38 protein-coding genes, 2 tRNA genes and 1 rRNA gene are annotated in these 40,558 nt (G+C 37.9%); 34 read left to right on the top strand and 7 right to left on the bottom strand.

The window, feature by feature from the left end:
* Positions 1–242: 242 nt before the first annotated feature.
* Entirely contained in the window at positions 243–521 is a 279-nt protein-coding gene (locus tag DF281_RS09995) for an AbrB/MazE/SpoVT family DNA-binding domain-containing protein (protein WP_109350117.1), read from the bottom strand.
* 371 nt (positions 522–892) lie between these two features.
* Between DF281_RS09995 and metG the strand changes: the two genes are divergently transcribed.
* The 10 genes from metG (at position 893) to spoVG (ending at position 9,555) form a co-directional block, all read left to right on the top strand.
* Positions 893–2,854, top strand: a complete 1,962-nt coding sequence (metG, locus tag DF281_RS09990; RefSeq protein WP_109350116.1) for a methionine--tRNA ligase — start codon at positions 893–895, stop codon at positions 2,852–2,854.
* 342 nt (positions 2,855–3,196) lie between these two features.
* Positions 3,197–3,970 carry a TatD family hydrolase gene (locus tag DF281_RS09985; protein ID WP_109350115.1) on the top strand — a complete coding sequence of 258 codons (774 nt, stop codon included), beginning with the start codon at positions 3,197–3,199 and terminating at the stop codon, positions 3,968–3,970.
* Positions 3,971–4,103: 133 nt separating this feature from the next.
* Positions 4,104–4,820: a 3D domain-containing protein gene (locus tag DF281_RS09980; RefSeq protein ID WP_109350114.1), complete on the top strand. Its 717-nt coding sequence runs from the start codon at positions 4,104–4,106 to the stop codon at positions 4,818–4,820.
* A 128-nt stretch (positions 4,821–4,948) separates the two neighbouring features.
* The gene (gene rnmV, locus DF281_RS09975; RefSeq protein WP_109350113.1) at positions 4,949–5,512 is read left to right on the top strand and encodes a ribonuclease M5; all 564 of its coding nucleotides are present in this window, start codon (positions 4,949–4,951) and stop codon (positions 5,510–5,512) included.
* Positions 5,505–6,389, top strand: a complete 885-nt coding sequence (gene rsmA / locus DF281_RS09970; RefSeq protein ID WP_109350112.1) for a 16S rRNA (adenine(1518)-N(6)/adenine(1519)-N(6))-dimethyltransferase RsmA — start codon at positions 5,505–5,507, stop codon at positions 6,387–6,389. Before rnmV ends, rsmA begins: the two co-directional genes overlap by 8 nt.
* 133 nt (positions 6,390–6,522) lie before the next feature.
* Complete coding sequence (gene veg, locus DF281_RS09965) at positions 6,523–6,786, top strand: biofilm formation stimulator Veg (protein ID WP_109350111.1); 264 nt, start codon at positions 6,523–6,525, stop codon at positions 6,784–6,786.
* Between the two features lie 178 nt (positions 6,787–6,964).
* Positions 6,965–7,831, top strand: a complete 867-nt coding sequence (gene ispE / locus DF281_RS09960; RefSeq protein WP_109350110.1) for a 4-(cytidine 5'-diphospho)-2-C-methyl-D-erythritol kinase — start codon at positions 6,965–6,967, stop codon at positions 7,829–7,831.
* 56 nt (positions 7,832–7,887) lie between these two features.
* Entirely contained in the window at positions 7,888–8,715 is an 828-nt protein-coding gene (gene purR, locus DF281_RS09955) for a pur operon repressor (RefSeq protein ID WP_109350109.1), read from the top strand.
* Between the two features lie 2 nt (positions 8,716–8,717).
* Positions 8,718–9,092 (top strand): RidA family protein, encoded by a 375-nt coding sequence (locus DF281_RS09950; RefSeq protein WP_109350108.1) that lies wholly within the window; start codon positions 8,718–8,720, stop codon positions 9,090–9,092.
* A gap of 172 nt (positions 9,093–9,264) precedes the next feature.
* Positions 9,265–9,555 (top strand): septation regulator SpoVG, encoded by a 291-nt coding sequence (gene spoVG, locus DF281_RS09945; RefSeq protein WP_109350107.1) that lies wholly within the window; start codon positions 9,265–9,267, stop codon positions 9,553–9,555.
* A 119-nt stretch (positions 9,556–9,674) separates the two neighbouring features.
* Here spoVG and nadA read toward each other — a convergent pair whose 3' ends face one another.
* From nadA to nadB, 3 genes are read right to left on the bottom strand one after another with little or no spacing between them, the layout of a single operon-like run.
* Entirely contained in the window at positions 9,675–10,769 is a 1,095-nt protein-coding gene (nadA, locus tag DF281_RS09940) for a quinolinate synthase NadA (RefSeq protein WP_109350106.1), read from the bottom strand.
* Positions 10,766–11,617, bottom strand: a complete 852-nt coding sequence (gene nadC, locus DF281_RS09935; RefSeq protein WP_109350105.1) for a carboxylating nicotinate-nucleotide diphosphorylase — start codon at positions 11,615–11,617, stop codon at positions 10,766–10,768. Before nadC ends, nadA begins: the two co-directional genes overlap by 4 nt.
* On the bottom strand, positions 11,598–13,139 hold the full coding sequence (gene nadB, locus DF281_RS09930; protein WP_109350104.1) for an L-aspartate oxidase: 1,542 nt from the start codon (positions 13,137–13,139) through the stop codon (positions 11,598–11,600). Before nadB ends, nadC begins: the two co-directional genes overlap by 20 nt.
* A gap of 90 nt (positions 13,140–13,229) precedes the next feature.
* Between nadB and DF281_RS09925 the strand changes: the two genes are divergently transcribed.
* The 6 genes from DF281_RS09925 (at position 13,230) to mfd (ending at position 22,039) form a co-directional block, all read left to right on the top strand.
* On the top strand, positions 13,230–14,339 hold the full coding sequence (locus DF281_RS09925; protein WP_109350103.1) for a cysteine desulfurase family protein: 1,110 nt from the start codon (positions 13,230–13,232) through the stop codon (positions 14,337–14,339).
* A 203-nt stretch (positions 14,340–14,542) separates the two neighbouring features.
* Positions 14,543–15,916: a bifunctional UDP-N-acetylglucosamine diphosphorylase/glucosamine-1-phosphate N-acetyltransferase GlmU gene (gene glmU, locus DF281_RS09920; RefSeq protein WP_109350102.1), complete on the top strand. Its 1,374-nt coding sequence runs from the start codon at positions 14,543–14,545 to the stop codon at positions 15,914–15,916.
* A 23-nt stretch (positions 15,917–15,939) separates the two neighbouring features.
* Positions 15,940–16,899 (top strand): ribose-phosphate diphosphokinase, encoded by a 960-nt coding sequence (locus DF281_RS09915; RefSeq protein ID WP_109350101.1) that lies wholly within the window; start codon positions 15,940–15,942, stop codon positions 16,897–16,899.
* Positions 16,900–17,103: 204 nt separating this feature from the next.
* Positions 17,104–17,745, top strand: coding sequence for a 50S ribosomal protein L25/general stress protein Ctc (locus DF281_RS09910; protein ID WP_109350100.1), 642 nt, complete (start codon positions 17,104–17,106; stop codon positions 17,743–17,745).
* A 138-nt stretch (positions 17,746–17,883) separates the two neighbouring features.
* The gene (gene pth / locus DF281_RS09905; RefSeq protein ID WP_109350099.1) at positions 17,884–18,447 is read left to right on the top strand and encodes an aminoacyl-tRNA hydrolase; all 564 of its coding nucleotides are present in this window, start codon (positions 17,884–17,886) and stop codon (positions 18,445–18,447) included.
* Positions 18,448–18,529: 82 nt separating this feature from the next.
* The gene (mfd, locus tag DF281_RS09900) at positions 18,530–22,039 is read left to right on the top strand and encodes a transcription-repair coupling factor (RefSeq protein ID WP_109350098.1); all 3,510 of its coding nucleotides are present in this window, start codon (positions 18,530–18,532) and stop codon (positions 22,037–22,039) included.
* Between the two features lie 45 nt (positions 22,040–22,084).
* Here the strand turns inward: mfd and DF281_RS09895 are convergent, their stop codons facing one another.
* Positions 22,085–22,354 carry a hypothetical protein gene (locus DF281_RS09895; RefSeq protein WP_109350097.1) on the bottom strand — a complete coding sequence of 90 codons (270 nt, stop codon included), beginning with the start codon at positions 22,352–22,354 and terminating at the stop codon, positions 22,085–22,087.
* A 152-nt stretch (positions 22,355–22,506) separates the two neighbouring features.
* On the opposite strand from DF281_RS09895, the gene DF281_RS09890 reads away from it, so the two are divergent.
* From DF281_RS09890 to DF281_RS09870, 5 genes are all read left to right on the top strand, one after another.
* Positions 22,507–24,108, top strand: coding sequence for a putative polysaccharide biosynthesis protein (locus tag DF281_RS09890; RefSeq protein WP_109350096.1), 1,602 nt, complete (start codon positions 22,507–22,509; stop codon positions 24,106–24,108).
* Positions 24,109–24,116: 8 nt separating this feature from the next.
* Positions 24,117–25,583: a bifunctional methyltransferase/pyrophosphohydrolase YabN gene (gene yabN, locus DF281_RS09885; protein WP_109350095.1), complete on the top strand. Its 1,467-nt coding sequence runs from the start codon at positions 24,117–24,119 to the stop codon at positions 25,581–25,583.
* 6 nt (positions 25,584–25,589) lie between these two features.
* Positions 25,590–25,880, top strand: coding sequence for an RNA-binding S4 domain-containing protein (locus DF281_RS09880; RefSeq protein ID WP_109350094.1), 291 nt, complete (start codon positions 25,590–25,592; stop codon positions 25,878–25,880).
* Positions 25,881–25,983: 103 nt separating this feature from the next.
* Positions 25,984–26,406: an FtsB family cell division protein gene (locus tag DF281_RS09875; protein WP_109350093.1), complete on the top strand. Its 423-nt coding sequence runs from the start codon at positions 25,984–25,986 to the stop codon at positions 26,404–26,406.
* Between the two features lie 123 nt (positions 26,407–26,529).
* A complete protein-coding gene (locus DF281_RS09870; protein ID WP_109350092.1) occupies positions 26,530–26,973 on the top strand; it encodes a S1 domain-containing RNA-binding protein in 444 nt (147 codons plus the stop codon).
* A gap of 159 nt (positions 26,974–27,132) precedes the next feature.
* Here the strand turns inward: DF281_RS09870 and DF281_RS09865 are convergent.
* Positions 27,133–27,204: transfer RNA gene (locus DF281_RS09865), tRNA-Glu, on the bottom strand.
* Between the two features lie 5 nt (positions 27,205–27,209).
* Positions 27,210–27,283: transfer RNA gene (locus tag DF281_RS09860), tRNA-Met, on the bottom strand.
* A gap of 264 nt (positions 27,284–27,547) precedes the next feature.
* On the opposite strand from DF281_RS09860, the gene tilS reads away from it, so the two are divergent.
* From tilS to DF281_RS09795, 13 genes are all read left to right on the top strand, one after another.
* Positions 27,548–28,936, top strand: coding sequence for a tRNA lysidine(34) synthetase TilS (tilS, locus tag DF281_RS09855; protein ID WP_109350091.1), 1,389 nt, complete (start codon positions 27,548–27,550; stop codon positions 28,934–28,936).
* Between the two features lie 33 nt (positions 28,937–28,969).
* Complete coding sequence (gene hpt / locus DF281_RS09850; RefSeq protein ID WP_109350090.1) at positions 28,970–29,512, top strand: hypoxanthine phosphoribosyltransferase; 543 nt, start codon at positions 28,970–28,972, stop codon at positions 29,510–29,512.
* Positions 29,513–29,632: 120 nt separating this feature from the next.
* Positions 29,633–31,648, top strand: coding sequence for an ATP-dependent zinc metalloprotease FtsH (ftsH, locus tag DF281_RS09845; protein WP_109350089.1), 2,016 nt, complete (start codon positions 29,633–29,635; stop codon positions 31,646–31,648).
* Between the two features lie 106 nt (positions 31,649–31,754).
* On the top strand, positions 31,755–32,645 hold the full coding sequence (hslO, locus tag DF281_RS09840) for an Hsp33 family molecular chaperone HslO (protein ID WP_109350088.1): 891 nt from the start codon (positions 31,755–31,757) through the stop codon (positions 32,643–32,645).
* 133 nt (positions 32,646–32,778) lie between these two features.
* Positions 32,779–33,717: a cysteine synthase A gene (cysK, locus tag DF281_RS09835; RefSeq protein WP_109350087.1), complete on the top strand. Its 939-nt coding sequence runs from the start codon at positions 32,779–32,781 to the stop codon at positions 33,715–33,717.
* Between the two features lie 134 nt (positions 33,718–33,851).
* Positions 33,852–35,246, top strand: coding sequence for an anthranilate synthase component I family protein (locus DF281_RS09830; protein WP_109350086.1), 1,395 nt, complete (start codon positions 33,852–33,854; stop codon positions 35,244–35,246).
* On the top strand, positions 35,243–35,824 hold the full coding sequence (gene pabA, locus DF281_RS09825; protein ID WP_109350085.1) for an aminodeoxychorismate/anthranilate synthase component II: 582 nt from the start codon (positions 35,243–35,245) through the stop codon (positions 35,822–35,824). Before DF281_RS09830 ends, pabA begins: the two co-directional genes overlap by 4 nt.
* Positions 35,824–36,651: an aminodeoxychorismate lyase gene (gene pabC, locus DF281_RS09820; RefSeq protein WP_109350084.1), complete on the top strand. Its 828-nt coding sequence runs from the start codon at positions 35,824–35,826 to the stop codon at positions 36,649–36,651. Before pabA ends, pabC begins: the two co-directional genes overlap by 1 nt.
* Before the next feature lie 34 nt (positions 36,652–36,685).
* Entirely contained in the window at positions 36,686–37,441 is a 756-nt protein-coding gene (folP, locus tag DF281_RS09815) for a dihydropteroate synthase (RefSeq protein WP_109350118.1), read from the top strand.
* A 12-nt stretch (positions 37,442–37,453) separates the two neighbouring features.
* The gene (gene folB, locus DF281_RS09810; RefSeq protein WP_109350083.1) at positions 37,454–37,822 is read left to right on the top strand and encodes a dihydroneopterin aldolase; all 369 of its coding nucleotides are present in this window, start codon (positions 37,454–37,456) and stop codon (positions 37,820–37,822) included.
* Positions 37,819–38,334, top strand: a complete 516-nt coding sequence (gene folK / locus DF281_RS09805; protein ID WP_109350082.1) for a 2-amino-4-hydroxy-6-hydroxymethyldihydropteridine diphosphokinase — start codon at positions 37,819–37,821, stop codon at positions 38,332–38,334. The genes folB and folK overlap by 4 nt, the downstream gene beginning before the upstream one ends.
* Before the next feature lie 154 nt (positions 38,335–38,488).
* A complete protein-coding gene (gene lysS, locus DF281_RS09800) occupies positions 38,489–39,979 on the top strand; it encodes a lysine--tRNA ligase (protein ID WP_109350081.1) in 1,491 nt (496 codons plus the stop codon).
* Positions 39,980–40,486: 507 nt separating this feature from the next.
* Positions 40,487–40,558, top strand: a 16S ribosomal RNA gene (locus DF281_RS09795); the annotation flags it as partial.

The raw sequence follows: 40,558 nt of genomic DNA, 5'->3' as shown, positions 1-40,558 counted from the left end.
TCGAATCTACTTACATTTCCATTTAAAAAGAGCGAGCCACGCTTCATAAATGAAACGTGATCTCGCTCAAACCAATCGATTTTTATTCAATTGAAAACTCTCACCAACGTTATTTGACAAAGAGCCAAAAAGAAAAGCCCTTTGAAACGGCGAAATTTCAAGGGGCTTTTTCTATATATAAAAACACATATAAAACAAGGTTAGTTTGGGTATAGATAATAGTTACTCAATGGCGGAGTCGACTATTTTGATAATTTAGATTGAATTTCTTTAACTAAGATTTGTGCGCCTTCTGGGCTAAGGATTAAGTTACCACCAGCTAAGCGGAAGTTTTCGTCAGAAACTTCACCAGTAACTACACAAGTCATGTTAGGCATATATTTTTTTAAGATGATTTTGTCATCATCCACATAAATTTCTAAAGCGTCTTTTTCTGCGATTCCTAAAGTGCGTCGTAGTTCGATTGGAATAACTACACGACCTAGTTCATCGACTTTACGTACAATACCTGTAGATTTCATTAATAATCTACCTCCTAAGTTTAAATTGTTTGATCTTCTATATTTATGTTTCGTCAAATTTCGACATAAATTCTTCGTCTGTGGAATATCATACCAACTAATTACATATACGTCAATTATTTTCCCTTACAAATTTCAAGTTTTTTTCAAGAAATAGGAATTAAATAAGTGATTTTTACATATATAAGTGATTTAATTAGCCAAAAACCGCCAAATTATACAGTTTTCACGCTTGAAATAGTATTTTGAATTCGAGAAGATTTTTTTCGACAAAATAAGACAATGCTAGGATATTAATAAACTTTAATTGAAAGCTAATGGGTAATTCTATAAAATAGAAGTTAGACAAATTAAGTAATGGAGGAGTTTTCATGAGTAATGAAAAAAAGACTTTCTATATAACAACGCCAATCTATTATCCTAGTGGCCGTTTTCATATAGGAACTGCATACACAACTGTTGCAGCAGATACAATGGCAAGATATAAAAGATTATTAGGCTTTGATGTTCGTTTCCAAACTGGGATGGATGAACATGGTCAAAAAATCCAAGAAAAAGCACAAGAGGCAAATAAAGAGCCTAAAGTGTATGTAGATGAAATTACAGTGGCGGCTAAGAAACTATGGTCGATGATGGATATTTCATACGATGATTATGTCCAAACTACAGAAGAGCGTCATACGAAAGCTGTAGAGAAGATCTTCCAAAAGTTCTTAGACAATGGTGATATTTACAAAGGTGAATACGAAGGATGGTATTGTACGCCGTGTGAATCATTCTTCACGGAGATGCAATTAGTAAATGGCAACTGTCCTGACTGTGGTCGTCCGGTTCATAAAGTAAAAGAACAGTCTTACTTCTTTAATATGAAGAAATATGCAGATCGTCTATTAGCTTATTACAACGAAAATCCAGGATTTATCGAGCCTGAATCACGTAAAAATGAAATGATCAACAACTTCATTAAACCAGGTCTTGAAGATTTATCTGTATCTCGTTCTTCATTCGATTGGGGTATTCGAGTTCCAGGAGATGCAAAACACGTAATTTATGTATGGGTTGATGCATTAACAAACTACATCACAACATTAGGTTACCCAACGGATGAAAATGGCGAGTTCGCAAAATACTGGCCAGCAGATGTACAAGTTGTTGGTAAAGATATCGTTCGTTTCCATACGATTTACTGGCCGATCTTCTTGATGGCTCTTGATCTTCCATTACCGAAAAAAGTATTCGCGCACGGCTTTATTATGATGAAAGACGGTAAAATGTCTAAATCTAAAGGAAATGTCATCTACCCAGAGATGTTAATCGAACGTTATGGCTTAGATGCGACACGTTACTTCTTATTACGTGAGCTTCCATTCGGATCAGATGGTGTATTCTCACCAGAATCATTCGTTGAGCGTACGAACTTCGATTTAGCGAATGACTTAGGTAACTTACTAAACCGTACAGTATCTATGATGAATAAATACTTTGACGGCGTAATTCCTACTGAAAACTTAGTTGCGACAGAATTTGATGCGGCACTACAAGCTCAAGCTGACGAAACAATTACGAAATATGAAGAGAATATGGATAAAATGCAATTCAGCGTTGTACTTTCAGACGTTTGGGCATTAATTTCTCGTACAAATAAATACATCGATGAAACTTCACCATGGGTTTTAGCGAAAGATGAAGCATTAAAACCTCAATTAGGTATGGTAATGTATAATCTTGCAGAAAACTTACGTCGTGTGGCGGTGTTATTACAACCATTCATGACGAAATCTCCAAAAGAAATCGTACGTCAATTAGGTCTATCAGAAGATTGCTTAACTTGGGCTTCATTATCAGGTGAGCAAGCGATTCCAACAGGAACGACTGTTATTGATAAAGGTGAACCAATTTTCCCTCGTCTTGAAGCAGAGGTAGAAATGGAATACATCCGTGAACAAATGCGCGGCTCAATTAAAACGGATCAATCTGAAAAAGTTGAATCAGAATATGAAGAGCAAGCTCCAGAAATCACATTCGATGACTTTGTAAAAACAGATTTACGCGTAGCGACTGTTACAGCGGCTGAAAAAATGCCGAAAGCAGATAAGCTTTTAAAACTACAAGTTGATTTAGGTTATGAACAACGTCAAGTTGTATCAGGAATTGCAAAATTCTATACGCCTGAAGAATTAGTAGGCAAAAAAGTAATCGTAGTCGCAAACTTAAAACCAGTAAAACTTCGTGGTGAGTTATCTCAAGGGATGATTTTAGCGGGAAGTAAAGATGATGTTTTAGTTTTAGCGTCTGTTGATGAGAAATTAGCTAACGGTGCAAAAGTAAAATAAGCATGAATAAATAAAAAAACACTCCTATTTCAACCGCCAACAAGCAGTAAAATAGGAGCTGTTTTTTGTTTTAAAGTAAAAAATAGCTGTAATTACACGAATAAATAAGCAAAATAAAAATATATCTATTGGAAATTGTAATTTGAGAGTTTAAGAATATTGCTTTTTACAATACCATTTGAATAGATTAAAAGTATATAAATGGTATATATATAGGCTAAATAAGTTATATTGATAAATTTTTAATTGGTAAAAATAATATGTGTAATATATCTGTAATATAGAAGTTATTTATGAAATATAAAAATAGCTAAAATAAGTAGAGTGAAGGAGGACGCCATGATGTTAATGGATACACATGTGCACCTAAACGCAGAACAATATGAAACAGACTTATCAGAAGTAATTCAACGAGCGCTCGATGCGAATGTTCAAAAGATGATTGTAGTTGGCTTTGATCGACCTACAATTACGAAAGCAATGGAACTTGTTGAACAATACGAATTTTTATATGCCGCAATTGGTTGGCATCCAGTAGATGCTATTGATTGTACAGACGAGGACTTACAGTGGATTGAAGAGTTAACTGCTCATCCGAAAGTGGTTGCCATTGGTGAAACAGGACTGGATTACCATTGGGATAAATCGCCGAAAGAAATCCAACAGGAAGTATTTCGTAAACAAATCGCATTAGCGAAAAGAGTAAAACTACCAATCGTCATTCACAATCGTGATGCGACGGACGACTGTGTGAGAATTCTAATGGAAGAACACGCGGAAGAAGTTGGTGGTGTCATGCATAGTTTCAGTGGAAGTGTAGAAACTGCAAAAATCTGTATTGAAAAACTAAACTTCATCATTAGTTTAGGTGGTCCAGTTACTTTTAAAAACGCGAAAATGCCTAAAAAAGTAGCGGCAGAAATACCACTTCAATATTTAATGTTAGAAACGGATGCTCCTTACTTAACACCGCACCCATTTAGAGGTAAAAGGAACGAGCCATCTCATATCCCTTTAATTGCTCAAGAAATCGCGTCATTAAAGGAAATAACGGTAGAAGAAGTAGCAAAAGTAACAACTGAAAACGCACATCGCCTATTTTATAAAATTAAGTAGAAAGTCCTATTACCTTCAATTCACGTAAATGGTTGATTCTAAAGGATTTGTTAATTTTCAAAAAAATAACCATGTGTTGACAGTCCAAAAAAGAGTCTTTATAATCCAACGAGTGAATAAGGAGGTATTTTTCATGTCAAATCATTCCATGAAAAAACTGTTCCCGGAATCATTTAAAAATTCAAAGGGTATGACGTTGATTGCAACGTTTACACTTATGATTGCGTTTGTAGTAGCCACAGTAGTGAGCGCTACAACTAATGAACAGGCAAGTAAAAAAGAAGTACAAACTTCAGAAGAAAACTTCGCAAACCGTTTTGCTGGAGAATCAATCCAAACGGTTGCATCGAAAAAATATAAAACAACTGCAGCACTTAACCTACGTAAAGGGCCAAGCACAAAGTACAAAAAAATCACAACTTTGGGCAAAGGCGCTAGTGTAACTTATATCAGCCAAAAAAATGGTTGGTACAAAGTTTCTTACAAAGGGAAGAAAGGATACGTATCTTCTAAGTATTTAAAACGCACAACGAAAGTTTCGCGTACTAACTACAAAAAAGGTAGAACATTCTACGTATCTTCAACAGCTTACACAGCATACTGTAACGGTTGTTCAGGTAAAACTGCGACAGGAATTAACCTACGCAAATATCCAAACCAAAAAGTAATCGCTGTAGATCCTCGAGTAATTCCTTTAGGTTCTAAAGTTCTTGTACAAGGTTACGGAGTAGCAATCGCTGGTGATACTGGTGGCGCAATCCGTGGTAACCGAATTGATGTATTCAAGAAAACAAAACGTTCAGCATTAAACTGGGGACGTCGTACAGTTAAAGTTACAATTCTTAAATAGTTCAAAAGAGTGGAAGCATAGATAAAAATGCTTCCACTCTTTTTTGTAAACGCACTATTTTTCATCTGGAATCAATTCGTGTATAATAGGAATATTGTAAACAATGATGAAAAGAGGATTTGAAATCCGTGAAAATAAATGAAGTAATTGTAGTAGAGGGTAAAGACGATACGACAGCGATTCGCCAAGCTGTGGAAGCAGATACAATCGAAACAAATGGCTCTGCGATCTCAGATGAGTGTATAAGCCGTATAAAGCATGCGCAAGAAATTAGAGGTGTCATCGTATTAACTGACCCTGATTTCCCAGGGAGAAGAATACGTGCGATTATCGAGGAACATGTTCCGGGAGTGAAGCATGCTTTCTTACCGAAAAAACAAACAATCGCTAAAAACGGTAAAGGTTTAGGGATTGAACATGCGAAATCTGAGGATATCCGTCATGCCTTAGAAAATGTTCATACAGCGAGCGACAATGAGTTTGTTTCTTCTATTACATTAGATGACCTAATCTTTGCGAAGCTTCTATCTCATCCCTCATCTAAGAACCGTAGAGAGCGACTTGGTGAATTATTAAATATCGGACCTACGAATGGTAAACAGCTCGTTAAAAGACTTGAGATGTTTCAAATAACAGAAGAACAGTTTGGTGCAGCAATTGCACAAATGAATCAGGAGGAAAATAATGAATAAAGATATCGCAACACCGATCCGCACACAAGAGATTTTGAAGAAATATGGTTTTTCATTCAAAAAGAGTTTAGGACAAAACTTTTTAATCGACCCGAATATTTTACGTAATATCGTTGGTCATGCTGATTTAACGAAGGATAGTGCAGCGATCGAAGTAGGACCAGGAATTGGCGCATTAACTGAACATTTAGCACGCGAAGCTGGTAAAGTTGTGTCATTTGAAATTGACCAACGCCTATTACCTGTTTTAGAAGATACACTGTCGCCATATGACAATATCGACATTATTCATTCGGATATTTTAAAAGCGAATGTAAAAGAAGTCATCGATGTGAATTTAGCGGGCTATGAGGATATTATGGTAGTCGCAAACCTTCCGTATTATGTAACGACACCTATTTTAATGAAATTATTAATGGAAGATCTTCCTTTACGTGGTCTTGTTGTTATGATGCAAAAAGAAGTAGCTGATCGTATCTCAGCAAAACCAGGCACGAAAGCGTACGGTTCACTATCAATTGCGGTTCAATACTATATGAGTGCTGAAATTGCGATGATCGTTCCGAAAACAGTATTTATGCCACAACCGAATGTTGATTCAGCTGTACTACGATTAATCCGTCATGATGAGCCACCTGTAATTGTGGAAGATGAAGATTTCTTCTTTACTGTGACAAAATCTGCATTTGCACAACGCCGCAAAACGATTTTGAATAATTTACAATCACAATTGCCGAATGGTAAAGCGAAAAAAGAAGAAATTTTAGCTGCATTAGATGCAAGTGGGATTGAACCAAATCGACGTGGTGAAACACTCTCTATTCAAGAATTTGGTAAGTTAGCCGATTGTTTACTGCCACATTTCAAAAAGTCGTAAAAAAACAAAAAAAATCGAGAAAAAACATAAAAATTAATTGACATCATTATTATAGATTGTTAAAATATTTGTTTATATATTGACGGATACGTATTTTTTTGCTATACTATCATTTAGTGAGGTGTAAGCAAAAATGCCAAAAACTTTAGCCGACATTAAAAAGTCGTTAGATGGACATTTAGGTAAACGTCTGCAATTAAAAGCAAACGGTGGTCGCAAGAAAACGATTGAGCGCACTGGAACATTACGTGAGACATATCGCGCAGTATTTGTAATTGATTTAGATCAAGATGAAAACGCATTTGAACGTGTTTCATACAGCTACGCAGATATTTTAACAGAAGCAGTAGAAATTACATTTGATGATGAGCCAAGAACTGCTATCGCAATTGACTAGCCCTTATCATTTTCTTATTTTTGAACACTTATTTAAGCCAACTGTTTGGTAGCTTAAATAAGTGTTTTTGTTTGTCTTGATTTCTAATTCTCCTATTTAAGTTGAGTTATGATAAAATATAAGGCAGTGATAAACGAGCGAAATTCGCAACAAGGAAAGAAGTGGAGGAATCTTCATTATGCTTTATGTCAAAGCACCCGCTAAAATCAATTTAACATTAGATGTATTAAGTAAGAGACCAGACGGTTACCATGAAGTTGAAATGATTATGACAACTGTAGATTTAGCTGACCGCGTAGGTTTAGAGCCGCGCACGGATCAAGAAATTATTATACATTCGACAAGTAATTTTGTGCCAGATGATCAACGTAATTTAGCCTACCAAGCGGCTAAGTTAATGAAAGATACATATGGTATTGAGGAAGGTGTATCGATTACAATCGATAAACAAATTCCCATTGCTGCTGGTTTAGCAGGAGGAAGCAGTGATGCAGCCGCTACTTTGAAGGGGTTAAACGAATTATGGAAGCTCCATCTATCATTAGATCAAATCGCTGAACTAGGTGCACAAATCGGTTCAGATGTTCCGTACTGTGTATATGGTGGAACGGCGATCGCAAGGGGTAGAGGGGAAAAAATCGAGCATATCGGAGCGCCACCAAACTGTTGGGTTGTTTTAGCAAAACCAACAATCGGTGTTTCGACTGCTGCAGTTTATGGTGGATTAAATATTGACCAAATCAAACATCCGAATACGCAAGCTATGATGGATGCCATCTCAACCGGAGATTACGCAGCAATGTGTAGCAATCTTGGTAACGTACTTGAAGCAGTCACGATGGAACTCCATCCTGAAGTAGCAAGTATTAAAGAACAGATGAAACGATTTGGTGCTGATGCAGTATTAATGAGCGGAAGCGGTCCAACGGTTTTCGGACTTGTATCAAATGAAGTGCGAACAACTCGAATTGTAAATGGTTTACGTGGTTTTTGTGATGAAGTGTATGCTGTACGCATGTTAGGAGAACGCGAGTTTCTTGATTAAATGCGTATGTTTGTGGTAAATTTTGTATATAATATTCGTGTTCAGGAGTGGATTGCATGAAATGGAAGCGTAGTGAGCGTCTTGTAGATATGACGCATTATTTAATGGAGCATCCTCAACAATTGATTCCTCTAACATTCTTCGCGGATTCTTATCAATCAGCAAAATCTTCTATTAGTGAAGATTTATCGATTGTAAAAGAGACGTTTGAAGAAAGAGGGATTGGTTTATTAGTTACTGTTCCTGGAGCAGCTGGTGGAGTAAAATATATTCCTAAAGTCCAAGAGAGACAAGTGAAAGAAATCGTAGAAGAATTAAAATCAGAGCTGGCACATTCGGACCGTTTATTACCGGGTGGCTACTTGTTTATGACAGATTTATTAGGAAATCCAGAATTGGTGAATCGTGTTGGTAAAGTATTCGCATCTGCATTTTTTGATCAAAAAATCGATGTCATTATGACTGTAGCGACAAAAGGTATTTCGATTGCCCATGCAATTGCTCGTCATTTGAACGTACCAGTCGTTGTCGTACGTCGTGATAATAAAGTGACTGAAGGGTCAACAGTGAGTATTAACTATGTTTCAGGCTCATCTAGACGTATTCAGACGATGGTTTTATCAAAACGTAGTATGAAGAGTGGCCAACGTGTTCTAATTACTGATGATTTCATGAAAGTCGGTGGAACAATGAATGGTATGAAGAATCTTTTAGAGGAGTTCGATTGTACTTTGGCAGGGTGTGCCGTATTAGTAGAGGCCGAGCATCCAGACGAGCGTTTAGTAGATGATTACTATTCACTTGTAAAACTAAAAGAAGTAAATGAGAAAGACCGTACAATTGAATTAACAGAGGGAAATTACTTTTCGAAGGGTGGAAACTAGAAATGAAAAAAGTAGCGACAGCAAAGGCACCGGCAGCGATTGGACCATATGTACAAGGTATGATTGTTAATAATATGTTTTATAGCTCAGGTCAAATTCCATTAACTGCTGATGGTGTAATGGTTGAGGGTGACATTACAGCACAAACGAATCAAGTATTTGAAAACTTAAAAGCTGTTTTAGCAGAAGCTGGATCTTCATTAGATCAAGTTGTTAAAACGACAGTATTTATGGCAGATATGAATGATTTTGCAGAAATGAATGAAGCGTACGCTACTCATTTCGGTGAACATAAACCTGCTCGTAGCGCTGTAGAGGTTGCGAGACTTCCTAAAGATTCGCAAGTTGAAATCGAAGTAATTGCACTTGTAAAATAAATGATTCCAATGCCGACAAAGAGAAAAATCTTTGTCGGTATTTTTTTATGAAATAAACAAAATTCAAAAAATTTTAAAAATTTCATCATTATTAGAAGGAATTGGGTAATTTTTGAAGAATTAGTAATATAGTTAGTATGATTTTGCAACTAAGATGAGAGGTGGTGAGACAATGGAAGTAACAGACGTGAGATTGCGTAAAGTCCAAACAGAGGGACGTATGCGAGCAATCGCTTCCATCACACTAGACAACGAATTCGTTGTACATGATATTCGTGTAATTGATGGTAATACAGGATTATTCGTAGCAATGCCAAGTAAGAGAACACCTGATGGAGAATTTAGAGATATAGCCCATCCAATTAATGCTGGAACGAGAACAAAAATTCAAGATTCAGTATTAAAAGCCTATGAGGAATCTAGCGAGGAAGAAGCTGTTGAATTAAATGAAGCTGAAGTTTAAAAAAACTGAAGTGACCGACAAATTATTAAAATGTGTTAGAAATAGAAAGTATTTTAATAAAATCTCAGGAATGAGTTAAAGCTGTTGTCTGAATTGCGGACAACAGCTTTTATTATGGATTATGCTCTTTGTAACATTCTTTCTAAAGAGAGAATGGCGTTTTTCGTCGTTTCAGCGTCCACGGCGATTCGATTTTGTGCTTCACCTTCAACAATTGTTTCCAATTGCCATAATAGATGTGGTAAATCGATTCGATTCATCGTTAAACAAGCACACATATTGGTATTCAGCGAGATAATTTCTCGATCTGGATAGTGATTAATTATTCTTTTGACGAGATTCATCTCAGTTCCAATCGCCCAACTGACATCTGCGGGAGCGGCATCGATGGTTTCGATAATATATTTTGTTGAACCTGCATCGTCGGCTTGCTGCACAACTTCATGAGAACATTCTGGGTGGACAATGATCCGCATTTCAGGTTTCGTCTTCCGTAAGTTTTGAATATGTGTAGGCGTAAATCCTTCATGAACAGAACAGTGACCCTTCCACAAGATGATTTTTAAATCTTCAAGATGCCCTTCATATTCTAATTTTCGTTGATGAGGATCCCAAACTGCCATTTGCTCCAATGGAATTCCTATGTCGAACGCAGTATTGCGACCTAAATGTTGGTCAGGTAGGAAGAATAATCGTTCTTTTTCTTGTAATGCCCACTCCACCATCTTCTTAGCATTTGAAGAAGTGACACAAGCGCCTCCATGACGACCTGTAAAGTCTTTAATTGCTGCAGTGGAGTTCACGTAGGTTAGTGGAATAATCGTGTCACCTAACAACTCCTGTAAGATCATCCAAGCTTCCTCGGTTTGATGAATATTCGCCATGTCTGCCATTGAACAACCAGCTCTCATATCAGGTAAATATACTTTTTGCGATGAATCTGTTAGCATATCCGCAGTTTCTGCCATGAAGTGAACGCCACAGAAAACGATGGACTCGGCTTCATTATTTGCTGCACATAATTGCGCTAATTGTAGGGAATCACCGATTTCATCTGCAAATTGAATGACTTCATCTCTCTGGTAATGATGCCCCGGGATGAATAATTTACTACCAAGTTCCTTCTTAATTTCCCATATACGGTTTTCCATCTGTGAAACGGTCATATCCTTATATATCTCAGGCAATGTTTGTACCGAAGTTAATAAATTCATTTTTTTAAACTCTCCTTTATTTTTACGAGTGCGCTAATATCAAAAGCGTTAATACTGTGCGTTAAAGCGCCCAAAGAGATACAGTCTACACCGCTTTTAGCATAGGCTTGGATCGTATCAATCGTGATGCCACCAGATACTTCAGAGACAATATGCTTCGGAATGAGTGGTAGCCATTCACTTAATTGCTCAGGTGAACAATTGTCGAGCATGATGATCGATGCTTCTGCTTTAATTGCTTCCAATAAATCTTCCTTCGTCTCGACTTCTACTTCGATCTTCACCGTATGCCCAATATTTTTTTTGACGATTTGGATCGCTTCTGTAATACCACCAGCAAATGAAATATGGTTATCTTTCAACATGACGCAGTCGTAAAGTCCGTTTCGATGATTAAATCCACCACCAACTGTTACGGCGTATTTTTCCAGCATGCGTAGCCCAGGTGTAGTCTTCCGTGTATCACAGATTTTCGTCTTTGTTCCCTCTGTTTGTGCCACCGCAATCGCTGTTTTTGTCGCAATCGCGCTCATGCGTTGAATTAAATTCAAAACAACTCGCTCACCACTCAGTAGCGCTTTGATGGAGCCAGATATTTTGGCAATTTGATCACCATAATGTAATGCATCGCCGTCATTTTTGAAAAACGTGATGTGAGCTTGTTCATCTAGTAATTTAAAACCGTTCTGAATGATCGATTCACCACAGAAAATCCCCTCATCTTTTGAAAATAAAGTGAATTCTCCTTTTGTATCAATTGAAAATAGAAGTTCTGCTGATAGGTCGTGATCGCCTATATCTTCATTAAAAAAATCGGTAAGCATTTGTTTAAGCTTTAATTGGTTCATGCCAATACTCCTTTTGAATCGGATTTTGAATTTGTTGAACAAAAATAGTTTGCGCTAAAGAAGGTGAAGCATTCGGGAAATCCGCGCGTATATGAGCGCCACGTGATTCCTCTCGCTCAAGAGCAGCTTTTACGATAAGTGAAGCGGTTATGCGCATAAAATAAGCTTCGTTTTCAGAAAATGTTAGTTTAAAAGGATTTAATTTTGTTGAATCAATCTTTTTTAGTAGAAATTCGAGTGATTTTTTGTCGCGAATAATTCCTGCAGAGGCAAACATCTCAATTTGCAAATCTTCAATAGCGAATGAAGTTGGATGAGTATTTTCAAAGTTTTCTTCAACAACTTGCCAATCGATTACTTCAGGATTTTTGTTGGAAAGATGGTCTGCTAGCCTCTTTCCAAAGGCAATCCCTTCTAATAAAGAATTACTCGCTAATCGATTTGCGCCGTGAACGCCTGTGCAAGCTGCTTCGCCAATGGCATATAACCCTTCAATTGAAGTTGCGCCGTATGAATTCGTCAAAATGCCACCCATTAGAAAATGGCTACCAACTGTAATAGGAAGAAGTCCATTGTTTAGTAGAATGCCTGCTTTTTTACAGTTATTAGAAATTGTCGGGAATTTTCCCTCAAAATTTTCGATTTCATCGATTTTTAAAAAAACGTCGATTCCTCGCATTCGCTCGTCATAAACAGCTTTTGCAGTGATATGTCTAGGGGCAAGGTCTTTTAAAGGATGCCAGTCCATAATGTATGTACCTTCACTATTTATTAGGCGCGCGCCAGCTCCTCGAACCGCTTCGGAAACGAGCCCGAAAGTTTGCTCATCATGGTAAAGAAGCGTGGGATGAAATTGAACGAACTCCATGTCAGTAATTTTCGCCCCAGCTAAATAGGCGAGGGCGATTCCATCTCCAAAGCTATTTGTACAATTGGATGTATAGGAATAAAGCGACCCACAGCCACCTGTTGCGATGATGACCGCTTCAGCAAAGATTTGTCTATGTGTGCAATCTGCATCGATCGAGTGAATCCCGATGACGCGACCATATTGATTTTTCAAAAGTGAGACTGCACATTCGTTTTCAAAAATCGTGACATTGCTCGGTAAGAGGTTGATTAAGTGTTCTGTCAGATGTTTGCCAGTGGCATCTCCACCGCTATGTAAAATCCGTTTATGCTGATGAGCGCCTTCTAAACCGAGGGAGATTGAACCATCAGAAAGGCGATCGACAGGGAATCCTTCTAAAATGAGCTGATGTGTTTGCATTTGGCCTTCTTGAATTAATGTTTGAACATTCGATTGGTGATTGTGAAAAACACCTGCTTGAATCGTGTCGTCCTCGTGTGATTGTATGGAATCTTCTTTACTATAGACAGCTGCGATTCCACCTTGTGCGAAGTAGGAACTATGTTGTCTAAGCGCTCTTTTTGTAATTAAAATAATGTCTTCGTCTTTTGGGAGTAAACGCGCACATTGTAATGCGGCGACACCACTGCCGATAATAATTGTCTTGCTCATTTACCGTTCCACCTTTACAGTTGTCTTGTCACATATATTTACATAAAATTTGAAATAAAACAAGCGTTCTTAGAGGGGATAGGTGATTAGATGGTTTATTTAGATTATGCAGCAACAGCTCCGATGAAGGATGTAGCGATTGAAGCTTATCGAGAAACAGCAACTAAGTATTATGGGAATTCGTCAAGTTTACATGAAGCGGGTTGGATGGCAGAACAGTTGCTAGAGAATGCACGAGAGATCATCGCGCAGACTTGTGGCGTATCGAAAGAGGGAATCTATTTTACTGGAAGCGGTACAGAGGGGAATTTAATCGCAATTTTATCGATTGTTGGTGCGCAAAAAGGCAAACATATTATTACATCCGCAGCCGAACATACTTCTGTACACGCGGCAATGAATGCGTTGGAGAAACAAGGTTATGAAATTACGAAAGTGCCGATGACTTCAGATGGGCAAGTGAATATCGAGTTGATTGAGCAGGCGATTCGCCCAACGACCGTGATGGTTAGTATGCAGCATATCAACCCTGAGACGGGAGTCATTCAACCGGTAGATGAGATGATACAAATTGCTCAAAAATACGGCATCAAAACCCATATTGATTGTGTACAATCTTTCATGAAGTTAAACTTAAAAGGACTGTTATCGCGAGTTGATGGCGCAACGATTTCAGCTCATAAAGTTGGTGGTCCGAAAGGCTTGGGTGCGATCTATTTGAACCCATGTTGCCAAGTGTCGCCTATTTTTCCAGGCTTAACGCATGAGCGCGGCATTCGGGGTGGCACAATTGATATTCCGGCCATTGTTGCATTTGCATCTGTTGTACAAAGTTTTAGTGAAGAAATGGAACTTGAATATTTATGGCAAATAAGAGAAGAATTCAAACAACATATCGATTCTAAATTAGTTGAAGTTATTGAATCAAAAGATGCTCAACTACCATCGATTATTGGTTGTGTTGCAAAAGGGATTGAAGGTCAACTTGTCATGCTAAAATTGAGTGAAAAAGGGTATTATATTTCCACGGGTAGCGCATGTGATATTGGTCATGATAACGGTACGAAAGCAATCGAAGCGATGGGGTACGGTTTAGAAGCAGCACGAGGGTTTTTTAGAATTTCATTTCATGCAAGCCATACGAAAGCAATTATGAGAAGTTTAAGCAAGGAAATAAATCAAATAATACAAAATACATGAATTTTCTATGAACAAGTAAATTTGGGTTTTAATCGATGGAATGGAGCTAATCGCGAGGGATTAAGATTTGCGGAATAAAAAAGGACAAAGATTTATAATGATAAGTTGTATGACCTCTCTTTGTCAAGTCGCAACCCCTTGAAAAATACTTAAATTTACTATATAGTCATAAGAGAAAATCAGCTAAATGGAGGACTCACGAAATGACAAATATTTACGCGGTAGTTTTGGCTGCAGGTCAAGGAACACGTATGAAGTCCAAGTTATATAAAGTTCTTCATCCGGTTTGTGGGAAGCCAATGGTAGAGCATGTTGTAGATCATATTCAATCATTGAATGTATCTCGCACAGTTTCAATTGTTGGTCACGGCGCTGAAAAAGTAAAAGAGCAGTTGGGTGACAAGAGTGAATATGTGTTACAAGCAGAACAACTCGGCACTGCACACGCTGTTCAACAAGCTGAATCATTAATTGGGGATTTAGAAGGTACGACAATCGTAATTTGCGGTGATACACCTTTAATCCGTCCAGAAACGATGAAAGCATTACTAGAACACCATCAACAGCAAAATGCGAAGGCAACAATTTTAACAGCAATTGCTGAGAATCCTACAGGTTACGGTCGCATCCTACGTGATGAACAAGGCCATGTTGCTCAAATTGTGGAACAAAAAGATGCTTCACCTGAACAACAAAAAGTAACTGAAATTAATACAGGTACTTATTGCTTCGACAATAAAGCCCTATTCGCAACATTAAAATTAGTAAATAACGACAATGCACAAGGTGAATTCTATTTACCAGACGTTATTGAAATTTTAAAACAACAAGGTGAAGTTGTATCGGCATATGTGACAGAGAACTTCTCTGAAACATTAGGTGTTAATGATCGCGTTGCTTTAGCGCAAGCAGAGCAGTTAATGCGTGATCGAATTAATGAAACACATATGAGAAATGGTGTTTCACTTATTAACCCTGCTAACACTTACATCGGCGTTGATGTTAAAATAGGCAGTGATACTGTGATCCAACCAGGTGTAATGCTTGAAGGAAATACAGTAATCGGTGAAGATTGCCATATTGGTCCTAATAGCCGTATCACAAATAGCACAATCGGTGACCGCACGAAAGTGGATTCATCTGTAGTAGATAGTAGTGTCGTTGGTTCTGACGTAGCCGTTGGTCCATTTGCACATATCCGCCCAGCTACAAATGTTGGAAACCGTGCTAAAGTAGGTAACTTTGTAGAGTTGAAAAAAACTACATTAGGTGAAGGTAGTAAAGCATCTCACTTAACATACTTAGGAGACGCAGAGATTGGTACAGACGTTAATATCGGCTGTGGTACAATCACGGTTAACTATGATGGTGTGAATAAATTCAAAACAATCATTGGTGATCGTTCATTCATCGGTTGTAATGCGAATTTAGTAGCACCAGTAACAATCAATTCAGACACATATGTAGCGGCTGGAACGACGATTACAAAAGAAGTTCCGCCATTTGCACTTGCCATCGGACGTTCTCGTCAAGAGAACAAAGAGAATTACGCTAACAAATTAAATACTAATAAATAACTAATATTTAACAGGAGGCCATCATGCCGTATCAATATGCTAACTCAAAATTAAAAATCTTTTCTCTAAATTCTAACGAACCACTTGCCGCTTCGATTGCAAAAGAAATGGGAGTAGAACTAGGTAAAAGCTCTGTAAAACACTTCAGTGATGGAGAAATTCAAATCAGTATTGAGGAAAGTATTCGTGGTTGTGACGTATTCATCGTGCAGTCAACTTCAGCTCCAGTAAACGAAAACTTAATGGAGTTATTAATTATGGTCGATGCTGTTAAACGCGCATCAGCTCGTACAGTAAACGTAGTAATGCCATACTATGGTTATGCTCGTCAAGATCGTAAAGCACGTTCACGTGAACCAATTACGGCTAAACTAGTGGCTAACTTACTAGAAACTGCTGGAGCAACTCGTGTCGTATTATTAGACCTTCACGCTCCACAAATCCAAGGTTTCTTCGATATTCTAATCGATCACCTTGTAGCTGTTCCATTAATCTCTGATTACTTCAGTGCTAAAGGTTGGAACTCTGAAGATATCGTTGTCGTATCACCTGACCACGGTGGTGTAACGCGTGCTCGTAAAATGGCAGAGCGTCTTAAAGCACCAATCGCGATTATTGATAAACGTCGTCCAAAACCAAACGTTGCAGAAGTTATGAACATCGTTGGTAATGTTGACGGTAAAATCTGTATCCTAATTGATGATATCATCGACACAGCTGGTACTATTACAATCGGTGCTGAAGCCCTAATCAAGTCTGGTGCGAAAGAAGTTTACGCTTCATGTACTCACCCAGTACTTTCAGGTCCAGCAATCGAGCGTATCGACAACTCTGTAATTAAAGAATTAGTAATCACTGATTCAATTCAATTACCAGTAGAGAAAAAAATCGGCAAAATCCACCAACTATCAGTTGCTAAACTTTTAGCTGATGCAATTGTACGTATTTACGAAAACAAATCAGTTTCTAAATTATTCGATTAAGATTTAGTTAGAATTGATTAAAGCCTACGAATTTACATTCGTAGGCTTTTTTTAATGTTGAAAAGCATTCTTTTTGATTGCCTTCAATAGTTGTCACTGCTTTAAATTTGAAAAAAAGAATCATTTTAAGTATGTATGTTTGAAGCGGTATATTTCAGGGTATGAGTATAAGGTGAGACTATGAGAAGGAAGGGGAAATGAAATATGCCAACAATTGTACATGCTAAAAAAAGAGAGGCACACAAAAACGCAGTTCTAACTGAATTACGACAAGGTGGTTTCGTACCGGCTGTAGTGTACGGCTATAAAATTGACACCACTCCAATCGCAGTAGACGAAAGAGATTTTGAAAAAACTTTACGTGAGGACGGAAGAAATGCGGTAATGTCTTTAAATGTAGATGGTAAAGACGTGAACGCGGTACTTGCGGAAGTTCAAAAAGACCCTGTTAAAGGGAATCTAATTCATTTAGACTTCTTAGCAGTAAATATGAATAAGAAAATTGAGATGGAAGTAGGCGTTCAATTAGAAGGTACATCTGTCGGTGTTAAAGAAGGTGGCGTACTTCAGCAACCGAACCGAGAGTTGAAATTAAATGTTGAACCTTCGAATATTCCAGAATCGATTGAAGTAGATATTTCAGCTTTAGCAATTGGTGATTCTCTAGCTGTTGGAGATATTCGTGAGAAAGTGAGTTTCGAAATCTTAAATGAAGATGATTTCGTACTTGTGACGGTATCTACTCCAGTATCAGCAGAAGATCTTGAACCATCGCTTGAAGAAGGCGAAGTAGTAGCTGACACAGGTGAAGATGAAGCAGATCCAAAACCATTGACAGAGAGCTAATCACTACAATGGATACAGCACACCCGAAGTCTGAAAAGATTTTGGGTGTTTCTTTTTGTGCGAGTTTGAGTTATTTTGTTTCTAATTAGTGGTATGATAAAATAATGAAGATTAGTGAATGAAAAGGATGTAGTGAAAATGAAATTAATCGTTGGACTAGGGAATCCTGGGAAACCATATGAACATACACATCATAACGTTGGCTTCGATACAATTGATGTATTAGCAGACCGTTTAGGTGTTACTTTAAATCAAACAAAATTTAATGGTATTTTTGGTACCGTACATACGCCAAAAGGCAAAGTGGTACTCCTTAAACCATTAACATATATGAATTTATCAGGTGAATCAGTACGTCCGTTAATGGACTATTTTGATATAGATTTAGAAGATTTGGTCGTGATTTATGATGATTTAGATTTAGAAAAAGGTAAATTGCGCCTTCGTCAAAAAGGGAGTGCAGGCGGACATAATGGTATTAAATCATTAATCCAACATTTAGGCACACAAGATTTTAACCGCATTAGAGTCGGTATTAATCGTCCCCCAGCAGGTATGAAGGTTGCGGATTATGTCCTATCTAAGTTTTCAAAAGACGATCAACCGGTCATGCAAGAAGCATTCGTAAAAGCAGCAGATGCTTGTGAATTTTGGTTGGATAAGCCATTTCTTGAAGTGATGAATAAATTTAATCAAAAATAGCGGAGCGGGACTGTCGTAGGAGTGAATGTATTCTTATCGCAGTCCGTTCTTTTTTATATAGTGAACAGAAAAGGAGGACCTTATGGAAATTTTGCATCAATTATTTATGAATGACGCTGAAATCGAGAAATTTATAAATGATTTAAAGAACGGGCAAAGGTCACAATTAGTAACAGGATTATCTGGAAGCGCAAGACCAACAATGATTGGAACAGCTTTTGAAGAAACGAAGAAATCGATGTATATAATTGCGCCGAATATGCTTCAAGCTCAAAATTTATATGAAGATTTATCAAAATTAATTGGTGAAGAACTTGTTCATTATTATCCTGCTGATGAATTTATTGCAGCGGACATGACAGTGGCAAGTCCTGAACTTAGAGCGCAAAGAATTGAAACGATTAACCATATGTTGAATGATCAACGTGGAATATATATCATTCCAGCGGCCGGCATGCGTAAAATTATGCCACCAAAAGACCTTTGGAAGGAATTAAATGTCCAAATTGAGTTAGGGGAAGAACTCGATACAGAATTACTGTTATCGAACCTCGTAACAATGGGCTATTCAAGAAATGGCATGGTAACGACTCCAGGAGAATTCGCATTACGCGGGGGAATTATCGATATTTACCCACCATATTATGAGAATCCCGTTCGTATCGAATTATTTGATACGGAAGTGGATTCTATTCGTACGTTTTCTGCGGATGACCAACGTTCAATTGATAAATTGACGCAATTAACGATTTTACCTGCTTCTGAATTTGTTTTATCAAAAGAAAATCGTGTCGCACTAGCGCTTCGTTTAGAAGATGGCTTGGCACAAAGTTTGAAACAAGTGCAGTCAGATTCAGTGAAAACAACATTACTTGAAAATGTGCAGTCTGATATTACTTTATTAAAAGAAGGGCAGTTACCAGAGTTTACGAACCGTTATGGCTCACTGCTTTATGAAAACCCTACTTTCTTAGGGGACTATTTCCAAAAAGATGGCGTAGTTATTTTTGAGGAAATTGCGCGAATTCAAGAAGTGATGGATGCTTGGGAGAAGGAAGAAAAAGATTGGATGCTCGAAATGATCGAAATCGGGAAAATGGTCCATTCTGTTAAACCATCTTTCAGCTTCCAAGAAATTTTAGCGAATATTCCACAACAAAAAGTGTTCTTCACGCTGTTTACACGTGGATTTACAGGTATTAAATTTACAGAAACATATAACTTTTCATGTAAACCAATGCAACATTTCCATGGTCAAATTGATTTACTTCAATCTGAAATCAAACGTTGGCAATCGAGTAACTTCACTGTAATTTTTATGACAGATGTCAAAGAACGTACAGGGATTTTACAAGATCTATTGGAAGAGCATGGTGTGAAAGTTCAAATTGGTACACCTAATGGCGCAGGTGTCTTCATTTTATCTGGGCATCTGACATCGGGATTTGAATTGCCGATGCAGAAAATCGCTGTTGTGACGGAAGAAGAATTATTCAAACAACAGAAAAAACGAAAAACACGTCCGAAAACGATGACGAATGCGGAACGAATCAAAAGTTATACGGAAATAAAGCCGGGTGACTATATCGTTCACGTTCATCACGGGATTGGTAAATATATTGGGATCGAAACATTAGAAATCAACGGTAATTTCAAAGATTACTTACAAATTCGATACCGCGCAGATGATAAATTATTCGTGCCAATCGACCAAATTGACTTAATCCAAAAATATGTCGGCTCGGAAGATAAAGAACCGAAATTGCATAAACTTGGTGGCGTTGAATGGAAGAAAACGAAAACGAAGGTCGCAAAAGCAGTACAAGATATTGCGGATGATTTAATTAAGTTATATGCAGAACGTGAAGCAGCGAAAGGTTTTGCATTCTCTCCTGACGATGCACAAATGCGTGAGTTTGAGGAATCATTCCCATACGAAGAGACGGAAGATCAACTTCGTACAATTCAAGAAGTTAAGATCGACATGGAGAGAGAACGTCCAATGGATCGTCTAGTATGTGGGGATGTTGGTTACGGTAAGACGGAAGTGGCGATTCGTGCTGCGCATAAGGCAGTTTTAGATGGTAAGCAAGTAGCATTTTTAGTGCCGACGACGATTCTTGCGCAACAGCATTATGAAACGATGATTGAACGATTCCAAGATACACCTGTGAACATTGGGGTATTGAGTCGTTTCCGCTCTAAAAAACAGCAAAATGAAACATTGGCGGCGTTGCATGAAGGAAAAATTGATATTTTAGTAGGCACACATCGTATTTTATCGAAAGACGTAGCCTATAAAGATTTAGGATTACTAATTGTCGATGAGGAACAGCGCTTTGGTGTGACACATAAAGAGAAAATCAAAACTTTAAAAACAAATGTAGATGTATTGACGCTTACGGCTACACCAATTCCAAGAACATTGCATATGTCGATGGTCGGCGTGCGTGATTTATCGGTAATTGAAACACCTCCAGCGAACCGTTTCCCAGTGCAAACGTATGTCATGGAACACAATGGCGCATTAATTCGAGAAGCGATTGAGCGAGAGATGGCACGTGGTGGGCAAGTATTTTATCTTCACAATCGTGTCGATGATATGGGCAAACAGATTGACCTTATTCAGACGCTCGTTCCAGAAGCTCGAATTGCGAGAGCGCATGGGAAAATGACAGAATCAGAGTTGGAATCGGTTATTTTAGCATTCCTTGATGGTGAATATGATGTATTAGTGACGACAACGATTATTGAGACTGGGATTGATATTCCAAACGTAAATACATTGATCGTCAACAACGCAGATCGTATGGGCTTGTCACAATTGTATCAACTGCGTGGTCGAGTAGGGCGTTCAAACCGTGTAGCTTACGCTTATTTCATGTATCAAAGAGATAAAGTACTGACAGAAGTTGCCGAGCAAAGACTTCAAGCTGTAAAAGAATTTACGGAGTTAGGTTCTGGATTCAAAATTGCGATGCGTGATTTATCAATACGTGGTGCAGGGAATTTACTTGGAGCGCAACAACATGGCTTTATCGATTCAGTTGGCTTCGATTTATATTCTCAAATGTTAGAAGAAGCAGTTGAAGAGAAGCAAACAGGTGAGAAAAAAGTAGAGGAACATAATATAGAGATCTTGATACCATTCGATGCTTATTTACCGGATGAATATATTCCAGATGGCTATCAAAAAATCCAAATGTATAAACGAATTCGTTCGATTCAAACAGAGAAAGATTATAGTGAAATCATCGACGAATTAGTCGACCGTTTCGGAGATTTACCTACAGAAGTAGATCGTCTAATGCGAATTGCTCGTATGAAGGCTTGGGGTAAAGAAGTTGGTCTGAATTCGGTTAAATACAAAAATAAAATGTATAAAATTGAACTATCGCCTGAAGGAACAGCTCAAATTGACGGTTCTAAAATGGTGTCAGATTCGATGAGCCTAGGCCGCGCTGTCGGCTTTACGATGGAGAATAATATGTTAGCATTGACGGTTGATGAACGAAAAGTTTCGAAAAGTCAGGATTTATTTGAACTAGTCGAAGCAGTCGTGAAATTATTACCTGATGCTTTAAAAGAATAAAAAATAGAGCTGTTTTGTCATGCATTTTGACAAAACGGCTCTTTATTATGTTTTTCTAGGTTGCGCATTTAGGCGATTCATTAAATCATTACGAGAATCTTTTTGAGGAGTGTATTCTTTGCGAATTTGATAAAGGAGTGTCTTTTGCCCATCCTTTTCTCGTTTATATCGTCTAATATATTCAGAGTCTTCTTCAGTAAAATAGTCATCTTCGGTCTTTTTCAGTAAATCAACAAATTCATATGGTCGAAAAGCATTTCTTGGTTTCTTGAATTGGGATGTGCCAGACTGCATTTCTTTACGAAAAATCTTCATGAACGATACCTCCTTTTTAATACCATCGGAAATTTGCATAGAAATGTTACTATTTTCGTGAAAAGACAACTTTTATCATGGTTTTTTATGCGTAACAGGGGATAAAGTCACGTATGATATACTAACCAAAAAGAATGGAAGGGGGTGGATGAGTGGCTTCTGAAATGAAAGGTTTTGCGAAAGGACTCGCGTTTTTAACAATTGCGGCACTTTTTGTCAAAGTATTAAGTATGTTTTATCGTATACCTTTTCAAAATTTAGTAGGAGATCAAGGTTTTTTCATCTACCAACAAGTGTATCCATTCATCGCAATTTTTATGACGTGGACAGCGAGTGGTTTGGCGATTGCTATATCGAAATTACTTGTAGATGAATTCTCACAATCCATTCAACGACAAAATGCAGTAGCAACACTGTTATACCGGACTTTGTGGTTTGTAAGTATTAGTTTATTTATACTCATGTACTTCGCTTCGAATTTCTTCGCGCAGGAAATGGGTGATGAGCAACTTGAAAGTTTACTTAAAATAAGTGCATTCGTCGTTTTGACCGTGCCAATTTTAAGCATGTATAAAGGGAAGTTACAAGCTAAAAGTGATTTGAAATCTGTTGCGATCATACAAGTAATTGAGCAAGTGACGAGGGTTGTGTTCATTCTTGGAGGAACTGCTTATGTCATGAGCAACACAGGCTCTTTATATAAAGCTGGGGAAATGGCTGTTTTAGGAACAGTTTTAGGTGAAGTCGTTGGTGCAGTGCTGTTAGTTATTTATATGAAGAGAAATAAAGGGAATATAAAATTATTTAGCAATAAATCGATAGAAATTGAGAAAAAGCCCATCTTAACGAAACTACTCGTCGTCAGTATAAGCGCGAGCTTGAGCAGTTTATTACTGATTCTATTCCAATTAGTTGATTCATTTACGGTTTTTGAAACATTGGAGACTTTTGTAGAAGATTCGATTCACGCAATGGAAGAGAAGGGGATTTATGACCGTGGACAGCCACTTGTACAAGTTGGTTTGGTTGTAGCGACGTCGATTTCTCTAGCGGTTGTTCCGTTAGTAGCTAGTGCCATTGTGAAAGAACGCTCGTATAAAGTGAACCAACTGATCCAATTTACGTTTCAGGTCGCTTGTTTATTTGGAATTGCGTCGACAATTGGCTTAATTCTTGTAATGCCAGAATTAAATACGGCATTATTTGAAAACGCGGATTTATCGAATGTTTTGCGTGTATATGTCTTACAAATCCTTTTGTTGTCTGTTATCGTAACTATAACAGCTATCTTGCAAGGTATTGGCTTTAGAAAATGGCCGACAATTATTTTAAGTAGTGCATTCATTATTAAACTATCGTCGAATACCTATTTTGTGCATAGGTTTGGCATTGTCGGTGCAGCATGGGCTAGTAATATCGCCTTATTATTCGGTACGATGGGCTTAATTTATTACTTAAAAATCGTCCGAAAAATCCGCCTTGCGCCAAATCGATTTTATTTTACGGTGTTGCTCGCTTCGCTCGCAATGTCTATAAGTGTCATCCTACTTAAATATTTGGGGGATTTGATTCAACCTGATTTTATAGAGGCGCGCGCATGGGCGGTCGTGAGTTTAGTATGTTCTTCAACAATTGGTGCAACAGTATTTATATTGTGCATAACAAAATTAGAGATTTTTCAAGAAGAGGAATGGCTCAATATTCCGTTCGGGAGTAAAATAGCCAAAATCCAACTTTTATTAAATAGAAACTAGGTGGAAATATGAATCAAATTACAGTATTGGGGCTTGGGGCTGGCGATTTCGACCAATTACCAATGGGCGTTTATAAAAAATTAATTAGCACGAAGCATTTATATGTACGAACTTTAGATCATCCAGTTATTCAAGATTTACAAAAAGAGGGCGTTACTTTTGTAAGTTTTGATGAAACATATGAAAAACATGGTGGATTTTCTGCGGTGTATGAGGAAATCGTCGAAGTATTACTGACAGCAGCGCAAGATTCAGATGTTGTCTATGCGGTTCCGGGTCACCCTTTAGTTGCAGAGATGACGGTTCAACTACTAGTCCAAGCGGAAGAAGCTGGGAAGATTAATTTGAAAATTGAAGGGGGCCAAAGTTTCTTAGATGCGATTTTTGGCGCTTTACGAATCGATCCAATCGACGGATTCCAATTAGTTGATGGCTCTACTTTTTCAATCCATCATGTGAATATGAGCAATCATTTATTATTAGCGCAAGTATATGATCAAATGAGTGCTTCGAACGTGAAATTAACGTTAATGGAAAAATACGATGCGGAATACCCAGTAACGATTGTAACGGCGGCTGGTTCGTCTGAAGAAGTTTTGAAAACAGTTCCGTTGTATGAGTTAGATCATGTTGCAGAAATCAACAATCTAACAACTGTATATGTTCCGCCAGTAGCGGATTATACGGAAGCGACGAAGGAATTCTCTACACTTCGTCAAATTATCTCTACGTTACGAGGTCCAGAAGGGTGTGAATGGGATAAAGCCCAAACACATGAGTCGTTGAAGCGCTACTTATTAGAAGAAGCTCACGAGGCACTTCAAGCGATTGACGAAGAAGATGACGAGCATATCATTGAAGAATTTGGCGATTTATTAATGATTGTTTTAATGAATGCGCAAATCGGTGAAGATCTTGGTTACTACAACCTAGAAGATATGATCGAATCAATTAACAAAAAAATGATTCGTCGACATCCGCATGTATTCAGCGATACAAAAGTAACGAGTGTTGAAGAAATTAATGCCAACTGGGAAAAAATTAAAAAACAAGAACATGAAGCGGAAGAAACGACTGAATCTGTTCTTAAAGGTGAGTACAGAGCCGATTCTTCATTACAAACTTCTTATAATTATCAAAGAAAAGCTGCGAAATTAGGATTTGAATGGGATCATTCTGAAGGTTTTTGGGGTAAAGTGGAAGAAGAGTGGGTAGAGTTTAAAGAGGCCATCGAAAATGGTACGAAAGAACAGCAAATTGACGAGTTTGGAGATGTCTTAACGACGCTTGTCAATCTAGCGCGCCACTATAAATTATCAGCAGAAGAAGCGATGTTACATGGCAATGCTAAATTTGCCCGTAGATTTGGCTTTATTGAGCATCAATTAAAAGAACAAAATAGAGAAATCCAAAATGCGTCAATCGAAGAGTTAATTACTCTTTGGAATAGTGCAAAAGAGGATGAAAAGGGGTAGTAATAAATGAGGTTAGATAAGTTTCTTAAAGTATCACGCCTAATTAAACGCCGTACATTGGCGAAAGAGGTAGCGGATCAAGGGCGCATCACAATTGATGGGAAAGTTGTTAAAGCAGCTAGCCGAGTGAAAGAAGGCGATGTTTTAGCAATTCGTTTCGGTCAAAAAATCGTTACAGTACAAATCGAAATGCTAAAAGATATCGTCAAAAAAGACGAGGCAAATTCGATGTATAAAATCATTAGTGAAGAACGATTAGAGAAAATCGAACCTGAATTTATTGATGATGAAGATTAGGATTTAAAAATAAGGGAAATTTATTCCGGGAAATATTTTAATCTTACTAGTTTTTCCTTTATAATAAAGAAAAGAGAACAGAAGAAGTGAAGGGGGAATACGAATGCCTAAAAAACAGAAGCCTATGAGTACGGTAAGTCGAATTAATTCAGACTATACCCAACAGGAAAAAATTCGAAAACAAAGATTACATAATAAAAAAGTATCTTTGTATCGAACTTTAGCTGTAATGAGTATAGTATTTCTCATAGCTTTGGGTTCTTTAATAACGTTGCTCGTGAAGCAACACGACACATTGAATCAAAAAGAAGAAGAAAAAGTAGCGGTTGAAAAAGAGTTGAAAGTACAGGAAAAGAGACAGAAAGAACTGAATGAACAATTAGTGAAGTTAGATGATAATGACTATATTGCGAAAATCGTTCGAAAAAATCTATTCTTGTCCAAGAAGGGTGAAAAAATATTTAATATCCCAAATTCTTTAGATGATGAAGGTCAAATAGACATTTCTAAAAATCAAAAAGATTAGTCTTGTTGACACTCTTTTTTTCATAGTTATAATAAGTAGTGAGTAATGAACAAATTTAGTTCATTATAATACGGTTATTGACTAAATATAGTCGCTTAAATTCTAAGGAGGAGCATTTTTTTTATGGCAATTGAAGTAGGCAGCAAAGTACAAGGTAAAGTAACGGGGATCACAAATTTTGGAGCATTCGTTGAATTACCAGATAACTCAACAGGACTTGTTCACATTAGTGAAGTTGCGGATAACTATGTAAAAGATATCAACGACCACTTAAAAGTTGGCGAAATGGTAGAAGTTAAAGTAATGAATGTTGAAGCTGATGGCAAAATTGGACTTTCAATTCGTAAAGCTAAACCTCAACCAGAACGTCCGGAGCGTCCAGAACGCCCACAACGTCCACGCAATAACAACAATCGTGGCGGTAATCACCGTGGCGAAAGTCGTCAACCAGTAGAAAATTTCGAGCAAAAAATGGCACGTTTCTTAAAAGACAGTGAAGACCGTCTTACAACTTTAAAACGCGCAACTGAATCAAAACGCGGTGGCCGTGGCGCAAAAAGAAGCTAATTGCTAACTATTTGGTCATAGAAAAGGTGTTTTATCATACAGTTAAGGTGAAATTGTTGGATTTGTATAAATTCATCAATTTCACCTTTTTGCTTATGTAATATTATTTTAAGAAAACAAAAAAAGAAACTCTCCTTAAAAGGAAAGCTTCTTTTAATATGACCCCTACGGGATTCGAACCCGTGTTACCGCCGTGAAAGGGCGGTGTCTTAACCGCTTGACCAAGGGGCCAGATATGGCGACCGAGGGGATCGAACCCCCGACCTTTCGGGTATGAACCGAACGCTCTAGCCAGCTGAGCTAGGTCGCCGTAAGTTGCTGTCTTTTTGACAACATAGATTATATTACAAGAGGATTCGACAATCGTCAAGATATTTTCTAAAAAAAGTTCATTTTTTCTTAATTAAATTATTTTTCTACAATATTTTTGGAGTTTTCTAGCAATAAATGGGGTATTACATAAGAAATGCAAAAGAATTCTATGTAAATATGGCTTTTGCAGACAAATCATTTCTGATCTTTGTTCACTACTGAACAAGAACAATGCTATTATTAATAGTAGAGGTGAAGAGAGATGATGGAGCTTGAACAAGAAATCACAAGCTATATGAAATTACATGGATTAATTCAACGAGGAGATCGAATATTAATCGGTTGTTCTGGCGGAATTGACTCAATTGTCCTTTTACACTTTTTGCATGAATTAAGTAAGAAAGAATCATTTGAAATCGCTGCTGCGCACGTAAATCACATGTTGCGTGATGGAGAAGCAGATGCAGATGAAGAATTTGTACGTGAGTTCTGTGAAAAACGAAATATATCTTTTCATTCAACTCGCATTCCAATTCCCAAAATATTGGAAAGCGAATCTGGCAATCTTCAAGATATTTGTAGACGAGAAAGGTACGACTTTTTAAATCAAGTTTTGACAGCGCATAATTTCGATAAATTAGCTGTGGCGCATCATGCGGATGACCAAATGGAATCTATCTTGATGGCTTTAGTGAAAGGCGCTATTGATCAAGGTGTTCTAGGAATGCCTGCACAACGACCCTTTCATAATAAAGTATTAATACGACCAATGCTAACGGTTACACGCGATGTAATCACGCAATATTTAGAAGCGCACGAGTTAATCTACCGCGAAGATGCTAGCAACGATAAAGACACTTACTTACGTAATCGAATGAGACATCATGTTGCACCTTTATTAAAGGCTGAAAACGTGAAAATCACAAAGTCTTTTCAAAGATTTTCAGAAAAAGAGCGCATGGATGAAGAATTATTAGGTCAATTAACGAACGATTTATTAATTGAATGTATTTTGACAAAAAAGGATAATTTTATTTCAATTGACATTACTTCGTTCCAAAAACGTCCACTTGCTTTACAAAGAAGAGCCATTCTACTACTATTAAAATATCTTTACAAAGATACAATCATTGCGCAAAGCTATACTCTTTGGAATGCAATTTTAGAGTTGACGAAAACAACAAATGGTAATCGAGAAATTTCTCTCCCTATGGAAGGAGTCGCTCGACAAAATTATGAGGTACTCGAGTTGTATCGTGTAAAACCCGAACAATTAGAAAAACCGCATAAAACCCTTATTTTAAACGAATGGTTTACGATAAGGCCGAGTTGTAGAGTTGGCGTATTTGAAAAAATACCACCTCACACATCTTTAGCAAAAATCTATCCATTAGACCCTGAATTGTTACCACTTACGGTACGTTCGAAAATTGATGGTGACCGATTGAGTTTAAAAGGTATGGAAGGAACAAAAAAAGTTTCACGTCTATTAATAGATGAGAAGATTCCAAAGCATGAGAGAGAGCAATTTCCTGTACTGGTGGATCGTATGAATACGCCGCTTGCTGTACCGGGATTGCGAATAGGTCATCAACTAGATGATGCGCGCTCAATAGATGGTGTAGTACTGATAATAGACGCTGAAAATTAATCGCGTCGTTCATTTTTAAGGAGGATACAAATCATGCTTCAAAAAGACATCGAAGAAGTCTTAATTTCCGAGGAACAACTGCAAGAAAAAATCAAAGGTCTAGGTGAGCAGATTTCTGCAGATTACCAAGACAAATTCCCTCTATTAGTGGGTGTTTTAAAAGGTGCAATGCCATTCATGGCGGATCTTATGAAACGTATCGACGCTTATCTTGAAATTGACTTCATGGATGTAACTAGTTACGGTAACGCAACTGTTTCTTCAGGTGAAGTTAAAATCGTAAAAGATTTAAACACAAGCGTTGAAGGCCGCGACATCATCATCGTTGAGGACATCATTGATTCTGGTTTAACTTTAAGCTATTTAGTAGATTTATTTAAATACCGTAAAGCAAAATCAATCAAAATTATTACACTGTTAGACAAGCCATCAGGTCGTAAAGTTGAATTAAACGCAGATTACGTAGGATTCGATGTACCAGATGCATTTGTAGTTGGATACGGATTAGATTACGCAGAGAGATATCGTAACTTACCATATATTGGTGTACTTAAGAAGTCTGTCTATTCTTTTTAAAAGAACTGTAACAATTTTTACTTAAAAATTGTGCTACAGAAGGCTTTTCATTGTACGGTCAAATAGTCATATGATAAGATTTACTATAGTTTTTCTGTTTACCTTGTGAGGAGGCTGGGGATGAATCGAGCATTTCGATACGCCATATTTTATTTATTGATTTTTCTCGTGATCGTAGGTATTTTTGGGTCATTTAACAAAGCCAATAAACCAACGAACGAAATTGATTATCACGAGTTTGTTACTGCATTAGACGATGGTAAGATTACAAACATGGAAGTCCAACCTGAGCGACTAGTATATGTCGTAAAAGGTAAATTAGAAGGATATAAAGAAGACGAGTCATTCGTAACTAATATCCCTCAAGACGACCAAGAATTAATGAACTCTATTCGTAAAGAAGCAAAAGAGAGTACATCTATTAAGATTCTTGCTGCTCCTGAAACAAATGGATTTATTACTTTCTTAACTGGGATTATCCCATTCATTATCATCTTTATTTTATTCTTCTTCTTATTAAACCAATCTCAAGGCGGTGGAAACCGTGTCATGAGCTTCGGTAAGAGTAAGGCTAAGCTTTATGACGATCAGAAGAAGAAAGTTCGCTTTACAGATGTTGCTGGAGCGGACGAAGAGAAGCAAGAACTTATTGAAGTTGTTGACTTCTTAAAAGACCATTCTAAATTCGAAGCAATCGGAGCGCGTATTCCAAAAGGGATCCTATTAGTAGGGCCTCCAGGTACGGGTAAAACATTACTTGCACGTGCTGTTGCCGGTGAAGCTGGCGTACCATTCTTCTCGATTTCAGGTTCTGATTTCGTAGAGATGTTCGTCGGTGTCGGTGCATCTCGAGTGCGTGACTTATTTGAAAATGCGAAGAAAAACGCACCTTGTATCATTTTCATTGATGAAATTGATGCAGTAGGTCGTCAACGTGGAGCAGGTGTTGGTGGTGGTCACGATGAACGTGAGCAAACACTTAACCAATTACTAGTTGAGATGGATGGTTTCGGAGCAAACGAAGGTATTATTATCGTCGCTGCTACTAACCGTCCAGATATTCTTGACCCAGCGTTATTACGTCCAGGCCGTTTTGACCGTCAAATTACAGTAGGTCGCCCGGATGTTCGTGGTCGTGAAGCAGTACTTAAAGTACATGCTCGCAAAAAACCGCTTGATGAATCAGTAGATTTAAAAGCAATCGCTCAACGTACACCAGGTTTCTCTGGTGCCGATTTAGAAAACTTACTAAACGAAGCAGCATTAGTTGCAGCGCGTAGTAACAAAACGAAAATCGACATGGGCGATATTGATGAAGCAACTGACCGCGTAATTGCCGGTGTTGCGAAAACAAGTCGTGTTATTTCTGAAAAAGAACGTAATATCGTTGCTTATCACGAAGCAGGTCACGTAGTTGTAGGCTTAACTTTAGATGAAGCAGAGAAAGTTCATAAAGTAACAATCGTCCCTCGTGGACAAGCTGGCGGATATGCAGTAATGCTTCCGAAAGAAGATCGTTACTTCCAAACTAAACCTGAACTTTTAGATAAAGTTTCTGGTCTGTTAGGTGGACGAGTAGCTGAGGACATCGTATTCGGTGAAGTTTCTACAGGCGCACACAATGACTTCCAACGTGTAACGAGCATCGTTCGCGCAATGGTTACTGAGTACGGTATGAGTGATAAATTAGGACAATTACAATTTGGTGGAAACCAAGGGGGTAACGTATTCTTAGGTCGCGATATGACTTCAGAACAAAATTACTCAGATAAGATTGCCTATGAAATCGACCAAGAAATGCAATCAATGGTTTCTGCACAGTACCAACGTACGAAAGATATTCTTACAGAACGCCGCGATTTATTAAATCTAATCGCTCAAACTCTATTAGAGGTTGAAACATTAGATGCTGAACAAATCGAACATTTAGAGAAGTATGGTAAATTACCAGAACGCTCTTATGAGAATAAAAACAAAGAAGTAATCGTTGATGAAGTGAAAGCTGAATCGACTGAACCAACTGTTGTGAAAGAAGATAAAGTTGAAGAAGGAACAACTGATCCGACTGTAGACAATCTTCCAAAAGAACAACAGAACGATAAAAACAAAAACGGTATTCAAGAAGAACGTGAATAAAAAATGTTGATCGCCTGTTCAAGGCGGTCAGCTTTTTTTTGTCTATCAAACTATGTTATGATGTCGAAAGAAATTGACTTTGCTTATAAGGAAAAGAGGAATATATATGTCAGATTATTTAGTTCGCGCAATAGGTTTTAATAGTAGTGTCCGTGCATTTGCAGTAAGTACTACGGAAACAGTAGGGGAAGCACAACGCCGACACGATACTTGGCCAACTACTTCAGCAGCATTAGGTCGTACAATGACTGCTGGTGTTATGATGGGTGCAATGCAAAAAGGTGAAGATCGTCTAACAATCAAAATCCAAGGTGATGGTGAAATCGGCGGAATCGTAGTAGATGCGAACGCAAAAGGTGAAGTACGCGGTTATGCAGTAAACCCTCACGTACATTACGACCTGAATGAACATGGAAAATTAGATGTTCGCCGCGCAGTAGGTACGGAAGGTTCGTTATCAGTAGTTAAAGATGCTGGTTTACGTGATTACTTCACTGGTCAAGTACCACTAGTTTCTGGTGAAATCGCTGAAGACTTCACATACTACTTTGCAAAATCAGAACAAGTACCTTCAGCTGTAGGGTTAGGTGTACTTGTTGATACGGATAATTCAATCTTAGCTTCAGGTGGATTTGTCATCCAAGTAATGCCGAATGTAGAAGACGAAATTATTACGGCAATCGAAGAACAACTTAGTAAAATCGAGCCGGTTTCTAAAATGATTGAAAAAGGCTATACACCTGAGCAAATTTTAGAATCAGTTCTAGGTAAAGAAAATGTATCTGTATTGGATTCTATGCCTGTTAGCTTTGCTTGTAACTGCTCGAAAGAACGCTTCAGTTCAGCATTATTAAGCTTAGGAACGAATGAAATCCAAACGATCATTGATGAAGAAGGCCACGCGGAAACGCAATGTCACTTCTGTATGGAAGTGTATGATTTCCCGAAAGCAGAATTAGAAGGAATCATCGAAGAAATTAAAGAACAACAAGCATAATTTTTAAAAAGTGAAGTGTCGGACTATGCGAAATAGACTGACACTTTTTTAATTGACTTTCTATTTTTACTGCTGTAAAATTAAAATAAATTAAAAACCTATAAAATTACTAGGGATTAGGAGTGGGATTGAAATGACAAACCAAATCGTAAATTCAGTATCTGATTTAGTAGGAAATACACCAATCGTAAAATTAAACAACGTAACAGGTCCAAATGACGCTGACGTATATGTAAAATTAGAATATATGAACCCAGGTAGTTCAGTAAAAGACCGTTTAGCATTAGGAATGGTTGAACAAGCTGAAAAAGACGGTATTTTAAAAGCAGGTAGCACATTAATCGAACCAACTTCAGGTAACACAGGAATTGGTCTTGCAATGATCGCAGCTGCAAAAGGTTACAAATCAGTCATCGTAATGCCTGATACAATGTCTATGGAACGTCGTAACTTACTTCGTGCATATGGTGCAGAATTAATTCTTACACCAGGTGCTGAAGGTATGAAAGGTGCAATCGCAAAAGCGGAAGAACTTTCAAAAGAAAACGGTTGGTTCTTACCTCAACAATTTGAAAACCCAGTGAATGCGGTCGTTCACCGTTTAACAACTGGACCTGAAATTGTAGACGCATTTGAAAAAGTAGGTTTAACACTTGATGCATTCCTTGCGGGTGTAGGTACAGGTGGTACAATCACTGGTGCAGGTGAAGTATTAAAAGAGAAATTCCCAAATATCGAAATCATCGCTGTTGAACCAAAAGATTCTCCAGTACTTGAAGGCGGCAAACCAGGTCCACATAAAATCCAAGGAATCGGTGCAGGCTTCGTACCTTCAGTATTAAATACTGAAATTTACGGTTCTGTATTCCCTGTAGAAAACGACGCTGCATTCGATACAGCTCGTAAAGTTGCAAAAGAAGAAGGTATTCTTGGTGGTATTTCATCAGGTGCAGCAATCTTCGCAGCAATCGAAACAGCGAAACGTCTTGGTAAAGGTAAAAACGTATTAGCAGTGCTAGCTTCTAATGGCGAACGCTACTTATCGACACCTCTTTATCACTTCGATGACTAATAAAATTAAAATAATTAAGCAGGGTGTAGCAATCGAGCTGCATTCCTGCTTTTTTGTATTTAATTTTGCGAAAAGCCGCTACATTTCATATACTATGGACAAGTAACAAACACTTAGGATGTGGAGGAAAGACCTTGAACAATCAACTATTTCAATCGGAATCAATCCATTTTAATGCAGATTCATTTTTTTATAGCTTTAAGGAGCAGACTTCAAAGGTAGATCATGCCATTTATTTAGAAAGTGGTAGGAGCGGTAAACAACATATTGCGGCTTGGAATCCATTAGCTGTTATTCAATCAACGGATGAAGGAATTCAGATTCAGTGGCGCAACGGTGATGTGGAAATTCGCAAAGGGGAATCACTGGAACTAATTGAGCAATTAACAAATACATACGCATTTCAGACAGAGGAAGAGCTATTTACAGGTGGTGTAATTGGTTCGATTTCCTATGACTATGCACGGAAAATTGAGAGCTTAAGCAACACAGCAGATGACGATTTACATTTTCCTGATCAATTCATGTATTTAGTAGATGCATGGGCGGTTTTTGATGTAGAGAAAAGTGAATTAACTGTTATGAAAACTTCGACGAGTGATGTAAATCTTGCGGACTGGTTTAAGCAATGGGAATCGGCTGAAGCGAAGCGTATTTTCTCGAAGGATGCGAAGGTTTTAAATCACCAAATAGAAAATATGAATGTGTCGATGAATGGCGCTCAATTTGAAGCAGCGGTACGCCAAATCCAAGAATATATAAAACAGGGCGATGTATTCCAAGTGAATCTCTCCGTCCGCCAAAGTAAGGATTTTACGGTTGAGCCGATTATTCTTTTTGAAGCATTGCGCACATTTAACCCATCGCCTTATAGCGCTTTGATCAAGTCACCTGCGTTTTCGATCGTGTCAGGATCTCCAGAACTATTAATTAAAAAGGATGACGAAGATTTATCAACGCGTCCGATTGCTGGAACTCGCCCTCGCGGAAATAATGATGCGGAGGATTTAGAATTAGCGAATGAATTAATCAACAATGAGAAAGAACGAGCAGAACATGTCATGCTTGTAGACTTAGAAAGAAATGATTTGGGCAAAGTATCGGCATATGGCACCGTACATGTAGATGAATTCATGGTCATTGAAAAATATTCACATGTGCAGCATATTGTATCGAATGTCCGCAGTAAAATTGCTGCAAATCAATCGAATACAGAAGTCATTCGTGCAATGTTCCCAGGTGGCACAATTACAGGCGCGCCAAAAATCCGCACGATGGAAATTGTCGAGGAATTAGAACCGGTTCGTAGAGGGATTTACACAGGTTCGATTGGTTGGATTGGATACAATGGCGATCTGGATATGAACATCGTCATTCGTACGGCGTTTATTCAAGATGAAAAAGTCTATATTCAAGCAGGTGCGGGAATTGTCATTGATTCGATTCCGGAGAAGGAATATATCGAGTCATTAAATAAAGCAAAAGCAATGTGGCAAGCGGTGCAAATGGTTGAGGAGGTACAACAATGATATTAATGATCGATAATTATGATTCATTTACGTATAATATTGTGCAATATTTCGGTGAGTTACAAGAGGATATTCAAGTCATTCGAAATGACCAAATTACTTTAGCGGAAATAGATGCACTTACACCGAAGATGATCGTTATTTCACCTGGACCTTGTTCGCCTAACGAAGCGGGAATGAGCCTTGAAATCATTGAACATTTTGCGGGGGAAATTCCGATTTTAGGTGTTTGTTTAGGTCATCAATCAATTGCGCAGGTGTTTGGTGGGAAAGTCGTGCGAGCGGAGAGATTAATGCATGGGAAAGTATCACCTGTATTCCATAATGATGCGGATATGAATAAAGGTATGCCGAATCCGTATAATGCGACGCGTTATCACTCGTTGATTGTAGAAAAATCTTCATTGCCAGATTGTTTAGAAGTAACTTCGTGGACTGCTGAAGGAGAAATTATGGGGTTGCGCCATAAAGATTTAGCGGTGGAAGGTGTTCAATTCCATCCAGAGTCGATTATGACGGAGAGTGGCTTGACGCTTCTACGAAATTTCATTGATCAATATTGCGGAGGAACGAAATAATGTGGTGCTGGAAAGATGGCGAATTTGTCCAAGCTGAAGATTTACGAATTTCGCCATTAGATCATGGATTTTTATATGGATTAGGATTTTTTGAAACGTTTCGAACATATAATGATGAACCGTTCCTTTTTGAAGAGCATATGGAGCGCATGAAGACAGCTTTGAATGAATATAAGATTAAGATGCCCTATTCAAATGATGAGTTGATGGAAGTGATTCGTACGTTAAATGCGAAGTCGGGGAATCAAGATGGTTATTTTCGTTTGAATGTATCTGCGGGGAATGAAGGATTAGGTCTACAGGCGAGGACGTATGATCATCCGACGGTCATTATTTTCCGTAAAGAGTTGCTTGCCGGTATCCTTGAGAAGGAAGCGATTTGGTTAGAGACGCGACGGAATACGCCAGAACAAGCCATTCGTTATAAATCACATCATTACGCGAATAATATTTTGGCGAGACAAGAGGTTGCTTCGTTGAAAGATGTTGAAGGCTTCTTTTTAACTGAAGAAGGCTTTATAGCGGAAGGCATCACTTCGAATATTTTTTGGGTGAAGGATGGGGAGTTATATACGCCATCTATAGAAACGGGCATATTAAATGGCATAACTAGACAATATGTGATGAAACTCGCGGATCAATTGAATTTGCAGGTGAATGAAGGGGTGTTTTTAAAAAAATCGCTTCAACATGCGGAAGAATGTTTTGTGACGACTTCAATTCAAGAGATTGTTCCGATTCATTCGATTGGTGAACTTCGATTTGCTGGTGGAGAAGGTTCGGTTTATCAATCGTTGCATGCACTTTATAAAGAGATGAGGGAGTAAGTTGGAATTAGAATTCGGTAAGAAAACATATATCATGGGGATTTTGAATGTAACACCTGATTCTTTTTCAGATGGTGGTGAGTTCAATTCCGTTGAAAAAGCGGTCATACATGCGAAGGAAATGGTAGCGGATGGCGCGCATATTATTGATGTAGGTGGCGAGTCGACCCGCCCTGGTTATACACCGGTGTCGATTGAAGAAGAAATCGCGCGTGTCGTGCCAGTTATTCAAGCCATTACATCGGAGTTAGATGTACTTGTATCGATTGATTCATTCAAATCGGAAGTGGCGGAAGCGGCAGTTCAAGCAGGCGCACATATTATTAATGATGTATGGGGTGCAAAGCATGATCCGAGAATTGCGGAAGTAGCTGCACGTCATAATGTGCCGATTATTTTAATGCATAATCGAAAAAACGAAGATTATGGTACGGATTTTTGGGCGACAGCCAAAGCAGATTTGGAAGAAAGTATTCAAATCGCTTTGGAAGCGGGCGTTAAGCGTGAAAAAATTTGGCTGGATCCGGGCATTGGTTTTGCGAAATCATTTGAACAAAATATTGAGATGATGAAAAATTTATCGAATTTATCGGATATGGGTTATCCCGTGTTATTAGCGACATCAAGAAAACGTATGATTGGAACAATTTTAGATTTGCCAGTAGATGAGCGTATGGAAGGTACTGGAGCGACTTGTTGTTACGGTGTGAGTAATGGATGCCATATAATGCGTGTACATGATGTGAAGCCAATTGCGCGTATGATGAAAACGATGGATTCTTTAAAATAAGGGGGAAATAGAATGGATTATATACATTTAAGAGATTTAGAGTTTTACGGTTATCATGGTGTTTTACCGACTGAAACAGAATTAGGCCAAAGATTTAGAGTGACGATGAAAATTGCCGTAGATTTACAACATGCAGGTGAGACGGATTCTTTAGATAACACAGTGAGTTACGCGGATGTGTTTATGATTGTTCAAAAAATCTTAGAAGGTAAACCTTTTAAACTAATTGAAGCGGTAGCAGAGAAGATTGCTACAGATGTTCGTGCAGCGTATCCGAATGAAATAAAAGGGCTGCAAGTAGAAGTGATTAAGCCAGATCCACCGATTCCAGGGCATTATCGTGAAGTAGCGGTGGAAATTACTAGAGGTGAGATGCAGTGAGTGTTGCTTATATTTCATTAGGCTCAAATATGGGCGATAAGGTGGATTCGTTGAAACAAGCTGTTGCGTTGTTGAATGCACATGAAGAAATCAAAGTGACTGCGGTGTCATCTGTGTACGATACTGATCCGGTAGGGTATGAAGATCAGGATTTATTTATGAATATAGCGGTAGCGGTAGAGACGACTTTATCACCTGTACAACTTTTAGAGGTTTGCCAATCAATTGAAGAAGAGTTGAAGCGTGTTCGAATTATTAGATGGGGTCCAAGAACGATGGATTTAGATATTGTCCTATTTGACGATCAAGTAATGGATACTGAACGTCTAATTATTCCACATCCAAGAATGCATGAACGAGGATTTGTGCTAGTGCCATTAGCTGAAATTACAATGGACCTAGTACACCCTGTTTTGAATAAATCAATCGAAGCACTATTGCCGACTGTTGATCATCAAGGTGTTCGAAAGCATTTAGAGGTAAAAAGTGTCGATGCGTTTATAAATTGTTGAATTTGGAGTAAACTCTACTATAACAACATTTGCGTATGAAAGATTTTCTATTCCCGAAAGAAATTGAACGGAAAGAGATGAATCATACGGGGAAATTGTGTACAATAAATACATTATGGACTGCTATGCGGAACAATTATAAGGAGTGAACGTTGTGTCAGAAGAACTAAATGACCAAATGATCGTTAGACGTGAAAAAATGGACTCAATTAGAGAAGCTGGACTGGATCCATTCGGTCAACGCTTTGAAAGAACCCATTTAACAAATGAATTACATGAAAAATTTGAAGCAATCACGAAAGAAGAACTAGAAGAACTAGAAGCGCCAATCGAAGTTGTAATCGCTGGTCGTATTATGACTAAACGTAGTAAAGGTAAAGTTGGATTTGCGAACATTCAAGATTTAGGTGGTCAAATTCAAATTTACGTACGTAAAGATGCAATCGGTGAAGAAGCTTACGAACTATTCAAGCGTGCTGACCTAGGTGATATTGTTGGTATTAAAGGTTCAATCTTTAAAACTCATGTTGGTGAATTAACAATCAAAGCATTAGAATTCACTTTCTTAACAAAATCGCTACGTCCAATGCCTGAGAAATTCCACGGCTTACAAGATGTTGAGCAACGCTATCGTCAACGTTACTTAGACTTAATGACGAATGAAGAGAGCAAAAAAGCTTTCATCACACGTAGCCAAATTATTCGTTCGATTCGTAACTTCTTAGATAATAAAGGTTATTTAGAAGTTGAAACACCAATGTTAAATGCAATTGCAGGTGGAGCAGCGGCTCGTCCGTTCGTAACGCATCACAATGCACTAGATGCACAAATGTATATGCGTATTGCAATTGAACTATATTTAAAACGCCTAATCGTTGGTGGTTTAGAGAAAGTTTATGAAATTGGCCGCGTATTCCGTAATGAAGGTGTATCAACTCGTCATAACCCGGAGTTCACATTACTTGAGTTATATGAAGCATACGCTGACTACGAAGATATCATGAACTTAACTGAAGATTTATTCGTACACGTTGCTCAAGAAGTAATCGGTGAAACGAAAATTCAATACGGTGAAGATGTAATCGACTTAACTAAAGGTTGGAAACGTCTACACATGGTAGATGCAGTTAAAGAAGCAACTGGAGTAGACTTCTGGAAACAAATGACGAAAGAAGAAGCTCAAACTGCTGCGAAAGAACATGGCATCGAAATCCGTGAGACAATGGAAGTTGGTCATATCTTAAATGAATTCTTCGAGCAAAAAGTAGAGGAATCGTTAGTTCAACCAACATTCATCTTCGGTCACCCAGTAGAAATTTCACCATTAGCGAAGAAAAATCCAGAAGATCCACGCTTTACGGATCGTTTTGAGTTATTCATCGTTCGCCGTGAACACGCAAATGCATTCACAGAGTTAAATGATCCAATCGATCAACGTGAGCGTTTCGAATCACAAATGGTAGAAAAAGAACAAGGTAATGATGAAGCACATGAGATGGACGAAGATTTCTTAGAAGCTTTAGAGTTCGGTATGGCACCAACAGGTGGTTTAGGAATCGGAATCGATCGTATGATTATGCTTTTAACTAATTCACAATCAATCCGTGACGTTCTATTATTCCCATTAATGCGTCAACGCGACTAATATAGTAATAGAAGCCCCATGAATCTTTTGAGATTTATGGGGGCTTCTTCTATTATATAATGAAAATATTGATTGTCTGGTTAGTTATGTTGCTGTACAATATGAAAGGTAGTTGTTTGAAAGTGTTTATTAACAAGATAAATTTTTTCAAAAAACACTTGCACCTATTAAGTTATGGTGATATACTAATTAAGTCGTCAAGGAGAGTTGCTAAAACAGCTTAAAACTTTTGTGAAAAAGTTCTTGACACTGAAAGCTTAAAGAGTTATAATATTAAAGTCGCTAACGAGTGACGCGAGAATGATTGAAAAAGAATTTAAAAAAGTTCTTGACATGATAAACTCGAAAATGTTATAATAGTTAAGTCGTCTGACAAAAAAGACGAAACAACATGAACCTTGAAAACTAAACAAGCAAGAAGTTAATCACAATAAAGTCTTATCACTTAGTGATAAGCAATTGTTATCATAGATAACGCTAGCAAAGCAAATGAGCTTTCAAACACTTTTTATGGAGAGTTTGATCCTGGCTCAGGACGAACGCTGGCGGCGTGCCTAATACATGCAAGTCGAGCGAGAT

The sequence above is a fragment of the Kurthia zopfii genome (assembly GCF_003143955.1).
In the GTDB taxonomy this organism is placed as follows: Bacteria; Bacillota; Bacilli; order Bacillales_A; family Planococcaceae; genus Kurthia; species Kurthia zopfii.
Note: the sequence above shows the minus strand (reverse complement) of the source record. Positions and strands in the feature narration are given on the sequence as shown.

What these genes read in the sequence shown, in the direction of transcription:
- pth (WP_109350099.1), top strand. Translation starts at nt 17,884, where the DNA reads ATGAAATTAATCGTTGGACTAGGGAATCCTGGGAAACCATATGAACAT.
- tilS (WP_109350091.1), top strand. Translation starts at nt 27,548, where the DNA reads ATGATGGAGCTTGAACAAGAAATCACAAGCTATATGAAATTACATGGA.
- pabA (WP_109350085.1), top strand. Translation starts at nt 35,243, where the DNA reads ATGATATTAATGATCGATAATTATGATTCATTTACGTATAATATTGTG.
- spoVG (WP_109350107.1), top strand. Translation starts at nt 9,265, where the DNA reads ATGGAAGTAACAGACGTGAGATTGCGTAAAGTCCAAACAGAGGGACGT.
- DF281_RS09910 (WP_109350100.1), top strand. Translation starts at nt 17,104, where the DNA reads ATGCCAACAATTGTACATGCTAAAAAAAGAGAGGCACACAAAAACGCA.
- DF281_RS09915 (WP_109350101.1), top strand. Translation starts at nt 15,940, where the DNA reads ATGCCGTATCAATATGCTAACTCAAAATTAAAAATCTTTTCTCTAAAT.
- DF281_RS09895 (WP_109350097.1), bottom strand. Translation starts at nt 22,354, where the DNA reads ATGAAGATTTTTCGTAAAGAAATGCAGTCTGGCACATCCCAATTCAAG.
- nadB (WP_109350104.1), bottom strand. Translation starts at nt 13,139, where the DNA reads ATGAGCAAGACAATTATTATCGGCAGTGGTGTCGCCGCATTACAATGT.
- DF281_RS09925 (WP_109350103.1), top strand. Translation starts at nt 13,230, where the DNA reads ATGGTTTATTTAGATTATGCAGCAACAGCTCCGATGAAGGATGTAGCG.
- cysK (WP_109350087.1), top strand. Translation starts at nt 32,779, where the DNA reads ATGACAAACCAAATCGTAAATTCAGTATCTGATTTAGTAGGAAATACA.
- DF281_RS09880 (WP_109350094.1), top strand. Translation starts at nt 25,590, where the DNA reads ATGAGGTTAGATAAGTTTCTTAAAGTATCACGCCTAATTAAACGCCGT.
- hslO (WP_109350088.1), top strand. Translation starts at nt 31,755, where the DNA reads ATGTCAGATTATTTAGTTCGCGCAATAGGTTTTAATAGTAGTGTCCGT.
- DF281_RS09950 (WP_109350108.1), top strand. Translation starts at nt 8,718, where the DNA reads ATGAAAAAAGTAGCGACAGCAAAGGCACCGGCAGCGATTGGACCATAT.
- nadC (WP_109350105.1), bottom strand. Translation starts at nt 11,617, where the DNA reads ATGAACCAATTAAAGCTTAAACAAATGCTTACCGATTTTTTTAATGAA.
- DF281_RS09875 (WP_109350093.1), top strand. Translation starts at nt 25,984, where the DNA reads ATGCCTAAAAAACAGAAGCCTATGAGTACGGTAAGTCGAATTAATTCA.
- metG (WP_109350116.1), top strand. Translation starts at nt 893, where the DNA reads ATGAGTAATGAAAAAAAGACTTTCTATATAACAACGCCAATCTATTAT.
- pabC (WP_109350084.1), top strand. Translation starts at nt 35,824, where the DNA reads ATGTGGTGCTGGAAAGATGGCGAATTTGTCCAAGCTGAAGATTTACGA.
- veg (WP_109350111.1), top strand. Translation starts at nt 6,523, where the DNA reads ATGCCAAAAACTTTAGCCGACATTAAAAAGTCGTTAGATGGACATTTA.
- ispE (WP_109350110.1), top strand. Translation starts at nt 6,965, where the DNA reads ATGCTTTATGTCAAAGCACCCGCTAAAATCAATTTAACATTAGATGTA.
- purR (WP_109350109.1), top strand. Translation starts at nt 7,888, where the DNA reads ATGAAATGGAAGCGTAGTGAGCGTCTTGTAGATATGACGCATTATTTA.
- rsmA (WP_109350112.1), top strand. Translation starts at nt 5,505, where the DNA reads ATGAATAAAGATATCGCAACACCGATCCGCACACAAGAGATTTTGAAG.
- hpt (WP_109350090.1), top strand. Translation starts at nt 28,970, where the DNA reads ATGCTTCAAAAAGACATCGAAGAAGTCTTAATTTCCGAGGAACAACTG.
- ftsH (WP_109350089.1), top strand. Translation starts at nt 29,633, where the DNA reads ATGAATCGAGCATTTCGATACGCCATATTTTATTTATTGATTTTTCTC.
- folP (WP_109350118.1), top strand. Translation starts at nt 36,686, where the DNA reads ATGGGGATTTTGAATGTAACACCTGATTCTTTTTCAGATGGTGGTGAG.
- DF281_RS09985 (WP_109350115.1), top strand. Translation starts at nt 3,197, where the DNA reads ATGTTAATGGATACACATGTGCACCTAAACGCAGAACAATATGAAACA.
- yabN (WP_109350095.1), top strand. Translation starts at nt 24,117, where the DNA reads ATGAATCAAATTACAGTATTGGGGCTTGGGGCTGGCGATTTCGACCAA.
- DF281_RS09980 (WP_109350114.1), top strand. Translation starts at nt 4,104, where the DNA reads ATGTCAAATCATTCCATGAAAAAACTGTTCCCGGAATCATTTAAAAAT.
- DF281_RS09870 (WP_109350092.1), top strand. Translation starts at nt 26,530, where the DNA reads ATGGCAATTGAAGTAGGCAGCAAAGTACAAGGTAAAGTAACGGGGATC.
- folB (WP_109350083.1), top strand. Translation starts at nt 37,454, where the DNA reads ATGGATTATATACATTTAAGAGATTTAGAGTTTTACGGTTATCATGGT.
- glmU (WP_109350102.1), top strand. Translation starts at nt 14,543, where the DNA reads ATGACAAATATTTACGCGGTAGTTTTGGCTGCAGGTCAAGGAACACGT.
- mfd (WP_109350098.1), top strand. Translation starts at nt 18,530, where the DNA reads ATGGAAATTTTGCATCAATTATTTATGAATGACGCTGAAATCGAGAAA.
- DF281_RS09995 (WP_109350117.1), bottom strand. Translation starts at nt 521, where the DNA reads ATGAAATCTACAGGTATTGTACGTAAAGTCGATGAACTAGGTCGTGTA.
- nadA (WP_109350106.1), bottom strand. Translation starts at nt 10,769, where the DNA reads ATGAATTTATTAACTTCGGTACAAACATTGCCTGAGATATATAAGGAT.